At 49.7% G+C, this 57671-nt stretch carries 63 protein-coding genes and 3 pseudogenes (2 of these 66 cut by a window edge); 19 read left to right on the top strand and 47 right to left on the bottom strand.

The window, feature by feature from the left end; genetic code table 11:
- The 6 genes from K9W43_09475 to K9W43_09450 all read right to left on the bottom strand — a co-directional run.
- Positions 1–669: the 5' portion of a winged helix-turn-helix transcriptional regulator gene (locus K9W43_09475; protein ID MCF2137449.1), read on the bottom strand. Its footprint begins 708 nt before the window's first position; the window shows 669 of its 1377 coding nt (coding positions 1–669); its start codon is at positions 667–669; its stop codon lies off the left edge, out of view.
- Positions 670–743: 74 nt separating this feature from the next.
- Complete coding sequence (locus K9W43_09470; GenBank protein ID MCF2137448.1) at positions 744–1502, bottom strand: hypothetical protein; 759 nt, start codon at positions 1500–1502, stop codon at positions 744–746.
- Positions 1503–1535: 33 nt separating this feature from the next.
- The gene (rdgB, locus tag K9W43_09465) at positions 1536–2105 is read right to left on the bottom strand and encodes an RdgB/HAM1 family non-canonical purine NTP pyrophosphatase (protein MCF2137447.1); all 570 of its coding nucleotides are present in this window, start codon (positions 2103–2105) and stop codon (positions 1536–1538) included.
- Complete coding sequence (locus tag K9W43_09460) at positions 2092–3216, bottom strand: LLM class flavin-dependent oxidoreductase (protein MCF2137446.1); 1125 nt, start codon at positions 3214–3216, stop codon at positions 2092–2094. Before K9W43_09460 ends, rdgB begins: the two co-directional genes overlap by 14 nt.
- Complete coding sequence (locus K9W43_09455; GenBank protein MCF2137445.1) at positions 3217–4398, bottom strand: ArgE/DapE family deacylase; 1182 nt, start codon at positions 4396–4398, stop codon at positions 3217–3219.
- A gap of 54 nt (positions 4399–4452) precedes the next feature.
- Positions 4453–5262 carry a hypothetical protein gene (locus K9W43_09450; GenBank protein ID MCF2137444.1) on the bottom strand — a complete coding sequence of 270 codons (810 nt, stop codon included), beginning with the start codon at positions 5260–5262 and terminating at the stop codon, positions 4453–4455.
- Between the two features lie 81 nt (positions 5263–5343).
- Here K9W43_09450 and K9W43_09445 point away from each other — a divergent pair, with 81 nt between their 5' ends.
- Positions 5344–5940 carry a hypothetical protein gene (locus tag K9W43_09445; protein ID MCF2137443.1) on the top strand — a complete coding sequence of 199 codons (597 nt, stop codon included), beginning with the start codon at positions 5344–5346 and terminating at the stop codon, positions 5938–5940.
- 5 nt (positions 5941–5945) lie between these two features.
- On the opposite strand, the gene K9W43_09440 is transcribed toward K9W43_09445, so the two are convergent.
- The 3 genes from K9W43_09440 to K9W43_09430 form a co-directional block, all read right to left on the bottom strand.
- Positions 5946–7382 (bottom strand): hypothetical protein, encoded by a 1437-nt coding sequence (locus K9W43_09440; GenBank protein MCF2137442.1) that lies wholly within the window; start codon positions 7380–7382, stop codon positions 5946–5948.
- Positions 7383–8402, bottom strand: a complete 1020-nt coding sequence (locus K9W43_09435; protein MCF2137441.1) for a site-specific DNA-methyltransferase — start codon at positions 8400–8402, stop codon at positions 7383–7385.
- A 167-nt stretch (positions 8403–8569) separates the two neighbouring features.
- On the bottom strand, positions 8570–9676 hold the full coding sequence (locus tag K9W43_09430; GenBank protein ID MCF2137440.1) for an actin family protein: 1107 nt from the start codon (positions 9674–9676) through the stop codon (positions 8570–8572).
- A 311-nt stretch (positions 9677–9987) separates the two neighbouring features.
- On the opposite strand from K9W43_09430, the gene K9W43_09425 reads away from it, so the two are divergent.
- Positions 9988–10797 (top strand): winged helix-turn-helix domain-containing protein, encoded by an 810-nt coding sequence (locus K9W43_09425; protein MCF2137439.1) that lies wholly within the window; start codon positions 9988–9990, stop codon positions 10795–10797.
- Positions 10794–11507, top strand: coding sequence for a ribonuclease III domain-containing protein (locus tag K9W43_09420; protein ID MCF2137438.1), 714 nt, complete (start codon positions 10794–10796; stop codon positions 11505–11507). Before K9W43_09425 ends, K9W43_09420 begins: the two co-directional genes overlap by 4 nt.
- Here K9W43_09420 and K9W43_09415 read toward each other — a convergent pair.
- Both K9W43_09415 and K9W43_09410 read right to left on the bottom strand, forming a co-directional pair.
- Positions 11481–12989: an HD domain-containing protein gene (locus K9W43_09415; GenBank protein MCF2137437.1), complete on the bottom strand. Its 1509-nt coding sequence runs from the start codon at positions 12987–12989 to the stop codon at positions 11481–11483. The two genes, K9W43_09420 and K9W43_09415, sit on opposite strands and share 27 nt — an antisense overlap.
- 58 nt (positions 12990–13047) lie before the next feature.
- Entirely contained in the window at positions 13048–13659 is a 612-nt protein-coding gene (locus tag K9W43_09410; GenBank protein MCF2137436.1) for a hypothetical protein, read from the bottom strand.
- Positions 13660–13750: 91 nt separating this feature from the next.
- Between K9W43_09410 and K9W43_09405 the strand changes: the two genes are divergently transcribed.
- The gene (locus K9W43_09405; protein ID MCF2137435.1) at positions 13751–14752 is read left to right on the top strand and encodes a VCBS repeat-containing protein; all 1002 of its coding nucleotides are present in this window, start codon (positions 13751–13753) and stop codon (positions 14750–14752) included.
- 2 nt (positions 14753–14754) lie between these two features.
- On the opposite strand, the gene K9W43_09400 is transcribed toward K9W43_09405, so the two are convergent.
- The 3 genes from K9W43_09400 to K9W43_09390 form a co-directional block, all read right to left on the bottom strand.
- A complete protein-coding gene (locus tag K9W43_09400; protein MCF2137434.1) occupies positions 14755–15174 on the bottom strand; it encodes a hypothetical protein in 420 nt (139 codons plus the stop codon).
- Between the two features lie 81 nt (positions 15175–15255).
- Positions 15256–15867, bottom strand: a complete 612-nt coding sequence (locus K9W43_09395) for a CDP-alcohol phosphatidyltransferase family protein (protein ID MCF2137433.1) — start codon at positions 15865–15867, stop codon at positions 15256–15258.
- Between the two features lies 1 nt (position 15868).
- The gene (locus tag K9W43_09390) at positions 15869–16924 is read right to left on the bottom strand and encodes an NDP-sugar synthase (GenBank protein ID MCF2137432.1); all 1056 of its coding nucleotides are present in this window, start codon (positions 16922–16924) and stop codon (positions 15869–15871) included.
- Positions 16925–16963: 39 nt separating this feature from the next.
- On the opposite strand from K9W43_09390, the gene K9W43_09385 reads away from it, so the two are divergent.
- Both K9W43_09385 and K9W43_09380 read left to right on the top strand, forming a co-directional pair.
- The gene (locus tag K9W43_09385; GenBank protein ID MCF2137431.1) at positions 16964–17662 is read left to right on the top strand and encodes a threonylcarbamoyl-AMP synthase; all 699 of its coding nucleotides are present in this window, start codon (positions 16964–16966) and stop codon (positions 17660–17662) included.
- Between the two features lie 10 nt (positions 17663–17672).
- Positions 17673–18206 carry a THUMP domain-containing protein gene (locus K9W43_09380; protein ID MCF2137430.1) on the top strand — a complete coding sequence of 178 codons (534 nt, stop codon included), beginning with the start codon at positions 17673–17675 and terminating at the stop codon, positions 18204–18206.
- 1 nt (position 18207) lies between these two features.
- On the opposite strand, the gene K9W43_09375 is transcribed toward K9W43_09380, so the two are convergent.
- Both K9W43_09375 and K9W43_09370 read right to left on the bottom strand, forming a co-directional pair.
- Positions 18208–18789: a hypothetical protein gene (locus K9W43_09375; protein ID MCF2137429.1), complete on the bottom strand. Its 582-nt coding sequence runs from the start codon at positions 18787–18789 to the stop codon at positions 18208–18210.
- Between the two features lie 21 nt (positions 18790–18810).
- The gene (locus K9W43_09370) at positions 18811–19392 is read right to left on the bottom strand and encodes a phosphoribosyltransferase (protein MCF2137428.1); all 582 of its coding nucleotides are present in this window, start codon (positions 19390–19392) and stop codon (positions 18811–18813) included.
- A gap of 118 nt (positions 19393–19510) precedes the next feature.
- Here K9W43_09370 and hutI point away from each other — a divergent pair, with 118 nt between their 5' ends.
- The gene (gene hutI / locus K9W43_09365; GenBank protein MCF2137427.1) at positions 19511–20776 is read left to right on the top strand and encodes an imidazolonepropionase; all 1266 of its coding nucleotides are present in this window, start codon (positions 19511–19513) and stop codon (positions 20774–20776) included.
- Between the two features lie 5 nt (positions 20777–20781).
- Here hutI and hutH read toward each other — a convergent pair whose 3' ends face one another.
- Entirely contained in the window at positions 20782–22311 is a 1530-nt protein-coding gene (gene hutH, locus K9W43_09360) for a histidine ammonia-lyase (GenBank protein ID MCF2137426.1), read from the bottom strand.
- A gap of 131 nt (positions 22312–22442) precedes the next feature.
- Here hutH and K9W43_09355 point away from each other — a divergent pair, with 131 nt between their 5' ends.
- Entirely contained in the window at positions 22443–23105 is a 663-nt protein-coding gene (locus K9W43_09355; protein ID MCF2137425.1) for an endonuclease V, read from the top strand.
- Between the two features lie 23 nt (positions 23106–23128).
- Here the strand turns inward: K9W43_09355 and K9W43_09350 are convergent, their stop codons facing one another.
- Positions 23129–25159 (bottom strand): urocanate hydratase, encoded by a 2031-nt coding sequence (locus tag K9W43_09350; GenBank protein MCF2137424.1) that lies wholly within the window; start codon positions 25157–25159, stop codon positions 23129–23131.
- Between the two features lie 120 nt (positions 25160–25279).
- Here K9W43_09350 and K9W43_09345 point away from each other — a divergent pair, with 120 nt between their 5' ends.
- The gene (locus K9W43_09345) at positions 25280–25495 is read left to right on the top strand and encodes a hypothetical protein (protein ID MCF2137423.1); all 216 of its coding nucleotides are present in this window, start codon (positions 25280–25282) and stop codon (positions 25493–25495) included.
- A gap of 65 nt (positions 25496–25560) precedes the next feature.
- On the opposite strand, the gene K9W43_09340 is transcribed toward K9W43_09345, so the two are convergent.
- The 20 genes and pseudogenes from K9W43_09340 to K9W43_09245 form a co-directional block, all read right to left on the bottom strand.
- On the bottom strand, positions 25561–26145 hold the full coding sequence (locus K9W43_09340) for a hypothetical protein (GenBank protein MCF2137422.1): 585 nt from the start codon (positions 26143–26145) through the stop codon (positions 25561–25563).
- Positions 26146–26277: 132 nt separating this feature from the next.
- Complete coding sequence (locus tag K9W43_09335) at positions 26278–26991, bottom strand: hypothetical protein (protein MCF2137421.1); 714 nt, start codon at positions 26989–26991, stop codon at positions 26278–26280.
- Positions 26992–27093: 102 nt separating this feature from the next.
- Complete coding sequence (locus tag K9W43_09330; protein MCF2137420.1) at positions 27094–27864, bottom strand: energy-coupling factor transporter transmembrane protein EcfT; 771 nt, start codon at positions 27862–27864, stop codon at positions 27094–27096.
- A 3-nt stretch (positions 27865–27867) separates the two neighbouring features.
- Positions 27868–28695: an energy-coupling factor ABC transporter ATP-binding protein gene (locus K9W43_09325; protein MCF2137419.1), complete on the bottom strand. Its 828-nt coding sequence runs from the start codon at positions 28693–28695 to the stop codon at positions 27868–27870.
- On the bottom strand, positions 28692–29531 hold the full coding sequence (locus tag K9W43_09320; protein MCF2137418.1) for an ATP-binding cassette domain-containing protein: 840 nt from the start codon (positions 29529–29531) through the stop codon (positions 28692–28694). The genes K9W43_09325 and K9W43_09320 overlap by 4 nt, the downstream gene beginning before the upstream one ends.
- A gap of 12 nt (positions 29532–29543) precedes the next feature.
- Positions 29544–30548: a DHH family phosphoesterase gene (locus K9W43_09315; GenBank protein ID MCF2137417.1), complete on the bottom strand. Its 1005-nt coding sequence runs from the start codon at positions 30546–30548 to the stop codon at positions 29544–29546.
- Positions 30545–30844 (bottom strand): DUF3194 domain-containing protein, encoded by a 300-nt coding sequence (locus tag K9W43_09310; protein MCF2137416.1) that lies wholly within the window; start codon positions 30842–30844, stop codon positions 30545–30547. The genes K9W43_09315 and K9W43_09310 overlap by 4 nt, the downstream gene beginning before the upstream one ends.
- Before the next feature lie 5 nt (positions 30845–30849).
- On the bottom strand, positions 30850–31206 hold the full coding sequence (locus K9W43_09305) for a prefoldin subunit beta (protein ID MCF2137415.1): 357 nt from the start codon (positions 31204–31206) through the stop codon (positions 30850–30852).
- Positions 31207–31262: 56 nt separating this feature from the next.
- Positions 31263–31535 (bottom strand): CTAG/PCC1 family protein, encoded by a 273-nt coding sequence (locus K9W43_09300; protein ID MCF2137414.1) that lies wholly within the window; start codon positions 31533–31535, stop codon positions 31263–31265.
- Positions 31528–32109 carry a hypothetical protein gene (locus K9W43_09295; GenBank protein ID MCF2137413.1) on the bottom strand — a complete coding sequence of 194 codons (582 nt, stop codon included), beginning with the start codon at positions 32107–32109 and terminating at the stop codon, positions 31528–31530. Before K9W43_09295 ends, K9W43_09300 begins: the two co-directional genes overlap by 8 nt.
- Before the next feature lie 140 nt (positions 32110–32249).
- Positions 32250–32507: pseudogene (locus tag K9W43_09290) on the bottom strand (50S ribosomal protein L37ae).
- Positions 32508–32668: 161 nt separating this feature from the next.
- Entirely contained in the window at positions 32669–33496 is an 828-nt protein-coding gene (locus K9W43_09285) for an exosome complex protein Rrp42 (protein MCF2137412.1), read from the bottom strand.
- The gene (locus tag K9W43_09280; GenBank protein ID MCF2137411.1) at positions 33496–34314 is read right to left on the bottom strand and encodes an exosome complex exonuclease Rrp41; all 819 of its coding nucleotides are present in this window, start codon (positions 34312–34314) and stop codon (positions 33496–33498) included. The genes K9W43_09285 and K9W43_09280 overlap by 1 nt, the downstream gene beginning before the upstream one ends.
- A complete protein-coding gene (locus K9W43_09275) occupies positions 34304–35089 on the bottom strand; it encodes an exosome complex protein Rrp4 (GenBank protein ID MCF2137410.1) in 786 nt (261 codons plus the stop codon). Before K9W43_09275 ends, K9W43_09280 begins: the two co-directional genes overlap by 11 nt.
- Before the next feature lie 51 nt (positions 35090–35140).
- Entirely contained in the window at positions 35141–35866 is a 726-nt protein-coding gene (locus K9W43_09270) for a ribosome assembly factor SBDS (GenBank protein ID MCF2137409.1), read from the bottom strand.
- An 18-nt stretch (positions 35867–35884) separates the two neighbouring features.
- A complete protein-coding gene (locus K9W43_09265) occupies positions 35885–36622 on the bottom strand; it encodes an archaeal proteasome endopeptidase complex subunit alpha (GenBank protein MCF2137408.1) in 738 nt (245 codons plus the stop codon).
- A gap of 212 nt (positions 36623–36834) precedes the next feature.
- On the bottom strand, positions 36835–37233 hold the full coding sequence (locus K9W43_09260) for a hypothetical protein (protein ID MCF2137407.1): 399 nt from the start codon (positions 37231–37233) through the stop codon (positions 36835–36837).
- A gap of 82 nt (positions 37234–37315) precedes the next feature.
- The gene (locus K9W43_09255) at positions 37316–38245 is read right to left on the bottom strand and encodes a metal ABC transporter permease (protein MCF2137406.1); all 930 of its coding nucleotides are present in this window, start codon (positions 38243–38245) and stop codon (positions 37316–37318) included.
- On the bottom strand, positions 38238–39038 hold the full coding sequence (locus K9W43_09250; GenBank protein ID MCF2137405.1) for a metal ABC transporter ATP-binding protein: 801 nt from the start codon (positions 39036–39038) through the stop codon (positions 38238–38240). The genes K9W43_09255 and K9W43_09250 overlap by 8 nt, the downstream gene beginning before the upstream one ends.
- A 3-nt stretch (positions 39039–39041) precedes the next feature.
- Complete coding sequence (locus tag K9W43_09245; protein ID MCF2137404.1) at positions 39042–39431, bottom strand: CopG family ribbon-helix-helix protein; 390 nt, start codon at positions 39429–39431, stop codon at positions 39042–39044.
- Positions 39432–39561: 130 nt separating this feature from the next.
- On the opposite strand from K9W43_09245, the gene K9W43_09240 reads away from it, so the two are divergent.
- A complete protein-coding gene (locus K9W43_09240; protein MCF2137403.1) occupies positions 39562–40587 on the top strand; it encodes a metal ABC transporter substrate-binding protein in 1026 nt (341 codons plus the stop codon).
- A 7-nt stretch (positions 40588–40594) separates the two neighbouring features.
- Here the strand turns inward: K9W43_09240 and K9W43_09235 are convergent, their stop codons facing one another.
- On the bottom strand, positions 40595–40921 hold the full coding sequence (locus K9W43_09235; protein MCF2137402.1) for a hypothetical protein: 327 nt from the start codon (positions 40919–40921) through the stop codon (positions 40595–40597).
- Positions 40922–40992: 71 nt separating this feature from the next.
- A complete protein-coding gene (locus K9W43_09230) occupies positions 40993–41919 on the bottom strand; it encodes an AEC family transporter (GenBank protein MCF2137401.1) in 927 nt (308 codons plus the stop codon).
- Positions 41920–42052: 133 nt separating this feature from the next.
- Between K9W43_09230 and K9W43_09225 the strand changes: the two are divergent.
- The 4 genes and pseudogenes from K9W43_09225 to K9W43_09210 all read left to right on the top strand — a co-directional run bounded on the left by K9W43_09225 (position 42053) and on the right by K9W43_09210 (position 45732).
- Positions 42053–43342, top strand: a pseudogene (locus tag K9W43_09225) (CoB--CoM heterodisulfide reductase iron-sulfur subunit A family protein).
- 525 nt (positions 43343–43867) lie between these two features.
- Positions 43868–44857, top strand: a pseudogene (locus K9W43_09220) (FAD-dependent oxidoreductase).
- Positions 44858–44896: 39 nt separating this feature from the next.
- Positions 44897–45157: a 4Fe-4S binding protein gene (locus K9W43_09215; GenBank protein ID MCF2137400.1), complete on the top strand. Its 261-nt coding sequence runs from the start codon at positions 44897–44899 to the stop codon at positions 45155–45157.
- Positions 45154–45732 (top strand): DUF2096 domain-containing protein, encoded by a 579-nt coding sequence (locus tag K9W43_09210; GenBank protein MCF2137399.1) that lies wholly within the window; start codon positions 45154–45156, stop codon positions 45730–45732. Before K9W43_09215 ends, K9W43_09210 begins: the two co-directional genes overlap by 4 nt.
- 18 nt (positions 45733–45750) lie before the next feature.
- Here K9W43_09210 and K9W43_09205 read toward each other — a convergent pair whose 3' ends face one another.
- The 5 genes from K9W43_09205 to hdrC (K9W43_09185) all read right to left on the bottom strand — a co-directional run bounded on the left by K9W43_09205 (position 45751) and on the right by hdrC (K9W43_09185) (position 52567).
- The gene (locus K9W43_09205) at positions 45751–46626 is read right to left on the bottom strand and encodes a CoB--CoM heterodisulfide reductase iron-sulfur subunit B family protein (GenBank protein MCF2137398.1); all 876 of its coding nucleotides are present in this window, start codon (positions 46624–46626) and stop codon (positions 45751–45753) included.
- A 1-nt stretch (position 46627) separates the two neighbouring features.
- Entirely contained in the window at positions 46628–47152 is a 525-nt protein-coding gene (locus K9W43_09200; GenBank protein MCF2137397.1) for a 4Fe-4S dicluster domain-containing protein, read from the bottom strand.
- Positions 47153–47157: 5 nt separating this feature from the next.
- Positions 47158–50610: a hydrogenase iron-sulfur subunit gene (locus K9W43_09195; GenBank protein ID MCF2137396.1), complete on the bottom strand. Its 3453-nt coding sequence runs from the start codon at positions 50608–50610 to the stop codon at positions 47158–47160.
- A 463-nt stretch (positions 50611–51073) separates the two neighbouring features.
- A complete protein-coding gene (gene hdrB, locus K9W43_09190) occupies positions 51074–51988 on the bottom strand; it encodes a CoB--CoM heterodisulfide reductase subunit B (protein MCF2137395.1) in 915 nt (304 codons plus the stop codon).
- Between the two features lie 9 nt (positions 51989–51997).
- Entirely contained in the window at positions 51998–52567 is a 570-nt protein-coding gene (gene hdrC, locus K9W43_09185; protein ID MCF2137394.1) for a CoB--CoM heterodisulfide reductase subunit C, read from the bottom strand.
- A gap of 296 nt (positions 52568–52863) precedes the next feature.
- Here hdrC (K9W43_09185) and hdrC (K9W43_09180) point away from each other — a divergent pair, with 296 nt between their 5' ends.
- Both hdrC (K9W43_09180) and hdrB (K9W43_09175) read left to right on the top strand, forming a co-directional pair.
- On the top strand, positions 52864–53403 hold the full coding sequence (gene hdrC, locus K9W43_09180; protein ID MCF2137393.1) for a CoB--CoM heterodisulfide reductase subunit C: 540 nt from the start codon (positions 52864–52866) through the stop codon (positions 53401–53403).
- Between the two features lies 1 nt (position 53404).
- Positions 53405–54301, top strand: a complete 897-nt coding sequence (gene hdrB / locus K9W43_09175) for a CoB--CoM heterodisulfide reductase subunit B (GenBank protein MCF2137392.1) — start codon at positions 53405–53407, stop codon at positions 54299–54301.
- A 21-nt stretch (positions 54302–54322) separates the two neighbouring features.
- Here the strand turns inward: hdrB (K9W43_09175) and K9W43_09170 are convergent, their stop codons facing one another.
- Positions 54323–55336, bottom strand: a complete 1014-nt coding sequence (locus tag K9W43_09170) for a hypothetical protein (GenBank protein MCF2137391.1) — start codon at positions 55334–55336, stop codon at positions 54323–54325.
- Positions 55333–55803 (bottom strand): helix-turn-helix domain-containing protein, encoded by a 471-nt coding sequence (locus K9W43_09165; protein MCF2137390.1) that lies wholly within the window; start codon positions 55801–55803, stop codon positions 55333–55335. Before K9W43_09165 ends, K9W43_09170 begins: the two co-directional genes overlap by 4 nt.
- A gap of 212 nt (positions 55804–56015) precedes the next feature.
- Between K9W43_09165 and K9W43_09160 the strand changes: the two genes are divergently transcribed.
- The 3 genes in view from K9W43_09160 to K9W43_09150 are tightly spaced (each overlapping or abutting the next) and all read left to right on the top strand, a layout consistent with a single transcriptional unit that may run on beyond the window.
- Positions 56016–56360 carry a 4Fe-4S binding protein gene (locus K9W43_09160; GenBank protein ID MCF2137389.1) on the top strand — a complete coding sequence of 115 codons (345 nt, stop codon included), beginning with the start codon at positions 56016–56018 and terminating at the stop codon, positions 56358–56360.
- Positions 56360–57490 (top strand): 2-oxoacid:acceptor oxidoreductase subunit alpha, encoded by a 1131-nt coding sequence (locus K9W43_09155; GenBank protein ID MCF2137388.1) that lies wholly within the window; start codon positions 56360–56362, stop codon positions 57488–57490. The genes K9W43_09160 and K9W43_09155 overlap by 1 nt, the downstream gene beginning before the upstream one ends.
- A protein-coding gene (locus K9W43_09150; GenBank protein MCF2137387.1) for a thiamine pyrophosphate-dependent enzyme crosses the window boundary here: on the top strand, positions 57490–57671 show its start. Its footprint extends 673 nt past the window's final position; only the first 182 of its 855 coding nucleotides appear in the window; its start codon is at positions 57490–57492; its stop codon lies beyond the right edge, outside the window. Before K9W43_09155 ends, K9W43_09150 begins: the two co-directional genes overlap by 1 nt.

Below are 57671 nucleotides of genomic sequence, written 5' to 3'. Positions count from 1 at the left end.
TGATGATAGCCGCCAGATTGTTGCATTATCAGAGGTGCTCCGAAGGGAACGTACCAGCGCAGAGAGTTCGTCAATATGGTCACGAGGACATGAAACAATAAGAAAGACAAGAGATGTAGGACCATCAGCAAAAAGCACTTTCTCAACATACGGAGAAGATAAGATGAGGGTGGGGTTCTCAAGGATAATGAGAAAACGAGCCAGTCCGATGGCCTGATGGTTAAGAATGCCTCCGATTCGTATAATCCCCGCCTCGGAGAGATGACTGATGGCTCGGCGCACCTGAGCATAGGACAGCCCTATGGCCTTAGAGAGATCGCTGATCTGTACAGAGGGTGTTTCAACTATTGCCTTCATGACCTCGACTTCAGAGGATGAGAGTCGGGATATGTTCTTCAGCCACACTTCTGCGATCAACGTAAAGAGTTCACGTTGAGTGACAATTACATCGTTACTGCGTTCAAACAATATACGTAATCGCGCAAGTAAGCCGGTATGCAGACTGCCGCGATAGGTCGAGACCATTTTTTGTATCTGCTGTAGTTCCATTACCCCTTGAAAGGGAACTACCTCTTGCCCATCCTCAAGGCGTTGGACTGTCTGGAGAAGGGCATATGCTGAAGGAGATAATCGCTGCTGAAGAGGCGGGTCTTCAGGTATAATGGTCATCAGGTCATCCTCCAAAATGCTATCCGCCGTTCTGTCACTAGTGCCATCATAGGTTATACTAAGAATCACCTGATTTAAGCGCGTAGGGGAACGGCATCGGTCCAGAGGGAGTCAAAATATGCACCTGCCATTGAGGCGAACACGACGTGGTTCGAATAGACACCCAAGAACTGATTCTCATTGCCTCCTGTAAGCATGATCAAGGTCTCTCGTGTGTCACAGACAAGTCCAGCCCCAAAGACTCGATCACGAGTACGTACTTCATAACGTGGGGGGATAGAGGATCTGATCGACTCGTCTACATGCGATGTGAGAATATACACATGTGGCGCCTTTACATCAAGCATTTTTTCAACAACCGCATCAAGTTCCTCAATGGACATATCTAGACTTGGTAGAGAGAGCTTGATTTCCTCCCGGGCCGATTCGATCATTGCTAACGCACGTGAGAGTATGGCGGCCCGACCATGAATGACAAAGACATCACGGGTTGTCACCTTGGTCTCACGTTCATATAGTGGTTGTAGCTCATCAATGACCGCCTTTGATGATCGATCAAGTCGCTCCTCCCAAGAGAGCCTAACTACTTTTACTACCTCAACAGGGGCTTTGGCCACATACATTGTAGGACGACCGCGCTGGACCTGAATGAACCCCTTCTCCTCCAGACGACCAAGAACATCATAGATTCGCGAGTATGGAACCTTTGACTTTTGACTGACATCTGAGGCGGACATCTGTCCACCTCGAACAAGAACTAGATAAGCTGCGGTCTCATATTCGGTCAGACCTAGTTCTCGAAGTGCCTTGATAGTATCCTCACTGACAATCAAGATGACCACCAAATCACAGATACAAATGATTCCTTAAGAATTGGTTGAACTGAGCCATTGGAGAAACTTAGTAAATGCACGAGTTCTATGAGAGATCGCCACTTTCTCTTCAAAGGAGAGTTGGGCATAAGTGAGGTCGTACCGTTCTGGGATGAAAATCGGATCATACCCGAAACCGCCACTACCTGCTTCTTCAAGAGCAATCACTCCAGGCATCTCGCCCACAAAGGTCGTTGCCGTCACCCCATCTTGGGTATATCCCACTGCTGTAATAAATCGCGCAGAACGATCCTCTACACCCTTCATTAACTTGAGAATTCCGGCGCGTCCAATGGTCTCAAGCACAAAGGCGGGGTATGAACGGGGAAATCCATTAAGTGCATCAATAAAGAATCCGGTATCATCGAGGACAACAGGTCGCCCCAGCTCTTTGAAGGCTGAGAGTGCAGCAACTCGTGCAATCTCTTCCACCGAGTCGGAGCGGATCTCGAATTTCTCCAGTGATGTGGTCTCAAAATCTACATCAAACCTCCTAAAGAGAGGAGTGAGTTCTTCGATCTTGTGAGGATTATGAGTCAGGAGAACAATCTTAGCCTTTGACATAGCGGAGTACTTCCTTCAGAATCTTGTTAGAACTACGAGCCTTGTTGAGATCGAACATTCCAGTGACATTCCAAATGATGATGTGCCTGAGACCGACATGCACGAAGTCTTCAAGCTGTTGGATAATAGATTCCGCGTCACCAACATAATAGAACTCGTGCAATACGTCATCAGGAACCTCATCTATTGCTGCAAGTGCGGTCTCACGGGACATCCCCATTGGAATATAATCACGGAGTGAATAGAAGTCCTCACCGAAAGGATGCGCATGACCCAATCGGCGCCATTCGGAAGCAGGATAGAGAAGGGCCATTGCTCGGGCAAGCGGGGTATGGATGAGACGCTCAAGTTCCGCAGAATCATTATCCAAGACAAACCAGTTCCAGAGCGCAGGAGTAAATGGATTCTCTCGCCCAAGACGCTTCCGGTGTGACTCAATGGTGGCAAGTCTTTGTCTATAATCAGTCGGACGAAGAAGCGTGGGAATCCAGCCATCACCAAATTGCGCTGCAATCTCCAACATCTTTGGTCCATGAGCCGCAATCCAGATCGGGGGAGGCTGGTTAGGGACAAGTGGCCGAAGGGAGAGGACTGCATCCTTCAGATGCCAAAAGCGACCGTTGTAATCAAGAGGAGTATCAGTGGACCAGAGGAGCTGAATAATCTCTAGTGCCTCGCGTAACTTTCCCACCTGCGCGGAATAGTCTATCCCATAGGGCGTGACATTCACAGCCTCTCCCGCCCCAATGCCCATGATTGCTCGACCTTGACTAATATGGTCAAGTGTCAGAAATGTCTGGGCTAAGAGGACAGGATGACGCCGAAGAGGCTCGGTTACTGCGGAAATAATCTTGACATTCTTGGTCAGGACGGCACATGCCGCCATGATTGAGGACAGCTCATAATAGGTATGTGGCGATGACTGAAGGAGAGCAAGTGGAGTGATATCAGTAGTCCAGAGGCTCTCAGGAATAAAACCTGCAAAGTGGTCGGGGAAAGCCATGCTGTCATAACCAAGGGAGTCGATGACCTGGGCGTTCTTCATCACATTTTCCCAAGGAGGAAGGAAAGGCCCGGGCACACCGATCTCAAGGTCAGACAGATCAGACAATCACTCACACAGCTCCGCAAATCGAATGAGCGCATTCTTGACCTTTTCGTAGTCCGAGAATCGCATAAACTCATCAACACCGTGGAAATGTGTGTCTTCAGCTATCGTGCCATAACAGACTGTGGGAATCCCTACTTTCGTAAAATAGTGACCGTCATTACCACCAAGATCTGCGGCAATTGGTAGGTCTGGACTCGCAACTTCATGAACTGCTGATACAAAGCTCTTTGCCAGAGGATTCTCACGGTCGGACGACCAGCCCTTTGACTTGGTAATAAAGTTCACTTCGGTCTCAATACCAATGTCACTTGTGACTTCCGCTACGAACTTCTCTAATTTGTGGGCCACTTCTTCGGGATCCTCTTCAGGAATAAGTCGACAGTCAAAGGAGATATCGGCGGTTCCGGGAATAATATTGGTCTTACTGCCAGCATGGAACATAGTGATCGAGAAACGACCCCACAGTGTCTGGTAAGGACTTCCAGGAGGCGCTGGTAGTGAGGAGGTCACCTTTCGACGAATGTCTACAAAGTCCAGCAGTGAATTTAGCAGGGGAATAGAGAGATGTATTGCATTGTTGAAGGCAAAGGGATAACCTGCATGACCTTGCGTACCATGGACTGTGATCGTCCCAGCGAGAATACCACTGGCTCCAATACTGATGTAATTTGGACCCGAGTCGACGACTATTGCAAAATCGCCCCTGATCTTGGGAGGCCCATTAATCAGATAGTCAATTCCCCATATCCCACCAATCTCTTCATTTGGGGATATCAGAATCTTCAGGTTGACCTTAGATGATCCCTTTGCAATGAGTTCCTTAGCAGCGCTGACTGCTGCAACAACATTACCTTTGTCATCGGTCACTCCACGACCGTATACACGATCTTCCTTTACAGTAATATCGAAAGGCGGGAAGGTCCAGTCCTCCACATCCCCTGCTGGAACTACATCATAGTGTGTACAGAGAAGAACTGTCTTGTCTGCACCAACATCCATTGTTGCAACCACATTAGGCTGATGCTTGCCATCATGTTCAGGGTCAAAAATCTCTACACGTAGTCCAGCATCTTCACAAAAGGACTTGACCACTTCTGCACATTCTGCATAGTTCTTCTGCTCAGTACTGTTGGTATCTAACTGAACGATACTTTTCAGAAAATCCAGTTCCCATGAGTCCAATCGCAGACCTCCATTCCATCAGTATGTTTGCTTCTCTCTGATTATTGTTGCGATTCAGGTCTGACATGTCTGACAATAATTAGTCTTGATGCGATTCGCTGAGATCTCCGAGATGCGCCCACCACAGAGGGGACAGATTCCACCGCCACGCCCGTGAATCATCAGGTAGTCACGCTTGTGACTTGCAAGCTCATCAAGAGTCTTCCTGCTCAATAATTCACGATACCGGAGAAGCACCATTCGCATCGCCGAATACAGAGCTTGAACCTCCTCATCAGAGAATGTGGCGCATTCCCTGAACGGGAGAATTCCAGCATAGAGCAGGATCTCATCAGCATAGGCGTTCCCAATTCCCTTCACAAACCGTTGATTTCGTAGGACATTCTTGATCTGCCCACGGTACTTGCGAAGTCGCTCGTGGAATCTGTCGAAAGTCAGCTCCGGATCAAGAGGCGACGGGCCACGGTCTTCAAATCCTGAAACACTACTATAATTATCACCTTTAACGAGGTATGTGCGGCTCATGCGTTTTGAGTCGGAGAAGATTAGAGCAATATGATTCTCAAAGATCAGAGCATAGCCATACTTCTTTATTCCTGCATGCTGGTTCTCTGAAATTGTGAATCGCCCGGTCAACATTGGATTGGTGACAACCGCACGTAATCCATTTAGCAAGAACACAAGAAACTTCCCGTCAGCATGAACCTTGTGCAGAACAGCTCCTTCAATTCTTGCAATGAAATCATCCGGTACTATCCCGTAGATGAGAAGTGGCTCCCGGACAAGGACGCGACTGATTCTCGCTCCTGCCAGTTGTGCCGTTATTTTTTGGGCGATGACCTCAAGTTCAGGAAGCTCAGGCATAGTTGAACACTCCTGTGGAAACTTAATAGTATTCCATTCATTCACACATGATTTAATGGGAGAAAAGTACTGTGGAGAAACATGCCCGAACCAACAGTGTACCATATCCAGAAAGGCCGACTTGTCAAGATGCCAAATCCCGGGACCTTTGGAAGAGGAGACTGCTACCTTGTAGATGCAGGATTGAAGATCTATCTCTGGATAGGTCCGAATTCAACTGTCGATGAAAAGTTTCTCACTGCGGCGTCTGCCGTGATGCGTGACACCGCCCGCAAGGGAGAAGCAGATATTGACCGCATCGAGGGAGGCAATGAACCAGAATCGTTCAAGGCACTCTTTGATGACTTTAAACTCACGGATGAAGATACTGAAGGAATCTTGAGAAAAGTTCAGCTTGAGAAGAGAGAGTACAAGCTCTGGAGAGTACATCGACAAGAGGATGAAACCTTCTTTGCAGAGGTACCGTTGTCACGTGACTCCCTAAAGAGCGATGATGTCTTCATCTTGGACACATGGGATGATATCTTCGTCTGGCGCGGAAAAGATGCATCTGCTCGTGAAAAGTTCGACGGCACAATTCTGGCACGCCAGTACGATGCTGAGCGAGTCGGTGTTCAGGAGATCGAGCTTATTGAGGAAGGAAATGAACCAGAGGACTTCCTCAAGGCGCTAGAGTGATCCATCTATACAAGCCTATAATGACCCGGGCGTGGTTCATACACTACACCCGAGTCTTTCATTTTTTCTAATGCCTCAGCAGCGGTATGACGCTCCACAGAGGCCTCCGCAGCAATCTCATCAAGAGTAGGACCAAGACCACCACGTTTCCCGGGATCAAGACGCTTTAACGCACGTAGCACCTTAGTATTCAGTCTCTCAAATTTCTGAGCACCACCCCACTCGGTCTCGGCCTCCTTGTGCAGGGCTGTGATCTCAAGATACTCCTTGAGAGCAGGCTCCAGTACCCTATTCCATGCATGCTTTAGCTCCCTCAGAGTGATCTTCTCTTTCCAGTCCGCACGTGCTGAAGACCGGGCCAGGCGTAGTGCGCTCAATGGCCGTCCCAGAGCATCTGCATCTAGGACACCACCACGAGAGAGGGCAGTAGCGTCCAGTCCAAAGGAGTCTTGGAGTCGTTCCAGACGATCCAGAATATGTTTGGTAGAGGAGTCAACAGAGCGTCGAGTGACCGATGGCGCCAACAACTGAAATGTGATTGCGGACTTGAGAATGGGAAGACGCAGTTCCTCGGCATTGCGGGTCTCGATCCAAAAGTCTTCGGAGGTCAGGGCCATCGGGACATCTGGAAGAGCAGAGGTACCAGTACCAGTAAGCGCACCTACTGAGACCTCTTGAAAGCCTAATGGATCTTTACGCTTCAACGCGAGCTGTCTTAATCGCGCCGCCGAGATGGAACCAGTATCCAGACGCCAGATCTTAGGAGTAGATACGCGAACACCACGGACGGTACGATAGGCACTCCAGCGTCCACGAAGAGTGGGGGGTAATACTCGTCGCATGAAGGTCATCAGGCGTTTCACCTGAGCCTTTGATGCCAGCGCCTGAATTCCGGCAGTGAGACCACCAACAGTACCCTCAAAGGGAGGGCTTGAAACAAACAAGAGAGCAAAGACTCTCTTACTTGCCTCAGCCATTCCCACCCGTTCGAATAAGAGAGAGGACAACTCTTTGAGTGTGAAAGGAGGACGCACCTCTCTCACAAAATCGAGCTGCTGTATCTTAATAGAATCGGCTGTAAAAGCCTCGAGTGTTGTGTTTGTCTTCTGAAGTGGCCCCGGGGCAACAATGCGCTGACCAGTGATCTCTACATACCCGCCCTCAGGGGGGAGCTCTTGTTCCCTGCGAATGTAGATGAAGACACCATCTGCCAACCATGGACTTGGCGTGAGCATGATTAACGAGGTGTCGCGAGTATAATGGGCAAAACCTCGAAATCTATAGATCCGCCCGTGAACATGCTCTCTGAACTCGCGTTGCAACTGAAGTTCCCATGCTGCCAATTCTGAACCGAACTGCCGGTCAAAGATGTCGCTGGACGAGACCACATCACCGAGCCTATCTCGTTCTTCCATGATTAGACGGAACAGATCATCAGCCAATTATTCGACCTCCTCTATCTTACCAGATAGACTCTCTCTACGAAGATACTCCTTGTACGCACGTGGATACTGGCGTGCAAGCTCCTCAATAGAGGGTAGTCGCTCAGAGTATGGAACATAGAACTGGCCGGGCCGCACTTTCAGGACGGCACTGTCAATTATCTCCCGAAGTTGTGGATTGAGTTCAAACCCAAGAAAGTGACGATAACTGCCCTTTGCAGCCACAGCAGTTGTACCATTGCCCATGAACGGGTCAAATACAAGATCACCCGGCCGGGAAGAATAGTCTATACAGCGTTGCACAAGTTCCACTGGCAGCTTGGTCCCATTTTTTGCACGTCCATGATGGTACGGCCTATTTAGGATCCAGACATCTTGAGGATAGTTCTCAATCTTGTTGAACATGTAATCATCATCGCTCTTGACAAGCAGAAGAATATGATAGTGACTCGTGACGAACTTCTTCCGGGTGTAGACTCCGAATGAATAGTGCCAGACAAGATGATTGAGTATGTGGAGGCCAGCAATACGCGCGGCGGTGAGCACTGCCTCTAGATTGGTCCATCCACTGAAGATGTAAGCCGATCCTGTCGGACTCAAGACACGTGCTACCTCTTGCAGCCATCTCTGGGTGAAGTCCTCATACTCCTCTGACACCTCACCGTACCCTTCGATCACAAAAGAACTATCCCGATTATAGACCCCACTCCGCCCATCAAAGTCGATACCAAAGGGGGGGTCTGCAATCACAAGATCTACGGATTCCTGTGGCATCCGGGCCATACCTGATACACAGTCCTCAAAGTTGACCGTGTCAATCTCAAAGGGTCCTACATGGGAGGGTGCCTGTTCATAGAGCCTACGCGCTTCGTCCATTGTCCAATCAAATGTGGGTCTGAAGTAGAACTCGGCCAGATGGGGGATATACTTCCGGCGCTTACGCTGACCACCAGTTCGCTCCGCGTTGTGGGGATCAGTGTCCACATTCATGGCTGGATTCCTCAGTATTGTACGTGTCACGAGCCCTCATAATCTTATCAGGTAAAATGCAATCATTCTGCAAAACAAAAAAGAGATTGGTGAAGGAACGCCTTGCTGGCATTCCTTCGTATACTAGGGTACGCTTAGATACAGCGATGGATGACTTCTGGGCCCGCCTCTTCGAACTCCTTCCTGGAAACCCACATTTACCAGGCTGCCGGGAAACCCCAAACAGCATTCTGGAAGGTCTTCAGGGAGGCGACGATGCTTCCACCGATCCAGACTGAGTACTGACGCTCGGGAGGTGCGATGATACGGACTTCGACATTCTCGGGTACAAGTTCTGAGATCTCGTTAAGGAGTCGTTCCTTGAGACCATCGAACATGGTTGAACCACCTGAGAGTACGATGTTTGCGTAGAGGTCACGGCGCAGGTCAACATCACAAGCCTTGATCGACTCAACGATGTGCTCGTCAAGTGGGATTGTGTCAAGACCAATAGCGCTCGGATTGAAGAACAGCTCGGGAGCTTGGAATCGCTCGGCACCTACAGTGATTGTTTCACCGTCAGGGAGCATGTACTGCTTGTCAACACCAGCAGAGTCGGCAACAATGCGTTCCTGCTCGGGGTCTTTAGCGACGTAACACAGTTTCTCCTTGATGTCACGGACGATCTCTTTCTCAGCACCACTAACAAATGAGTAGCCTCTCTGCCGGAGCAGTCTTCGGAGGTACTCGGTGATATCGCGGCCTGCGAGGTCAATACGACGGACAGCATGAGTAATTACAAAGCCCTCGTAGATTGGTACGATGTGAGTAACACCGTCACCTGAGTCCACGACCAGACCAGTGGTTCTACCTGATGCATAGAGTGACATGACTGCCTGAGTGGCAACATACACTGCTGGTACACCAAAGGTCTCGAACATAACTGAGGCCATGCGTTCTCGGTTCTCTCGGGGGTTGTAAGGTGCCTCCGTGAGGAGAACAGGGCTCTCGCTCGGATCGACCTTAAGGTCATTGTAGAATGTGTAGCTCCAGATTTTCTCAATGGCGTCCCAGTCGTCGATGACACCATGTGAGATGGGGTAGACCAGACGTAGCACACCACGTAGATTGATAGCCTCTTCACCGATGTAGTAGTCACGTGTGTAGTGATCAACATCAGTCATGATGCTCTCGTAACGTGGATAGCCAATGAGCGTCGGCCAGACGCTTCGTGGCTGGTCCTCACCCGCGTACCCGTTCTTGCTTAAGCCAGTACCATTGTCAATGACAATCGGCTTGGCTCCAAGAAACTCGTCTTCTGCCATTTTGATTCGGTCCTCTTCGTTTTTTTGTACGTGGATAAGAAATCAAGTTCTTTGCCCACAGCTTCACAGAACTCTATCTAATGATACAGCTTCACGTATTTAAGCCTTGTCAGGATATCGCCACTTTATACTAAACAAATACTTGATATATGTATGTTGGATATGCCAAAAATTTCCCAACGGAATGGAAGTAGGCAGCCAGTTTAGCAGAGGCCAGCGATCCTTATTTGCTTTGTATCGACAGGTATTTTATAGAAGGCGAAAAATAGGCCCTGGACGGCATAAGACATATATGAACAATATAGGTTATATTGCTTCGAGGCGAAATAGAGGTGTTTTGGGAAACTGCCGATAAAGTGATCCTTCGAGAGGTCGAGAGTGTCCGTGCCAGACGCATAATTCTAGAGGAGATCGAGAAGGGACCGAAGACAGGGAGCGAGCTGAGAGAGAAGATTCGAGAAGACATGATAGAACAGGCAAGACTGAGAGGCGCTAAACGAGTTGGAAAGATGACAGTCACCGATCCGAAATTATACTTTAACACGAAACACCTTGAGGAGGCAGGAATAATTGTCAGCAGGAAAGAGTCGCAGCAAAGGGTCTTTTCCTTAGCACCTCATGCTACACAGGCTGTCCGAAGAGTATTGAACGTGACTCGAAGTACAACCGTCATATCATCAGTATCAAGACCCGAGGAGGTTCGATCACTGGTCTACTGGTTTACACGAGAGGCGGAACAGCATTTCAACAGACTCAGACTGGTAGTTGAGAAGGAGAGGTTTGGAAAAGGGGTCACTAAAGATCTCACGAGGCACGTTCCAGATGGGACTACCAAACGATGGGAGGGCATCTGGGACGAGGTGCCAAAGGACATTGCAGGATACTATGATGGAGGGATTCCGGGCAACCTCATGGCAACGTATGCGTTTGTGGAAAAGATACTGCTTGAGGAGATTCCGGACAGAAATGTTGTGTTCGACCTATCAAATGCTCCGCCAGTCATCGGGCTGGCATTTAGCCTACTGTCAAACGACTATGCGGTCACTGCAATCTATATACACAGACACAAGGCCCGTCAGACGACCATTACGCACTATATTCCCGGGAGAGGCCTCTTGTGATAGAACCTACAACACGAATCCCATGGGAACGGATAGACATCGTACAAAGACTCGAAGAGCTCGTGCGAGTCATTCAAGAGTCATTAACGGGAACACCACAAGAAAACACGAGGACTTTGGAAAAACTCTCGCGATGGACGAAACGCCTTGTTACAATCCAAGATGCTGTGAAACGGATCGAGTCCGAACTCAGGCACCATCTCGAAGACACAGTTGGTGTTTCGCTTGGGGATGGTGAACTATTGGCCATCGCACTGTTCCAGCCCAGCACGAAGAACCTGTTCCTTGAACTGGAGGCACATTATTGTAGAGATGGAGATCCAAGAATTGATTGCAAGATCCTCTCCTCACTTGTGATGATGAGCGAGTTTGCCAAGTCGCTTGCACTTGTTGGAGATGCTGCCATATCCCTTGCAATATTGGATTATCTATGGTCACCCGATGTCATTGAAGTGGGAAAGCTCACCCAGAAGCGAGCAGAGTTGGTGAGTAATGAAAACCTTGCAGCACTGTGCGACATGTGGAGGCTCTACGAGAACCGTATCCACTTCGATCCGCCAGTCGCTAAAAAGTCAGAGATCGACCATGACAAGGGAACTCTTGTAGAAGCAATCTATGGAATCATATACATCCTTCATGGATTGAAGGCGGTGAGAACCGCAGCCAAACATCTCTTCGACACCTCAAATAGACTGGAAAGAGCGCTCTGAGGGAAACTCTCTATCGAACTTGCTGGAGATCACATCGGCAAGCTTGGATGTCGAGTATACACGTACACTGGGAATGGTCTGTTTTTGCTGCTGAAGTATATGAATAAGAGGCTGGGCCTCCTCGACATCAGTCATACGTACAATCTCTTGATGGCCTGTATCTATACCACGAAGAAGAGGGATCTGCTGCATCTCGGTCTCGCCAAGTTTGGGATCAAGCACATCAAGCACGATCTCACCTGGCACAGCATGTAATTCCTGTTCGATTTCAAGGAGTACCTGCATATTGTGCGATGCCTTCCGAAACAGATCCTGAACATCCTGAGGGAACGAAGACAGCCTTCGAGAGAGCACGACCTTGAAGAGGCGCCTGTGAAGAATTCGTGCAACGAATTCGCGGATAAGTGACGACGCGGACTCCGAGAGCCAGTGATAGAGCCCCTCGTCGGTCATCCGCGTAAAGAGACCAATGACCTCCGTCGGTGAGAGATCCTCCTCACGAAGACGCAGATAGGTCGCCTTGTTGATAATAGACTCTGCAATACGTACTGTATGATGCAGATAGAGATCACTGAACATCCAGTTCCGGCTCAGAATCAATGCCTCCAGTGAGTGAATGGCCTTTAGCATGAAGGCACGCTTGTACTCCGAGTCTTCACGAATTACACGACTGGTGAGAAGCACTCGTTCAGCCGGAAAAAGGCCAAGCTCAGTACCACTGAAGTGGGCATCACGAATCAGATAGTCGGTCTTATCAATATCAAGAGGTGAGTCTACAAAGTCTGTGATCAATCTCAAGAGAGCATCTTTCCCGCGACCATGAATCACATCGGCCACATCAAGAGGGGTGATGTCATTATCTTTCAAGACATCGGTCAGATGCGTGTGCAATATCAGGAACTCGCCAAGTTGCGTGTGACCAAATCCGGACCAAGACTCTATAGCAGGCTCAATCGTATGAGAAGTTGGTGGATGACCAACATCGTGGAGAAGAGCCACTGCACGAAAGATCTTCTGGTGATACTCATCGAGAAGATCGGCCAATGGCCGGAAATCACCAGCCCCCGAGTCATCACTATAACTCACCACTCGAATGCATTTTTGTGCAAGAAAATTGGTACCAAGACTGTGTTCAAACCGCGTATGAGTGGCTCCCGGATAGACAAGATGTGCTGGACCAAGCTGTTTGACATATCTAAGTCGCTGCATCTCCCAAGTTGAAATGATATCGAGTTCCCAAGGAGCAAAGATGATCGCTCCATGGACGGGATCTTTGATGGTCTTCTGTTGAGTGTACGACCTGCCTAAAGAGACCATGTGATCATGCTCAGCGAGTGCTCGTACAATGATAGACCATTGTTCGTTCTGGACCTGCTGAGCCTCGCGTATGGCGGACTCTCGAAAGCCGGTCTTTCGAATCATCTGGATCATTTCTGTATCAGAATCACTGAGTCCTTGTGCAGAATCGCCTGAGCTTCGCATGAGTCTCACTCTCAACAGGTAGTGGAGTATGCATTTGGCGCCATATAAGATGAGTTGGTCAATCGCCTTCATGTGGTTCTAGATGCCGTGAGAGTTTGACATGTTCACGTGCGGAGAGATATTCGGCTGTGTTTCCGGTAGTCATTGCGCGACAGTATTCATCGGGTTCACAGAGATTCCACCGTTTCATCATACGACAAGAGGGGGCGCGCCTTTTGCGATAAAAGGGAGGACTGAGCAGGTTCACAGCAACAAGGTAGTCAACAACGGTCTTGATGTTGTGTTTGAGAAAGGCAAATCGGATACAGGGCGGAGCTCGCTCAACCATTTTCCAAGTCACGGTCTTGAATAGTCGATACCAGAGTGGACATTTCTTGGCCTCATACAACAGATCGCACTTTGGGCAGAGCTTGGATTTGATTGCAACATCACAAAACTCCAATCGCCCATCCTTGGTCAGACCTGGGCCACGGAGCAGATGAAATTTGACCTCCGCAAACCATTCAGGAGTAAATGACCGAAACTCAAAGATGAAGGCATTGATCTCTTCGGCCAGTTGCACTGCTGAAATATTCCATTGTACAGGTGAATTGGGCGATTCACCGGAGCCATGCTCTTCCATGATCTTGCCACTCGCAATGTATGATTCTTGTTTGCGTGCTAGAAACAAGACTACACCATTATGTAACGGAATAACTCTTAAATTCCGCCCACTTCTCTCCAGCGTATCACCACCACCATTGAGATTGAGGTGCTCTCCTGTGGCTCACCTAGACATTATATCCGCCATTAGTCTAAAAGAAGCGGTCACTTCACTTAATGTCATTGATGTCACAGGTGACGGAAGAGCCGAGCTTGTCATTACAACGATCAAATCAGACATAAGAGTCTTGAGTCTCGAGACGGATGGGGCCTATTCAACCCTTATCCAAGTGAATGAAATTCCTCCGGTCACAGTCATTGGTGTGGGAGATGTCACAGGTGATGCGCACACGGATCTGGTCATGGGCAATCTCGATAATAAAATGCGAGTGATCAGCCTTCAGAAAGACAAGATCATCAGTAGATGCGAGTGCCCTCTGGGAACCCTTCCGACTGCGATCTGTGTGACGAACGTCATAGGAGATGAAAAGACCGAGGTCATCGTTGCAACAGATGACAATGCACTGAGATGCTTTGGATGGTATGGTGGAGCACTTGACAAACTGGCGCACAAGGTCGTGGAACATCCGGTCTTCTCAATCGAACCATACCGCAATAAAGGAGTGCCCTATACTCAGTTCGTCTATGGCGATGCGAGCAGCTACATCTTCTTCTACCAATATGCTGACGACAGACTTCATGAGAGGGGTAAGATCAAGGCTCGCGCACCTATCGACATTGTTGCCACAGGAAGCATCACAGGATCCCGTTATGATGAGATTGTAGCGATCATGAAAAAGAATATTTCCGTATTTGGTCCCGGGCCAAATGGAATAGAGTTCTATGACAATGTTCGTGCCCCAGGGACTGTGAGCTCGGTCAAGATCGGTAATATCCTTGAGGAATCAGCATCACCGGGACAGGCCATCGTCAGCCAGACCAATTCACTCTTGACCATTTTCTCTCTCGATGGACGCAGACTTATTGAAGAGTACACAATCAAGACAAGAAGTAAATCCGCCGAGTCCCTGATCGGGTACGGCGACGTAGATGGCGACGGCAGGACAGAGATTGTCCAAGCCGCCGGAAATAATATCTATATTCTGTCCGTTTCTGAATAAGTCTAAGCCAACTTGGGCATATAGATCTCTTCAGGACGCAACACTTTGACTGTCTTCAGAGGAATCCGTTTCTGGATTCGTGGAACCCATTCATCCTCGACCCATTTCTTGATCTTTGCTCGGGCGGCATCGATATCGTCAGCCTCTGCATTGACATCGATTCGGATAAAGAGATTATACGGTTCCCGTTCGGTAATCTCTTTCTTAATCATCGCCCAAAATGCCTTTGACCCCTCAGGTATGTCAATTCGGCCTTGGATCTCCTGCCAATGAGTCATTTCAAGCCTCTTAGAGACCATTGCCAAGTCCTTTAACTGAGGCAATTCCTTTAGAGCCTCAAGGACCTTACTGGCATCCCCTACAAGATCTGTGATTGTTTCGAATTCTGCAATAATGTAATGATCTGCTCTGAACTTGGCCATTGTCTACTTGCCACCTGTAGTCGATGCTGCGCCCTGCAATGGCCTACTCTTAAGTATAATGGTATCTTCCGTGCAGAGGTTCTATGCGTCAGTCACTGAAGCCTGAGCGATCTCCCGTGTATAATGATGGTATCTATAGGCTGCAGTCGATATACCTAGGAGTGTGACAACAACAAGACCGAGATCGACCAAGTCGAAGACGGAGAACAGGAAGAGGGTGAACAAGCGCTCTGAACGGGCCCCCAGACCCACATTAAGATCGGTGACCCCAAGACTCTCGGCACGGGAGCGGGTATAACTTGTCAGGAGCCAGCCACTTACACAGAGAACTGAGAGGGTTGGAACACTCACTCCATAGAACATCTGTGAGGGATATGTCAGAGCCACTGCAAGGATGATCAGGGTCTCGGACACCTTATCGATGACCGAGTCAATAAAGGGGCCAGCAGGTGAGCTTCGCCCTCCGAGCCGGGCAACTGCACCATCAACTCCATCGAGGAGCCCCGTGATAAAGACAAGAATGCCATAGAGGAACCCATTATGGGTCAGAAGTAGAGCAAGAGCGGCCAGAAGCGCTGTAAATAATGAGAAGTAGGTCACCGTATCAGGTCTCACACCGACACGAACAAGAGGACGCGCTATTGCTAAGACGACCCCACGGAAGACTCTACGTAATCTGAACTTGCTCGTCATATCAATCGCCTACATGAATGACATCTCTTCCGATGACGATGGAATGTTGTACCTTTCTATTTGATGCAATGGTAGTACCTTGATACAGGTACGTGTTACTGACCGTCACATCAGCCCCGAGTGTGACTCGCGACTCGAGAAACGCATTAGGACCAATGACACAGTTCCTGCCAATAGTACTTGCAGAACCAACATAGGCAGGTCCGACTATTTGCACACCTTGCTCAAAGACCGTTCTAGGGCCGATCTCTAGAGTCGTGCCAATCTCATACGTATCATCTGCGGGGACGACAAGCCCGTCTATAGAACCAGGCATATGCGTTACCAGTGATTCGGCTGCACGGAGGAGGTCACTATGTTGATCGATGTCAACCCATGTCGGGGGGACCTGTATGTAACGTGTACATTCTCTCGTCTCCACAGCCTTGTTGATCACCTTCCAGACCGAGGTCTGACCTGCTGTCAGGGACCGCTGACACATCTCCAAGAATCGAGAGGTGAGAATGAGAGCCATGGCACTCCGCCCTACAATAGGGCCATCAGACACGGGATGACCTACTCCTGTGAGGGAGCCATCAGCGGTACCATGGACTACTGCACCATGATCACCCTTGTACACCGCAAGCTGGAGTATGCAAGCAGATTGAGCCTCGGACCAGCCTGCAAGAACGAGGTCTAGAACATTAGGAGGAACAACATAGTCGACTGGGCAGAGAAGAGTGGGTTCAGGTGGAAGGGCCATACCGGTGGTCACCAGTGTCTGAAGCGGCCCCACCTCATAATCAGGGACCTCAACGATGTGTATCTCTAGCGAGAGGTCGAGACTGTCAACCAGACTCCTGATCTGATCGCCCGTCCAACCTATACCGATGGCTACACGGGCAATCCCACTCTCTTCAAATGTCTCGAGAAGACGCTGTAGCAGTGTCTTACCACCAAGTGGGAGAAGAGCCTTTGGTATCTGTTGAGTGATCGGCCTCAGACGTATGCCTTTGCCAGCCGCAAGAATGACCGCCTGTATAGTAATACCTCCGCTAGTTGACTCGGGAAACTTCAATCGCAACGGCCATATGTGTGTTTGTAGGGGAATACATGAATGCCAATGCCTAGTGAAACCGTGGTTCTCACAGAGAGTAACGTGGATGATATCGTAAAACATGCTGCCGAGATAGTCAGAGATGGCGGTGTGATCGTCTATCCAACTGATACAAGCTATGGAATAGGATGTGACCCACGCATCCCTGATGCCCTTGACAGATTGATAGAGATCAAGCGCAGAAACCCAGATCTTGGAGTTCCACTCCTCTTTGGAGACCTGAACCAGTGCAAGCAATACCATGAGTTTACTGCTCTCGAACTTGCTCTTACACGACTCTTCTGGCCAGGGGCACTGACAATTGTGGTCTCGGCCCAGTCAGACCTGCCACCAAGAATATCCGGAAAGAGGAACAGCATTGCCATACGCATACCCGATCATGTGATTCCGCGGGGGATCTCAAAGGCAATAGATGGCCCAATTGTCGGTACAAGTGCCAATCGAAGCGGGGGGCCAAGTCCGTTTGAAGTGTCCAGTGCAAGAGAGCAGCTCGGTGACGAGGTGGACTTGTACATAGATGGAGGACGCTCCAAAAATGAAAAGAATTCCACAATCATAGGTGTTGAGGCGGGAACTCCTGCAAATATTAGAGTGTACCGTGAGGGTGCCTTGAGCGTGAAACAGCTGACCGAGGCATTGCGAGTCGATATAGAGGCCCAGCAGTACTGGACCATGCGATTAATTCTCCCAGAGATGTGAGGACTCTCGAATGAATAGATACAATCTTCTTGTTGGGTGCCCAAGAGAACGAGAGCGAGCAGCACGGTCCGAAGTACGATATTTTATCGGAGACCTATTAGATGACGAGGGCCTCAAGATTCATCAGACCCATATCTCAGGACTTCTGGCCTGCAGGACTTCTCAAGATCCCTTTGAGGTCGTTCACAAGTTACGAGAGTTTGCATTAGAGAATCCGTTTCAGTTCAGATTTGCCATCAAGTTCATTCCCCTCGAACTGAGCGTACCTACTGACATCGAACAGATCAAAGAGGCTGTAGAAAAGGTACGCGACAAGATACGAGAGGAGGACACGTTCAGGGTCACTGTCAGACATCGCCATTCGGACCTGAAGAGCATGGACGTGATAACAGAAGTGGCCAGACTCATTGACCGAAGAGTCGATCTGGATAATCCGGACAAGACCCTCTGGATCGAGATCGTGGGCGAGTGGACAGGGGTATCTGTGCTTGTCCCAGGAGAAGACATCCTATCAATAATGACAATGCGTGATGACATGTATTGAGTTAGAGATTAACTGCAACAGTCGAAACCCTACTGGCCACACATCTACCAAGCGCATCAAGCCGTTCCTGTAGCGAGACCCCAGTCAGAAGCATGGAGATCTCTTCGTCGGTAATATCGAACAGAGCCATCACACGCTGAATGCGCGCATCCTCAGCCTTGAATGGGGTGTGTACCTCAGGGCCGATACGTTGCACGAGTTTTGCAAGAACCTGTTCAACTGCTTCAACAGTATCACCAACAAGGACTGTTGCCACGGTCTCAGGAGTGCCATGAAGCCCCATTCTCTCAAAGGCGCGCCCAATCTGATTTTGAGCCGAAGAATAGAGGATGATCTCTACATCAAGTGATTTGCTAATAGCATAGCCTCCGGTCCATGCGTTTAGTGCATTTTGAACAGCAGAGAGAAGATGAATGGGCCCCGCAATGTTCTCCGCCGAGAGAAACTGTACAGCAAGAAGATCAGTAGACGCATCATGCGCGACGGTCACAAGTTTTGGGGCCTCAAGGGATGATTGATTCTGAATCTCAGTGATACCGACATGGAACAGGTCACCAGCACGGGTAAACTCTTCGAGTAACACTGTGTTCACCACATATACAGGCTATAGGCGCTTAATGAAGTAGTCGGCAACAGTGGGATCAAAACCAACCTTGAAGACGAGCCTGTTACGTATCTGTTTTAGAGAGAGATCGGGGTCTTCTCGCCGAAATTCCCGGACGATCGCAATTATGGACTCGCGGATCTCCCAGGGATAGACAATCCAAGAGGTGACTTCCTGCATGTAATAGTCAGGCTTGATCATTGAAGAGGGCTTTAGGTGGAGAACGGCAGTGCGTACATTAGATACACCAAGTTCTTCGACGTGCTTGATGGCATGAAAGAGACTCTCTCCAGTATCAGCCACCTCATCAACAAGCAGTATGTTCTTCCCCTCAAGAGATACTGAGAGAGGCTGTGTCACCCGTGGCTGCCTGCCACGCACACCAACATCGGTATAATATTCAATCCGGACATTCCACATTGTCTGTGTGTATAGGACATCAGAGAGGATACGCGCAGGAATCCAACCGCCACGCGCGATCCCAACGATCACATTCGGTTCGTATTCACTCTCGACAATGCGTTCCGACAATTGAAGTGTCAGATTATAGATGTCTTGCCAACCAAGGATGAGATATTCCATGTGGGCCAACTCGCTCTGACTGGAGCGGCTAAGATGCTCTATATTAAGTATAGTGTCAGGTCCGCAAACAGCGCAACCTAAATCAACAGGAGAGCACTGACAATATCTCGTGGGAATCATGAAGCCGGATCTTTTGCTCACACATATCGGACAACTAGCTACACTTGCAGGAAATACTGATCGGCCTAAGACTGGGGAGAGCCTGAAAGAACTCTCTATAGTGAAGGACGCAGCCATTGCGATAAGCGCTGGGAGAATAATCGCTGTTGGGACCACAGAGGAAGTCCTTGCACAGGTTCCCGAAGAACCGCATCTTCCCTCACTCGAGTTCAGAGACATGTTTGCAATGCCGGGTTTTGTCGATAGCCATACGCACCTCGTCTTTGGGGGCTCACGGGAGAACGACTTTGCAATGAAACTTGCAGGCAAGTCCTACCTAGAGATCCTCGAGGCAGGAGGCGGAATTCTCAATACGCTCCGGGCCACACGGGCTGCCACTGAGGAGAACTTGGCAAGACAGGCATTCTCCTTTGCGTCAAGCATGCTGAATCAGGGGACCACAACGGTAGAAGTCAAGAGCGGATACGGCCTCAATACTGAGAACGAACTCAAGATGCTCCGTGCCGCTTCACGCCTCCGTGAGATGCTACCGATGGAGATCCCGACAACATTTCTGGGAGCTCATGCAGTCCCTCCAGAATACAAGGGGCGAACGGACGACTATGTGGACCTTGTAGTGAACGAGATGATACCCGCAGTGGCCAAGGAGAACCTCGCGGAATTTTGTGATGTCTTCTGTGAGAAGGGAGTCTTTGACATTGAACAGTCACGACGCATCCTTACTGCGGCAAAGAAGGCAGGAATGAAATTAAAGATTCATGCAGATGAGATCGTTCAGCTTGGAGGAGCGGGACTGGCAGCAGAGCTCGGAGCGGTCTCAGCGGACCATCTCCTCATGGCCTCAGATGACGACTTGGAAGCGATGGCCAAGGCTAGAACCATTGCCACTCTTCTTCCGGCAACAGCGTTCAGTCTAGATACCAAGTATGCAAGAGCGCGGGACATGATCAACATGGGGCTGCCAGTAGCATTGGCAACTGACTTCAATCCGAACTGCGCAAATGAGTCGATGTTCTTCACCATCGCACTTGCCTGTTACAAGATGAAGATGTTCCCACGAGAGGCGATCTCAGCAGCCACCATAAATGCGGCTCATGCGCTCGGTCGGGCAAAAGACCTTGGCAGTATTGAGGTGGGGAAGAGAGCGGACATCCTCATTCTTGATGCGCCAAATCCTGAATACCTTGCCTACAGGTTTGCCACGAATCTGGTACACACGGTCATTGTCAACGGTGAGCTGGTACACACCAAATTCGGACCGTAGTGAAATCAGGGCTCATAGAGTGGCCCGGTCAGCGACTCTACTGCTGAGACCATAGCGCCTTCGGTCATGAGACCTCGTATCTTAGCAACATCGAGATAGAGTGGCCGATCATCGGTCAGGGGCGCCACCTTACTTCGAATGACCTTGTGCGCCTCAGCAAGAGGAGCGGAGGGACTCAATGGTGCCAATAGATCAAGTCCTTGGGCCGCGCATAGATATTCGAGAGCTATAACATTGGAGACGTTCTCAAGGATCTGGCGCGCCTTTCGCGCAGCGATCGTACCCATGCTCACATGATCTTCTTGCTCGGCACTGGTCGGAATCGAGTCTACACTGGCAGGGTGCGCAAGCACCTTATTCTCAGACACTAAAGCGGCAGCCGTATATTGAGCAATCATCATTCCGGACTGAAGTCCACTATTGGTGGTCAGAAACGCAGGAAGCTCACTTAGCTTGGGATCAACAAGTCGGTTGATTCGACGCTCTGCGATATTTCCGATCTCGGACAGGGCGATCCCCAAGAAGTCCATGGCAAGTGCAACAGGTTGCCCATGAAAGTTGCCACCAGATACAACATCACCCTCAGGAAAGACGAGAGGATTGTCCGTTGCGGAGTTGATCTCGGTCTCCATCACACTCTGGACGTATCGAATCGCGTCTATAGATGCGCCTATGACCTGTGGGAAACAACGAAGGGAATAGGCATCCTGAACCTTACCACAATTGGCGTGTGACTTGTTGATCTCACTATCTTGAAGGACCTTGAGCAGTGCCTGTGCTGCATCTACCTGCCCCTCGTGGGGGCGAATCTTGTGAATTCGAGGGTCATATGCGGCGCGAGTACCTCGAAGAGCCTCGAGGCTCATGGCACCGGCGATAGTAGCATCCTTGAAGAGCTGAAGAGCATCATGAACAGCAAGAACTCCCACTGCACTCATTGGTTGGGTCCCATTGATCAGTGCAACACCCTCTTTAGCCTGAAGATCAATGGTGGGTATCCCCGCACGCTTCATTGCCTCAGCACCTGCAAGCCGCTCGCCCTCAAAGGTAGCCTCGCCCTCTCCAATCATCACAAGAACCATGTGGGCAAGAGGGGCAAGGTCACCACTAGAACCAACAGAACCCTGCTGTGGTACAATAGGAACAACCCCACGATTCAACATCTGAACCAATGTCTCCACGGTCTCAAGTCGCGCACCGGAATAGCCCTTCGATAGAGCATTAGCACGTAGCAACATCATGCCGCGCACCACCTCTTGCGGGAAGGGTTCACCAACACCAACACTATGACTGCGAATGAGGTTCACCTGTAAGGCGGCAACATCGTTCTCGGCAATAGATACATTTGCCAAGTCACCAAACCCGGTGTTCACACCGTATACAGTACGACCTTCACGAAGCACATCCTCGATCACCTTGCGACTCGTACGAATCTTCGCCCGAGCGTCCTCTGTCAAGGTCACATCTTCACCATGTCGGGCCACACGCACGACTTCATCAATACTTAGGGTCTCACCATCGATCTCCACGGTCATAGTACGCACCTTCACTGGCCCCTTGGGAGCCAGACAATTATCATAGCCAATTCACCGCGCTGCAAGCTGTGACTTAAGACTTGTCTTCTCTCTGCAATACATCTAAGTCACTAGAATACCATGTAGAATCGATGAGAGCTAACATTGACGAGGACTTTATTGAAGCGCTCAAGAGCGAACAAGTACAACGCGCTGGCCAAGTGATCTATACGGATATGCCAGAATTCACAGGGGATATCGTCACAGGAATTGACGTGGCCTATAGCGAAGACCGCGCTTCAGCATGTGCGGTCACGTACGACCTATCAAGCTCGGAGATCATCTCTGTGAGGACGGGAGAGTACGTCGTTGAGACCCCGTACATCCCGGGACTCTTCCAGCTGAGAGAGGGACCTATTCTTGGGGATATGCTCAGGCATATGGAGGGGACTGGTCCAGTCCTGATCGACGCAAACGGGATTCTCCATCCCAGATGGTTCGGCCTTGCCTCATATGTGGGAGTTGAGCTCGACATACAGACGATCGGCGTGGCCAAGAAGCTCCTCTTAGGTAAGATCAGAGAACGACTAGACGACAGAGCGGTCATAGAGGTAGACGGCCGACCAGCAGGAATGGCGATCTGGTTGGTAGGCCGGAAAAGACCTGTGTACGTCTCAATAGGACATAGAATATCTCTTGAGACCGCAGTTCGCATAGTGGAAAAGTGCAGTAGACAGGGACAGGTCATTCCACTTCAACAGGCACACATCTGTGCAAACAGAGAACTGAAAAAAAAGGTGAGACATAGCGAGTAGAGTACTCGCCATGCGAAAAAAATCTACTTGATCTTCCTCTCGCGGAAGACCTCTTCAACGAGATTCTCCACAAGACCCTCTTCAGGAATGAAGGGTAATGTGATATGGCCAAGTCCAGCCATTGCCTCATTCCATCCAATCGAGGTCTCAATGGCATGCTCATTCCTTGCCCATGCCCGACGAGCAACGCCGCCCATCACATCCCAGTCGATAGAGGAGCGGATGATGCGATCAACGCGCTCGCTACCATCAAGAACAAGTCCGAATCCACCATTGATGGCCTTTCCAGTTCCGACACCGCCACCATTTGAGAGGACTGCCATGGTCATTCCGCGGGCCGCGTTTCCAGCCCAGACCTGATGAGCCATGTCACTAGTGATGTTGCTGCCGTCTCGAATGTTTGCGGTCTCCCTGAATGGGCTATCTGTACCACCTGTATCGTGATGGTCTCGGCCCAGCATTATCGGACCCACCTTGCCTTCACGGACCAGCTCGTTGAACTTGAGAGCGATCTTCACGCGACCTGCTGCATCGGCGTAGAGAATCCGGGCCTGTGACCCGACAACAAGTCGGTTCTTCTCAGCATCCCGAATCCAGATGTAGTTATCACGATCTTGGGCACGACGGTCAGGGTCGATACAAGACATAGCGGCATGGTCTGTTGCCACCAGATCGTCATGGTTTCCGCTCAGACAGACCCACCGGAAGGGTCCATAACCATAATCAAAACAGATGGGCCCCATGATGTCTTCAACATACGAGGGGAAGATGAATCCGTCCATAGTATCATGACCGTTCTTTGCGATCTCCTTTACTCCCGCATCAAAGACCGCCTTCATGAACGAGTTGCCGTAGTCCCAGAAGAACGTGCCACGCTGGGTCATGGTGCGAATCAGTTCAAATTGTTTGCGAAGTGACTTGTCCACCAGACGCTTGAACTCATCAATATCGGTCTTGAGTAGCTTGCGCCCCTCATCAAAGGTCACACCCTGAGGAGTATATCCACCCTCATAGACCGCATGACAAGAGGTCTGATCAGAGGCAAGCTCAATAGAGATATTGTGATCGACAACGTATTGCCATAGGTCCACAACGTTACCATAGTACCCAATAGATACGGGCTCGCCACTCTTGCGATGCTCGTCAACCCACTCAAAGATCTGGTCTATATCGCCGGACCATTTGGAGAGCCAGCCCTGTTCCTCACGAGTGTCAATACGGCTCTTGTCAACCTCCGCAATCACACCAATACCGCCAGCGATCTCTACGGCCTTTGCCTGTGCACCACTCATCCCTCCAAGACCGGAGGTCAAATACACACGGCCGGCCAGATCTTTGTCGGCGGGAATTCCAAGGTAGAGCCGTCCAGCGTTCAGTAGTGTGATATAGGTGCCATGGACAATCCCCTGCGGACCTATATACATCCAGCCTCCGGCCGTCATCTGTGCATACGACGCACAGCCGAGGGCTTGTGCACGATGAAAGTCTTCGGGGGTGTCGAACATACCCACCATGAGACCATTGGTCAATATGGCACGAGGGGCATCACGACGACTGGGAAAGAGGCCAAGGGGATGGCCGGACATGACTGCAAGAGTCTGTTCCTCTGTCATGATCTCCAAGTATTTTTTGATGAGCTGATATTGTAGCCAGTTCTGGCAGACCTGTCCTGACTCACCATAGGTGACCAGCTCGTAAGGATAAAGAGCGATATCAAAGTCAAGGTTATTGTCAATCATGACTTGAATTGCGCGGGCCTCGAGTATTCCCTTGTATTCATCAACGGGCTTTGCACGGATGGCACCGGGAGGACGGTATCGATATGCATAGATCCGACCACGAGTCATCAGTTCCTCCAAGAACTCGGGAGCAAGACGCTCGTGCAGCTTCTCAGGCACATATCGGAGGGCATTCTTGACCGCGAGAACGGTATCGCTCTCCGAGAGGTCAAACCCTCTGCTTGGAGCGCGCCTATACTGAGGATCAAAGACGGGATCGGGGGGGAGTTTGTCTGACAATTTTATTGTCATGGCCTTGGAAACATCAAACTTCATTTGATCACTACCATTTGAGAATCATATTGGCCGCTATGGGAATGTCTGGCAAAATGCGCTTAAATGCTTTGAATATCACATTAAATTAAGAGCCAGAGTCATCATATATGAACACGGGACATGTCACATGAAGGACGTTACATACTAATCGTACAGACTGAGATCACTCCTGAAAAACATACGCTCCTAATGATGCGGGCCAAACAAGAAAACAAAAGTCTGAAAGAATTACTAAGACAGATAATTCATGCATATCTCATGGAACAAGAGGTCGATTCCGGCGATTCGTTCGTCAAGTCGGGACTTGAGGGGAGAAAGGCGAGGACTGATCCGTGACTCATGATAGGATTCTATACTGTTAAGTTAGGACAACATATCCTAGTACAGGATGTTTTGATCGGTCATATCGCTACCAGTAGCGAGTTCTCAGGGGTCCACCCAAGAGACTTTGCCTTCTTGAAGGCATCACTGGCCTCACGATAACGACCAAGCATCCAGAGAGTGAGGCGCAACTGGTTATAGAGGTCAGGGTCATCCGGTGACTGTTCTATCTCTTCTTGCAAGCGTTCCTCGATTTTGGAGTAACGCTCGATCTCTTTGACACGTTCGGCTCTTGTGGACTCAAGAACATCATGAACATAATGATGATCACGACACAACGTGTACTCGAGAACCTCTGGGGGAAGCGTCTTGAGAATCGCCTTGATTGCCGCACGAGGAGTGTCAGCGGTACGCCAGAGACGGCCCTCGACGAGTTCCTGCTCATATTCTTCCTGCATGAATTTGATCAAGCGATCCAGCCCTTGCGTTATAGAATGGTCCGATTCCAGTGTGTTCAGACAACAGGTCCACTCATAGTACAGGATCTCAGTGGCAATTCGGGAGGCCACACTAGGAGTTGCCTCAATGGCCATCACATCACGCATGAGCGTGGCAATGGTATATTCAGTCCTGTCAGGCAGCTTGACACGCTTTGCAATTGACATGATATGAATAAATACGCAACACTTTCAGATAAATTATCGCTAGCTGAATTGGAGACCACGCCAATAAAATAAAAGACGGAGAAAAAAAGCAGATGAGGCCGAACAAGGCCTCACAGATGACAAGACTATGACCTAATGCGAGAGGCCATCAGCTGGTCTGTACGGCAAAGATGCATCATGCACATAGACAGAGCGTACTAGAATTTGGATGTGAACATACTTGACTCGCGGATCAAGAAGTTGAAACCTATGACCTCCAATTGGTGAGAGAACCGTCGTCGTCAATGGAGTCGGTCCTTCACTTGTCAGATAGAGCGATAAGATACCGCCTTTGCCTCTAGCAATTGCATGGAGATCATAATAGTCCCACAAGAATCCAGCTGAGGCCACAAGAGCAAATCCGCCAAATAGAGAGAGAAAGAGATCACAGAGCAGTAATGATGTAGTGGTGGATTGTAGAAAATCAACGGTCCTAAGAACTATAAATGGCAAGGCACCAATAATGAGATACAAGACATACTGGGTGAAACATTCTCGTGGAATATACACCTCTTCCTTCGTATCAAACTCGGTGCTCCACCGGCCATAGCGAGAATAGTACTTGTATGATAATAGCATCCCTACGACAAGCCCCGTGAGAGGCACGATTGGCGTGATGATACCAATGGTTGAGATCATCACAGAGTCGATGGTGGATGTTGCCCCATTAGCAAAGACCAGTGTCAGGGTCTCATACAGAGCGAAGACGACCGCGGAGATGGCCACTATAAGTATAGAGAAGAGGAAATAGACCAGCGTCCACGGATCATTTCGCTGGGTATACGTGGTATCGGCGTGCGCGTGCATAACCGTTAACTCCCGAATATTAGATAGATACTTTAGTCAATAAAAGTATTCGGCTTGGAAAATTAAAGGGGCGCAATAGCTCCGCAACGCGATAGACAGGGATCAAAAGGGGAGTTGCCAGAGCATCCAACTTGGGAGACCCCACCAGAACTTGAGGAAGAGTATTAAGAAGAGGGCAAGAATTGAGAGGGTCAGAACGGCCCAATCACGACGCTTGAACCGGATCATATCCATGTAGGTACGACCTCCACTGGCACCGAATCCGCGAGACTCCATACTCTCAGAGATTGAGAGAGCACGCCGTATTGCAACCACGATCAGAGGGACAATGATAGGAATGATGTTTCGAATCCTCTTCAAAAGATTCCCCTTGTCGAGTTCTACTCCGCGTGACTTCTGTGCGTCCATTATCGAGTAAGCGTCCTGTCCAAGAGTGGGAACATAGCGCATGGCCATACTGACAGCCAGAGCAAACTCGTATTTCACATGAAGTTTGATGAGTGCCTGAGAGAGTTCATCCGGATGGACTGTAAGGAAGAAGAAGGAGAATGAGGTCATCATTGCCAATAGACGAAGAGCTAGAGCTAATGACCGTGAGAAAGGATGTGGATCAGTAGAAAAGAGCGTATTGAAGACCATAATAAAGAGGACAAGAGATGCCAACCCTTTGATGTTCTTAGCCCAACGACCTAACGATTTCGCAGCCGCCAATAGAGGGAGAAGAAAGAGTATAATAATGATAAGGGGGATGATGTCGAGAAATAAGAGCGAGATGATGCCTAATACTGACGAGAGAGCCAGTTTTGTACGGGGGTCTAGACGATGAATGATCGAGTCTTGGCGTGTGTACTTGAATATCTCTAAGAAGGACAAAGATCATTCACCTCCCACAACTCGGACGATTTCTCGTTCCAATTCTTCCACTTGGGTCAACCGTTCAGGGATTCTTGGAAAGTCTTGATGAAGTTCACGTGCCGCAATTGTCATCTGTGGGGGGGCCAACGAACAGCGTGCCACTACTTCCTCGTTACTCAGAACTGTAGGAGTGGAACCATCTGCAACTATCCGCCCGCCTGCCATCGCAATGGCACGAGAGAAGTTTTCGACTGCAAATTCAATATCATGGGTCACAACAATGACCGTACGCCCCTCGCGGTTCATCTCATGAAGCATCTGAGCCAGACGCTTCTTCTGACGCGCATCTTGACCAATTGTAGGCTCGTCAAGAGCCAAGACCTGTGGCTCTGTTGCAAGAATGGATGCAAGAGCAACCCGTTTGCGTTCCCCACCAGAGAGAGAAAAGGGACGACGCTTCGCAAGATGTGACAGCCCAAGTTTTGAGAGCGTGGAGGCACATCGCTCTTCAGCCTCCTCCGTGGAGAATCCTAGATTTTTCAGACCGAAGAGAATCTCCTTTTCTACCGATTCGAGAAAGAGCTGATGATCGGGGTTTTGCCAGACAAGCCCAACAATTCGTGAGAGCTCGGCAACAGACTTGTCACGAATATCAGCACCGTCAAGAAGGACTCGACCATGAGAGGGCCGGAGAAGACCATTTAGATGCTTGATGAGAGTCGTCTTGCCAGCACCATTTGTCCCCATGATCGCAATAGACTCACCATAATCGATTTGGAGAGAAACCCCACGAAGAGCAGTATAGATGCCGTCATAGGCAAAGTGCACATCATCAAAGATGATTGTCATGTGTACACCTCCCTGATGATTGATGCAAGCTCCTCTCCAGTGAGCGGCACTTGGGGCAACTCGATACCACGGGCCCTCAATCGCTTATACAACTCAACAGCCTTTGGCACTCCAATGCCAATCTCCTCACACAGGTCCATGGCAAGTATTTCTCGTGGTGGACCATCGGCCACGATCTGACCCTTGTCCATCAAGACTATTCGTGAGGCATCTTTAGCAACAATATCGAGCCTATGTTCAACGACAATGACCGTCATGCCTTGCTGATTTTGTTTAGCAATGAGGTCTAGAATCTTTTCGGCACTCCGAGGATCAAGATTTGAGGTTGGCTCATCAGCAACCAATATCTTTGGGTGCAATGCTAATGTTGCAGCAAGGGCAACGCGCTGCTGCTCCCCACCCGACATCTCGTGTGGATGCTTATCACGCAGATGCTCCAGATCAAGAAGACGTATCAGGTCGTTGACACGACGCCTGATTACTTCTGGGGGGACACCAAGGTTCTCGGGACCGAATGCGATTTCTTTCTCAACGCTTAATGTAACAAGTTGATTGGCGGGATTTTGAAAGACGAGACCCACTGTGGAGGCCATGTCTGCCACTTTGTGTTCACGTGTATTCATCAAGTCAACAACAACATTACCACCAATGTAACCTGAATGAAACTGTGGTACTAGAGCATTAATGGTCCGGCAGAGGGTCGTCTTACCACATCCCGATGGCCCGGTTATGACAACGTACTCACCCTCATCGATGGAGAGATTGATCTTCCGTAATGCAAGTACGTCGCTACCCATGTACTTGAAACTGAAGTTTTTCCATTCGATCAGGGCCAAGGTAGTTCCCTCCTATGAAGAAGCAGACTCCTCAAGTGGGCCACGTTTAATAGCAGAGCGGACCAATTCAACAGCCTCCTTTAGAGCAGCCTCAAGATTCTTTGTACCATTAGCGCCTCCAGCATTTGGATGACCACCACCTTCACCGTCAATCAACGGACCCAGAGGTGCCATGACATCACGTCCAAGACTGACACCAGTTGCAGAATAGAACTCTTTTGTCGAACGCGCACTTAGTCGCACTGCATTCTTAGAGGGGCGACCTCCAACAATGGCAACGTCGGCCCCCAAATCAATAATGGCACGACTTGCACTTGCCTCATAGGCACCAATCCGTGATGTGACAATGATCCAGTCATTGATGAGATGTATCTTCAGTCGGCTTGCCGCACGAAGACGAGCGATCCGCTCGGAACGGTCTGGACGGACAATAAGGGACTGAAGACAGAGGTTGTAATCTGCACCAGCATCAATAAGAGCAATAGACGCATGAAATGTGTGATCATCAGCATAGAAGAAACGCCGGGTATCAAATAGAATGCCCGAGAGCAGCAGGTTTGCAATCTCCGCAGTGATAGGCACCTCAAGATCCTGAAATACTGAAACCAAGATCTCACAGGTCGAAGATCGCTCACTCTGAACTACCAGATGCGAGGCCATCGTGGATATGTCGGGGTTTGGCGTGTGATGGTCAATGATCAGCACCTTATCAGGTTCTGGAATCAGGTTCTCAAGGGCTTCGCCAAGCTGATAGGTATTGTTAGTGTCAAGTATGACATAGAGGTCAAAGTCTTGGGATGGGACTTCAACGATATCAGGGAGAGGGATGAATGTACGAACCACTTGTGTTGAGAGCTTGCTGACATCCTCACATGCGAGGACTGCGTTACCTTCGGGATTAAGTGCGTGATAGAGACGCTCGAAGGCGATCATGGAACAGAGCGCATCAGGATCTGCATTGTGATGCCCCATGATCAGGACATGCTGTGCGTCTTGGATAAGTTGCCTGAGGGTCACTGGGACTTCATCTCCTTGAGCCGGGACTCCAGCCATTCCTGTGCATGGGCAGCTGCCTGTTCTAGTATCTCATCAAGGGAACTGCCAGTATCATACTTTTGAGAGACATCAAGTTCGAGATCAAAGGTCAATGTAGTGCCAAAATCAAGTGTACAGACGACACTGAGTTCCGAGATGCTCTTTTCTGGAACGAATTGAAAGATGTATCGTGTGACTTCGAGTTCACACTCTTCTGCGAGAGCCTCTATATCCTCCGCGCTCAGAGAGGGAAGTCCAATATCTATGACCCCTGACATTGTGCTCACTGAATACCATACTTCGCAAACTCGGTTTGTAGCTTGGCGGACATTTCACGTATTGATTCGGCCATACTCTCAGCCCGCTTGGTATAAGACTCTAGAGAGAGCTCTGTTGTTCGCCTCTTATCTTCAAGATCATCAACCAGCTTTGGCTTTTCAACCTTGAACATGACCTGGCCAACAATCCGATACGTCACCGTATCATCGGGGAGCTTGCTCAGTTCCTCGAGGGTACCTTTTAACTCAGTCAGTTCGGACTTCATCTGTTGAAGTACGCCTTGAAGGGCGTCATGTTGACGGCGAATATTATCAAATTTCATTAATTCCTGTTGCAATTCGGGGGGTAATTGTTGAGCCATGATTGATCATACTCCAAGAAGTGCGGACAGCCTGACTGCGCCTCTTGGGGCTTGACTTAAGACTTTTGGCCTCTGACCGATTCCATTGCGCGAAGACAGCTTGAAACCCATGAGAGAAAAGAATTAGATGCTGCACGGAGAGCTGTAAGATCACCGGCGGTTATCTCCAAGGCAAGAACGGATCCACGTACGACTAACTGGGTCTTTGCTCGGTCGGAGGGAGCAGACTTGGTCTCGGGAAGCAGTGCTGTATAGAGCATCTGCGCCATCTCGGCGGATTCAACATCGATCTCAAAGGAGGCCCCACCATTGAGTATTCCGCTATTCATTCTTAGACCACCACCTGACCGATTTAATTCTCATTCGTGGACCAATCTCGATCCCATCAGCTGCATGAAAATGCGTCCATAGTGTCTTATCCGGGCTGAAATCGGAAAAGCGGATATCAACTCTATGTGCACCATCTGCGCCAAGTGGTACAACTGACTCGACCTCTATTAATTCCTTGTCCAATAAAGAGGCAATCTCCCGTCCAAGCAAACTTGTACGCTCCGAAGAGCCCGGAGCAATGGTCACACTTCGAACATCATGCACTCTGATTTTGACGCCTGGTAAAACCTCTCGACGTAAGACTGCACTCTCGAGTCGAATTCGTAATCTCTCAGCACCTTGAGGGTCGTAAACGAGAATATCACCAGGATTACCCTTATAGTGCGTGATGACAAATGCAGCCTTGCACCCAGAGGATGCAATACGGGCTCGCAATTCCTCTAGACTCATGCCACCGCGATTAAAACGCTCACTCCCGGGTAAGACTGTGCTGAGATCACGAATGAATGTGCGTACCCGGTTATTGGTGCGCCGTGAAGTGGTGATGAGTAGCAAGTCAATTCTGCTCGTCACTATTCTTCCTCAGAGGTGAAGGTCTCACTCTCTGGGAGGGGTTCTGAAGAGGCCACGGAATCCACTGCCGCCTCACTGGAGGGAGTGACCGTCACAGCCTCCTCCGTTTCATCACGAAGGGAGAGAAGACTATCTGATACACGCTGTGCAATAGCGCGTTTGGCCGCCTTTCCAGCATCAGTATAAGGCACATATGCACCTCCGGCAAAGACTGTACCACACTTCTTGCAGACCCAGAGACCAGCAGCCTTTCGCTTCAACGAGCCCTTTGTTGCACAGGATGGACATCTATGTGGTTCGGCCCGCTTTTTCTCGATATCTAAAACTCGACGGCGCAGTTTAGCACCATATCTAGGTCCGAATCGTCCAGTGCTGCCAACTTTTTTGGTTCCTGCCAAATTAACGGTCTCCTTTACTATATTTGACCCCGTGCGAGTTATCAAGGGTCTGCCGGAGTCTAACAGTCGCCCCTCTGTTTCACTTATTAGCGTATCTGTTGGTCACAAAAAAAGTTCGGGGATGCCTTGGCAATACCAAGGCACCAGTAGTATAGAATTGCTTAGATCGTACGACCCGTGGCCTCGAACAGAATCTTTCGGAGGTCCTTAGATCTATCAAGGGCCATGTCCATTGCATGCTCGATCTGGGCCAATGAGATAGGACCAGAGCCACCACCCTTCTGCATAGCAGTAAAGTGGTCATTGATGTCAATCGCCATGGTCAAGCGGCAGTCTTGAACCATTTCCTCCTTGAGGAGTGGGTCAATGACCAGATGCTCACCGATCTTGGCAACTGTACTCTCTAATGCAATGTTCTTGATGGGAAGGGTCAGTTCGTTACCAGTTGCTACTAGGGTATCGTCTTCCAGCTTCATCTCAGGGAAGCGCGTGTTCAACAGGGCCGCATTTGCAGCAAGTGAACAGGCATCGATGAGATTACCATCGTATTCCAGTGTGTATAGATCGCAAAAGACCATGTAGACCTTCTTACCGGGCTCGATACAAAGACCCTTGACATCAACGGTCTCAGACTCACGAACACCACGATCCACAACACGTGCGAGCTCGATAGCGTCCTCCTTTGGAGGGCCAAGCTCAAAGAGCGGAGAAGCAATTGGTGCCATCTCGGCGGTGACCATGGTCACACCCTCATCAGGAGTGTCAGGGTATGGTTCACCAGTGAGCACTTTCACTCCCGCAATCACTCGTGTATCACCGATACGAGCAATCGCAGAACCTTCAGCCTTAGCCGCTACCACTCCAACATCAATCTCGATGTCACGATACTCATCAAAGGCACGCCCATCTGCACGATCCCCTTTGTCAAGAAGATCTTGAATGTACTTACGATCAATATGACTGATTGTTTCTGCACTAAAGTCTCCCATTATGCCTCATCCTCCGGTAAGTCAGACTCGCCAAGGTCGGTCTCGAGGTCGTCCTCGTAATCGTCTTCTTCGTCATCAAGAGCAACTTCAGGGGTCCTCTTCTGATAGGCGCGTTTGAGTGCCTCCTTCTGAAGCTCGTGTAGATATTTGCAGGCATTGATCCCCATCTGCATGGCTTCCACGAGTTCCTCCTTGGTAAAGGAACCATCCTGTTGAAGCAGGGTGATCTCGTCAGTTGATGGAAGGACTGCCATGGGCACGTCACCCTGACCGTACTTGTCTTCCATGTCACCAAGATCCACAATCAGATGGCCATCAGCCTTACCGACAGCCACAGCAGGCACCAACGTCCTCATGGGGATTCCAGCATCAGCAAGAGCTAGAGATGCTGCATTGATGGCTGCACAGCGAGTACCTCCATCAGCCTGTATCACTTGAATGAACACATCAACGACTGCTCGTGGAAAGTCCTCAAGGAACAGTGCAGGTTCTAATGCATTAGCGATCACCATAGAGATCTCACGTTCTCGGCGTGATGGTGCAGGGCGTTTTCTATCAGGTACAGAGAAGGTTGCCATTCTGTAGACACATCGCAGATAGGCCTTGTCATTCAGTGATAGATGCCGCGGATGTAATTCCCGTGGTCCATATACTGCTGCAATGATGTGGGTCTTTCCCTGTTTAATGGACGCCGACCCATCAGCGGTCTTTAGTACACCCACTTCAAGCTCAATGGGGCGTAATTCATCTAGTCTTCGCCCGTCTATCCGAAGCCCCTCAGGGTTGATCAGAAAATCAGGCTTTGTTTCAGGACTCATCTTTTCTCACGTCCTCCTTTTCTTCAGTGTTATCTTCAACACTCTCAATTTGTTCTGTTTCCGGTTGTTCCACAGGCGCTTCCTCGCCCCCGATCTTTGCAAGTTCTTCATCCAACATTGCACTGACTCGATCAGTCAATTTTGAAGTATGGGCTTGGTCTTCGATCATTTTGAACGCCTTAATTGCAAGGCGCAATGTCGGAGTGTCAGGTGCGCGTATCCAGATACGCCCGTTCTGTCCAACTACTGTCTGAATGCGTAGACGGTTCTTGATCATAGAAATCATAGAACCTCTTCGGCCAATGATGCGTGGGACCTTTGCAGGGCTCACCTCAAGAATCATTCCATCAATGAGCTTCTTGAGACCTCTTCCCTTCATTGTCAGGAAGGGCCCAGTATTTCTATCAAACGCAATGACCTCTGCGGCTATAACGTCTCCAATAGTCATATAGCGCGAGATGTCGTCATCGTACGGCCGTCTCAAAGCATTGTTCGCATGAAGTGATGCCTGATATGGTCCACCAATATCGACCTTCCAATTGTTACCGGACACCATTTGAATGGTCCCGATGACAAGGTCGCCCTCGCGGGGTATGTATACACCCTCAAGAGGCACCACTTTGACTGTGTTTCCGCGCAGCTCTGCAAGTCCCACTAGGGACGAATAGATCCGCTCGCCTCGGCTATAGGTGCCGATCGAGGGCCTGTAGCGACCCTCTGCAAGCAGCTGCCCTGGAACCACTAGTTCCCGTTTCTGAAAATAGATTCCAGCCAATTTATTCCCTCGTATTTATTTAATTGAATTATGATCGTGATACTACACTCGTTATCTCTCAACCTCGATCCGAACCTGTCCCTTTGTCAGTCGATTGAGCTCGTCATAGAGTTCTTGTCGTTTCGATGCAGGAACTTCAACTACTCCAGTCCATGAACCATCAGGGTTCCAAGTCTCGGTCTTAATGACTCCAGTCTGTGCCACCATATTATATCCCTTACCCGAGAAGCTGGCAGGAATCATGACTCGTAGTTTTACACTCTCAAAGGAGATCGGAAGAATCACTCGTAACGACTTGACCACAGTGGGAACCTGTTCGTCCACACTGAGAAATGGATCAACATGCACCTTTGCCTCTTCCATCGCCTGACGGATTCGGTCAGGAGGATGTGGGTGACCGGTCTGTGGATTCATTGCACGCTTTGAGATGTTATGGATGATCGCCTCGGTCTTCTCTTTGACCATTTGATTACGTTGTTCAAGAGTTAATTTGAACTCACCATGTTTGATTATCTCTTTTGCAATCTCAAAGACATCATCGGTACCAAACAGGTCTTCGGCAATCTCTTCTGAGGCGCGTTCACCACGCCGTGCATCTTCATAGAGATCGTAGCTCTTCAATATTGATTCGAGAGGAACATCCTCTCCGCGTCGATAACGAAATGCCAAGTCAGGGTCCACAAACACTTCAAAGCGAAGATGACCCTTTTTCATTCCTACAACGACTGCATCAAGATCCAGCCATTTATCGCCCGATTTTCTACCTGATCCCATCATGTTTGGCGCATCTCCTATCTATGTATTATTAGCAGGTGGTTTTCCGGTTGCCAAGAAACTCTCTATTTCTTCACGTGAGAGTCGCTCAAATGTGGCGGTCTTTACCGGGATACGTGCTATCTCTACTGATTCGGGTGCAATCTCGTCGCCACTTGCACTACGCAACGCCTCTACTGCCAATGCAATAGCCTTATCCAGTAAGAGGTTCTTCTTGTAGTGCTTCTCAAGGTATTCACCTGCCCGAGGAGTTCCTCGCCCAATTACAGCAGCAAGAAAACCAAAGGAGGTCCCAACCGGATCCGTGACATAGAGTCGTGGGATCCCCTCGTAATCGATTGAGCCAAAGATCATGGCCACACCATAAGGTCGTGCGCCGCCCCTCTGCGTGAACTGTGCTTTGATATCACAGATATATTCTGCGAGGGCCTCACCAGGAATAGGTTCCTCATAGGTCAGCCAAAAGGACTGAGCCTTCACACGAGCATCCTGAATTAGTTTCCTTGCATCAGCCATCAGACCAGAGGTTGCAACTCCAATGTGAGTGTCTATCTGTGAGATCTTCTCGATACTGTCGGGTTCCTGTAGAGGAAGCAGCTTCTTTTCCGCAAGAAGTACAACACCATTTTTAGCGAGCACACCAATTGAGGTGGCACCCTGTTCTACAGCCTTCTTTGCATACTCAGCGGCGAATATTCGACCATCGGGGCTGAAGATGCTAGTGCTCATATCATAACCCGCACCACTTATCCCAAACACAGTGAATCCTCCAAATAGTCTTCATAACACCCACCGGAAGTCAGAACCTCAAATTGGGGAACAATCTGACAGTTCAGGTCGGCTGATGAGGACGAATGTAGTAATCATATTCCAGAGTTCTTTGCCCTGGTACTCAATAGGTGCAACTCTGGACGAACCAAATAAGGTTATCGATGCGCCAACTACCACAGTAGTTGGCATGGCTGCCCAATCTATTCCTGAAGGAGATATAAATAGGCAATGAATCCAAGGGATAGAATGGCTGTTGCGCCTGCTGCATTCACACCAAATGTCGCCCATGAAATCGCAACGATCACAATGAACATTATGATCACTTCCAACCACCCAGCACGGACACTGGTGAGTTGAAGCCTGAGATTGATGACCGTGACCGTGGCAAAGATGAACACGCCAGTCATGATTAGAATCTCAACGACAAACGTAACAAATGGGTTGAAGTTATTAAGCGCCCCAATTGGGCTGGTATCAATGACATCCGGTGCTGACCACATCCAAAGAAGAATTGCCACAACTAATAGGATTACAGTCAGGAATAGTGTAATGATATTTGACCGTGTCAGGTCGCTCTTGTCAGGCATATTGTGACTCATCCGGTTCTCACCGACCTATGCGCGATTCTCCTTATGTGCCTTACTTAAAGATACCGACGGTTCAACATTCGACTCATCATCATCATTCGTGACCGTCAATGCTCAACGAGTCGTCCATGGTCCCTGCAAGCTCGGCCTTGAGAAGTTCCTCAAGATCCCCATCGTCTACACGCTCACGCATCTTTTTGATCTGGATTGCAACAACATAGGACAGCGCAGCTATAATCCCTGCAATTGCACTGGGAGATGCATGGAACGAGAAGGAGGCGCCAAGCCCAGCCAATTCTGACAGGAGCGCAATACCAAAGACCGAGAGCATGACCCCTTTTACAGAGTGCGCCACTTCATTTGATGCTGCTGCGGGGGCTACGAGAATAGCATAGACAAGAATCGCGCCAACAGCCTTCGTCGCAAATGCGATAGCGAGAGCTGAAGAAATGAGCATGAGGTAGTGATATGCACGCGCGTTGAGACCGTGAGCAAGTGATCCCTCCATGTCCACACTGACATAGACAAACTCCTTGTGAAATAGAAGCGTGATGAGAATAAGGAACACTGCGGTCCCGGCCAAGAGGATTATATCAAGATTATCAAGAAGGAGGATATCACCAATGAGATACCCCCAGATCTGGGGGACTTGAGTGGGAGGAATATAGTACATCAAGAAGACCGCGATACTCATGGAGAGAGCAAAGGATACACCAATTGCCACTTCCATCTTCTGAGATAGCCCGGTCTCACCAGCATACCCTGTCACTACTGCCACAAAGACGCTAAACAATAGCGCTCCAAGAATGGGGTCAAACCAGGGCGCAATTCCCGAGTATTGAAGAAACAGGCCGAGTGCAGCACCTCCAAGGGCCGCATGGGCAACACCGGAAGTCATAAAGGACAGCCCTCTGAAGACGAGAAAGGTTCCACTTGTAGAGGCAACAAGTGCAATCAGAACAACACCAATCAGGGCACGTAGCACTATCCCGGATGTTAGAAACTGAAGAATCTCCTCAATCATGCCGATCGACTCCTGTATCTTTGGTCATGCAGTATTTGTGGCCGCCATATTCGACGATCTTTGCACCAGGACCGTAGAGCTTCTCTAACAGGTCAGGCTCCATCATCTGGCAAGGTTCTCCAAGACCTACAACGGTCTTCTTCAATAGGAGAACATCATGAACAAGCGTGTGGATAGGATTCAGGTCATGTGTGACCATAATGATGCTCACCTCATTGTGAGCGTGGTAGTCATGTAGAGCATCCACTATCAGCTGCTGGCTCTCGATATCCGTACCTGAGAATGGCTCATCCAACATGAGAACCGGACCCTCACTGGCTAAGGCTCTCGCCACAAGGACTCGTTGGCGTTGCCCTCCGGACAACTCGTTAAATGGATGGTCCCAGAACTCATCCATTGCAACACGCTCAAGTGCCTCACGTGCAAGCTTCTTGTCTTTACGTGATGCCATCCGTGGAGGACGCTTCTTGAGGAGTCGGCCCATCAGAGCAATGTCTTTGACCTTGATTGGAACTGTGAGCTCGATCCGGTCACGTTGAGGTACATACCGTACCAGCTTACGGATCGCCGCCACATCACGTACTGAGTCATATCCCAGAAGACTGATACTACCAAGTGTTGGCCGCAAGAGCCCGAGAGCCGTCTTTAGGAGCGTGCTCTTACCAGACCCATTGGGGCCAATGATGGCCATAAATGTAGGCGCTTTGATAGAGAACGTCACATTGTAGAGCGCAACCTCTCCTTGAGGATAGCGCACAGATAGGTTTCGTGCCTCAAGTAATGTCTGTTCCAAGGTCTATGCCTCCACAACATTAACGAGCACCCTTGTCACACATCGCTCATTACGCAATTCACGTAAGAACGTGCGAATCTCATCAGAACTTCCCTTCACAACCATGATGTCCATGCAGTCACCCGTCGTTGAATGGGCATGCATGAGAGCCGATAAGAGATGACCATGCTTGTGCTGTGCTCTGCTGCAACCCTCAGACTTACGTTCGGAATACAGAATAGTGGCTATTAGTGTGACATCACCCTCAAGGGTCTCAATGACATGATACTCAGAGAGCAGTGATTGAATTGCCGCACGGACAACTTCGGACCTGCTCGGAAAACCACCAATTTTCTGCAACCGTTCTAACTGTTCGAGATCCGAGTCATGCATTGATACTGCAACTATTGTCACACCATCACCTCATCAGGCGCACATTCTAAAGTGCCACTTCGAAATTCTTAATAATTTCCGTGGCGATGTTAATAACGTTATTAACTACTGCTAATTTGTTAATAATGATTACGTTGAAGGAGGCACAACCGTGCATAGTCGGAAGTCAGTCATTCCAATATTCATACTTCTATCATTGAATATCCTAGCACTTGTTCCGCTCGTTTCAGCACAGACCGGACCGGTCATCAAGATCGCAACATCGATCACTCCCTTTGGAAGCCTAGTAGATGAAGTGGGAGGCGATCTTGTTGAAACCACCGTGCTCCTTCCAGAGGGAGTAGAACCTCATGCGTTTTCACCCACACCACAAATCATTCAGGCGGCCAAAGATGCAGATCTGCTTGTGTTCACGGGACACTTCTCATGGGAACAGGACATCGCCGCCCAAGTAGACACCCCGTATATCACCCTGGAGGACTATGAAGACTATGGAGCCGCCCTCTCTCAATTTCCGGGAAAGAGCGATACTGACTTTAAGAATCCGCATGGATACTGGCTTCTTCCAAAGAATGCGATTGCAATAGCAAACGCCACAAGAGCAACTCTGACCGACATGAAACCCACTCATTCTGACCAATGGCTGTCAAACTTCAATTCGTTCGTCAAGAGTGTGAAAAATCTTCAGGACTTTATTGCCGAGGCGGACACTGAACATAATCTTGCAAGCCTTCATGCGGTTGTCGTCTTCCCCGCAGAGGCATATATTGCAGAGGCGTTTGGCATCACAGTAGAGGCAGTCCTACAAGAGGGAGGGAATATCTTTCTCTCAGGCTCTCGACTGGTCGAGGTGCAACAAGCACTTCAGAATGGATCAATCAACATCATTCTTGGATCCGATGTCGGAGACTTGCAGGCCGGAGGACAGTTTGCAGAACAGCTTGCTCAAGACACAGGCGCCACTATCGTCTGGTGGAGGGCGGTGTTCACAGGGACTGCAGATTATTCGACTCTCATGTCGTACGATCTTGGTATCTTAGTAGAAGGACTGACATCTAGCAAGGATGGATCAAATAGCGGCACAACCGTCATTGTGTTGCTGGTCATTGCAGGAATGCTCGCAGTCGTTTCGATTGTGGAAGGCGTCATTCTCGTACAACGTGCAAGAGAAGAGTAAACCACTCTCATAATGAGACATCGGTGCCCAGTCGTAGATTGTACACCTGGAACTCTAGGGCAGTAAGCTCGTCCTGAATCGAACGGTACCGTTTCTCAAACTCTTCCGACGAGATAGTACCCGCCTTTTTTTCCTTGACTAACGCTTTCAGGTCCGTCTGTCGCTCATGGATCTGCGCCTTGAGACGCTCCCACTCTTCACGGTGCTCTGCCATGACCGCCCCCCAGCCACCACTCGACTCGGGTGTGGGTTCGAGCTTGGCAACAATAGCATCGAGAGAACGTCTGATCTCCTCGGGATTATGAGTGGTTTCGGGATTATCCTCATCGGTCAAGATAGGCACCAACACCAAATTAACGGTCAACCGTAGTTATATGATTTCACATCAAGACACAGCACACTTGCTCATGCGAGAAAGAACCAGAAGAGAGGTATGACAGGGAGAAGAAGAATAGTCCCGATTGTGACAACGGTGGCTGCCGCTTCTGAGTCCAGTTTTAATGCTGTTGCAAAGACGACCGTAATGACCGCCGGAGGCATCATCGCTTCAAGAAGAAGCACTTGTCCGGTCACTAGTGGTGGTGCGATCAGTAGGAGAAGAAGCGCTATAATAAGAGGGACTATGGCCTGCCTGATTGTTATTGGAGGAATTGCACTCTTAATATCGGTCAAGGTGAGATTCGAACCGAGCCCGAGTCCTACTACGAACAACGCACTATATGTTGTGACCATGCTATTGACCGCCAGAATTGGTTCCAGTGAGCTTGGCATCTGAACGCCCAGCAGCATGAGGATCATTCCCATGATGGCTGCCAATAGTGGGGGGAAGGTCAATGTTCGCTTAATTGTCGCAGGCCAGTCTGGTGCAGTATCGCTATAACGAACACCGATTAGTGTGGCCAGTGTAGCAAAGAGGAGCATCTGGGTGATGGAGAAGATAGCAATAATCGGGATGCTCGTCTCGCCGATGAAGATCAGAGCAAGAGGAATTGGTAGAAAAATACCATTATTGAAGGTGACACAGAGGAGGTGAGCACCTTTCTTGCGTGTATCTTGCACACGACCTCTGTAAAAGAGCAGAAGCAACGAGAGTCCAAGAACATGCATGACCAAGGTCATCACAATAATGGTCGGCATCTCGGTGAGAACGTCCAGAGTGGCTCCGAGAAAGGTCTTGATGAAGAGCGGGGGGAGCAGCAGATAGATGAGAACGTTGGTGATAAATCGATTCAGATCATCAGACCGATGATAGAAACGAGCAATCAATACACCAAACACAATGAAGACATAGAATAGGCCAAGTCGAACGGTAAGGTCTACAAAAGTCTGCACGGTGATTCACAGGCGCGCAGGACCAGAACCAATAAAGAATATACTGGATGAGGCCGGTTGTGCGCCCATTCACAACTGTTATATCGTCTATTCTTTTCTCTTCCTTGTCGTACTCATTCGGAGCTTGAATCCAATGGTCACCCAGTCAGCCGAGCAAACCGTGACGAAGGCCAAACCGACTGACGTTCTTGTCATCGGTGGTGGTATGGCAGGTATAAGTGCCGCCCTCGATCTGGCCAATGGCGGATACCATGTCCATATGATCGAGAAGACTGTCAATATCGGAGGGAACTACGTTGCCATCTACAAAATATTCCCGGCTCTGGAATGTTCCGCCTGTGTCATGACTCCACTCACCTCATTCGTCGGCAAGCATCCAAACATCACGATTCACGCACTATCAACTGTCGAGAAGGTCAGGGGGTCAAAGGGAAACTTTACCGTGACGATCCGAAAGAAGGCGCGCTATGTCAATGAGGACAAATGTACTGGCTGCCAGATGTGTATTCGCTCATGCCCTGTAGAGGTGCCGGATGAATACAATTTCGGTCTCTCGCTCCGAAAAGCGATCTACATGAACTTCCCCCAACAGATCCCATTGATCGCCACTATTGACAGAGATGCATGCATTGGCTGTGGAACATGTGCAGGGGTCTGCCCACAGGATTGCATCATGTATGACGACACGGACAAACTGATCGACTTGAATGTTGGTTCAATCATTCTTGCGAGTGGCTTTCAAGAGTACAAACCCGTTGATTATGGAGAATATGGGTATGGGATCTTTCCAAACGTGGTCACAAGTCTTGAATATGACCGCATGACCCACCCAACAGGCCCGACCGATGCTCACATGATCCGACCCTCAGACGGAAGAGAACCAAGCCGAATCCTGTTCATCAATTGCGTCGGTAGTCGGGACGTGAGAGAGCATATTGAGGGATATAGTACCCATTGCAATAGGGTCTGTTGTGCTTTTGGACTCAAGCTTGCTCAGGTCACAAGGATGCATTATCCCGAGGAACATTGCGAGATACTCTACACCTACATGGATCTACGCACAGCAGGAAAAGCCTTGGAAGAGTTCCTCTGGGACTCCGAACATAATCAGGGAATCAAGTTCATTCGTGGGCGCGTCGCAGAGATATCAGAGAACCCTGACACTCACGATCTCTCTGTAAAGATGGAGAACACAGAATCCGGAGAGATCATGGAGATTAAAGATATCTCCATGGTTGTACTCAATTCGAGTTTCAGACCGAATGAGGGCCAGAAAGAACTTGCCAAGATTCTCAAGGTCGAGATCGATGAGAACGGCTGGGTCAAAGAACGTGACCCCAACTCGGCAGCCTTGGAAACCACTCGCGCGGGAGTGTACATGGCAGGGTGTATCCACGGTCCACGAGATGGAACCGACACTGTGAACGAGGGGAAGGGCGCAGCAATGGCCGCAAGTTCGCACTTGCCGCTGCCAAGACCCGCCCCGCCACCAGACATCGAACCAATCGATGGGACTGGCGAACCTCGGGTGGGAGTCTTCATCTGCCACTGCGGAGGGATCATTGGCAATGTCATTGACTCGCCCGGTCTTGCAAAGTGGGCGCAAAATCTCCCCCATGTCGTCTATAGTACAGATTATCTGTTTATGTGCAGTGATCCCGGACAAGCCATGATCACAGAGGCAATTAAAGAACACAAGCTCAATCGAATCGTTGTCGGATCATGCTCACCACTTCAGCATCAAGCAACATTTCGGGGAGCACTTGAGGCTGCGGGACTTTCAGGATACTACTTGGTCGGTCCGGTAGGTCTCAGAGAACAACTTGCACTTGTAAATGCGAATGCCCCACCAGAGGTGAGACAGGAAAAGGCTCAGGACATGATTCGAAGCGGTGTGGCAAAAGCAATCAATAACGAAGAGGTCCCGATCAAAAAAGTGGAGGTCACTCGTCGCGTCATGGTCATTGGTGGCGGCGTATCGGGAATGACTGCTGCTCTTGATATTGCAGCAAAGGGCTTTGAAGTGGTCTTAGTTGAAAAGGCCGACAGACTCGGTGGAAGACTCAACGAGCTTCATCGAGTATTTCCAAAACTTACACCAGCCAGTGAACTTGTAGAGTCACTTGTGACCCGCATCAATAAGGCAAAGAAGATCAAAGTCGTTCTCGATTCCAAACCTGTTCTACGGGACGGGTCTTATGGAAATTATGACATCACTGTCGAGAACGTGAACACTGGAGAACGGGAGACGTTTCGGGTCGGAACAGTAGTCATTACCGTTGGCACTGACACGTATGAACCGAAGAGAGGAGAATATGGTTATGGAGAGGTGCCTGCGGTCATCTCGACGCTTCAGCTAGAGCGAATGCTTCGTAATGGTGAGCTGAAGGTACCACCAAAGAATCCCGTCTTCATCCACTGTGTGGGATCAAGGCAGAATCCGGGAGAGGGGAATCGGTACTGCTCACGGGTGTGTTGTTCAGCAGTCATCACACTCCAGAAAGAACTCAAAGAGATGTTTCCAGATATTCGTGTCTTCTCAGCATACAAGGAGCATATTCGACCCTTTGGTAATGAGATGGAGGAGATGTGGCGCGAGAACCGTCAGAACGGCGTCACATATCTACGCTGGGTTCGTGATCGGCCGGTCACTGTGGAGAAGGCATCGGACGGGGACGAGGCAATAGTGACTGTCTATGATACGCTCTCACAAGAGACCTTCCAAATCCGTTCAGACATGGTCGTTCTTGCACTGGGTCTTGAGGCACCACATGATGTGTCCGACCTCATCAAGGCGCTGGGGATCACCAGAGGACAGGACGGATTCCTTCTGGAGATGCACATGAAGTTCCGACCTGTAGAGACCACTGTGCCGGGAGTCTTTCTGGGAGTGACATATGCCAAGAACATCTCAGACTCAATAAATCAGGCACGTGGTGCTGCAAGTCAGGCGGTCGTCCCATTAAACCTTGGAACTGTGGATATCGAGCTTCTCACTGCCGAGGTCAATGAGGATCTCTGTGTCGGCTGTGACCTGTGCCACTACTCGGACATTTGTCCGTATGATGCGGTGGGTATGAAAGAGGTAGCACCGGGCGTGAAGAAGAGCTACACGGATGAGATGCGGTGCCAAGGTTGTGGCGCTTGTGCAGCCATTTGCCCAACAGGAGCCCGTGATTTGCGTTGGTGGCGTGAGAAGAGCTTCTTGGAACAGATCGCTGAGATGCTCAGGGAGTGAGTCGTGCATTGGTCGCTCTAGAGTCACTTGCTGCATGTTGGACGGTACTCAATGACCTACTTGGTGAACTGACCAAGATGGGTGTCTTTATCCCTGACCTGACGTATCGAGACTTTAGAAATAGCAAGATGATCATCGAGTACCTTCGCGCGTATAGAGAAGAGGTTCAGCTCACGGATGACCCTGACGCGCGATTACGTGGGGAGATGGAAGAGAAAATCTTTAGCCTCCGTCAGACCATCATGGTCTGGGCTGAAGAGAGGCAGGGCGTAGCATACAGAAGAGAGTGGGAAGAAAAGTTTGAGGCCGCACTCCGTGGTGAGATTCGGCTTCATGAATCTGAGAGAGAAACCCCCATAACAGAACTGCCACGTGAACAGGGCATCGGCTTCTTTCGAATACGATTGCCGGAGGACATCCCAATAGAAATCGTGTCAGAGATCGCAGAGGAGTGTAGGGTGATCATCTCACTTGATGGTGACAACCATTTGCTTGTGTCAGGGAAGAGGAAATATGTTGACGAGGCAAGAGAGGTCATAGGAGAGATCTTCTACGGGAAGAGCAAGATCGAGTGAACGAGCTCGCTGGCCTCATCAAATTCCAAGAATAGCACTTATGGGCTCAAGTGACACACGGTTCATCTCAAGACCGAGCCTCTCCGGGTCAAGACCCATTGCAAGACCAAGAACTTGAGTGACAAAGAGCGCGGGAAGCTCAAGAGACTCACCCTCCGAGTCTTTCATACCTAAGACCTGTACATCAAATTGAGTATGACAGGCTGGACAATTCGTCACTACACAATTAGCATTCGCCTCGCGTGCTGACTCCATCTTTTCCTGCAAGATCCGTGTTGCAACCTCCTCACTCGCAATGAGAAGCGGGGAGCCGCAGCATCGTAGCTTCAGAGACCAAGGTACACTCACTGCGCCCGTCAGCTCAAGAAGCTCGTCCACCTTACGAGGAAGCTCGGGATCATCAAATCCGGTGACCGTGGAGGGCCGTAGCAGATGACACCCGGGATGAAAGGCAATTCGTAGACCTGTCAACGGGCGAACAATCTTTTCACATATCTTGTCACGAAGGTCATATAGAACCTCTACAAAGTGACGGATCCGCGCCTCGCCTTTATATTCGAGGTTCAGTTCTTGCAAGATCTCATTTACAGCCTTACGTTGCTCCTCGTGCTCATGAAGAACGTGGTCTGTATCCCTGAGCGAACCATAACAACCATTGCAGGGTGTCACAATGTCATGACCACGGCTCTCTGCAAGAGCAATATTGCGGCCAGAGAGCGAGAGCCAGCTGGTCTCATCGATCGACTTTAGGACGACAGTCCCACAACAAGATGCACCATCAAAGTCTAACAGTTTAATGTCAAGAGCCTCTGCAACAGTACGCATCGAACTCTCATAATTGTTGAATCGATTGGGAATAGAACAACCCAGAAAGATCTCGTACTCTTCCGTCATATTAGGCATCCTCCTTCTCTTCCAAACGCATGAGTCCGGTCTTCTCAAACATCTTCTGAATGTCAGCGATATTGAATTCGGGAATGTCTTCCAACTCAAGATCCTCACGTTCCCAGTCTGTAGGCTCGTAGAGGCGCCCTGTATCAAACAATCCCTGCCTTGCAACAATGTAGCCCTTTGGAGCAATCCCCCGTTTAAAGGCCATATTCTTCAGTCCAAAGATAATATCGGTGATATGAATTCCCTGAGGACAGCGTTCCTGACAGGTGTAGCATGTCGTACAGAGCCAGACCATATCGGTCTGAAGAACCTCCTTGAGGCCAAATAGGAGCATACGCATGAGTTCATGGACCTGAATATTGACCTTGTCACTGACGGGACACCCCGCGCTGCATTTGGCGCACTGGAAACATGCAGTGAGGTCCTGTCCACCAATCAGCGTTGAGACCTCTTGTGTGAATTCCGCATCCAGAGCCTCGAATCTAGTACCTTCGAAAGTCTTGAATTGACCCCATGTCTCTTCCACAATGATCACCTCACTCGCAATGGGCTTGGCCCAAGGCGTTCCACAAGTTCACTCATCTGTTTGACGGTCTCCGCCCAGATTGCGCCCTCACTCGCACTGATATGGGTGAACTGAAGACGCTCCGGTTCGAGTCCTGCCTTTTCAATGATCTTTCGGGCGATGTTGAACCTTCGCTCAAAACTGATATTCCCATCTACGTAGTGACAGTCACCTACATGACAACCGGATATCCAGACCATATCAGCACCTAACCGAAAGGCCTCTAACATATGAGTCACGCCAAGCCGGCCTGTACACATGACACGGATATCACGGACAGTCGTGGGCTGCTGCAAACGAGCCACACCAGCATTGTCGGCCCCAGCATAGCTACACCAGTTACAGACAAGGGTAACAATCCGTGGCTCTGTAGGAGGTAGATCTTCCAGTGCCGCATGGATCTGCGCCAGAATCTGGTCATCTGTAAAATGCTTCATGGTGATAGCACCTGAGGGACAGCCCGCAGCACATTTGCCACATCCCTGACAGAGGACAGGATTCGACACAGCATAGTCGTGACCGCCATCACCGGGTACTACCTCAATGGCATTATATGCACAGTTGACCTCACAGGTCCCGCAACCGACACATAGCTCCGGATCCACAACAGAAACTATTGCCTCTGCCTTCCGAATCCCATTAATGAGAGGCACCAGAGCCCGTGCAGCCGCACCGCGCCCTTGAACGATACTCTCAGCGATCTTCTTTGGAGCTGTAGCCGTTCCTGCAACATAAATCCCATCGGTCTGACAATCGACTGGGCGAAGCTTGGGATGGGCCTCCATGAAGAAACCAGACGTGTTTAGTGGGACTTTGAAAGCCTCTGAGATCACCTTGTTCTGTGTTGGAGGAATCAATGCAGTGGCAAGTACAACATGATCAACATCAAGTCCTAGCTGAGACCCAAGGACTTGGTCCATCACTTCAATACGCAACGACTTAGACTTGCCCTTCTTTACCTCCGGTGGCGAGTCCTTGTCAAACCGGACAAAGACCACTCCCTTCTTGCGTGCCTCACGGTATTTGTCCTCTGCATCATACGAGACCCTCAAGTCTCGATAGAAGTGAAAGACCCGAGAGTTAGGGTACTTCTCAAGTAGCTCAAGGGTATGCTCAATGGCCACCATACAACAAATACTGGAACACCATGTCCTGGCGCCCTCAAGACTCTCGTCCTCGCGGGATCCCGCACAGTGTATCACAGCAAAGGTCTCGCCGTCCTTGAACCCGCTATCAGAGGCCACACGTTGGCTGAATTCCAGCTCGGTCATCACTTCGGGGAATTCCTGCAGACCATAGAGCCCTGTCTGTTCCAAGGGAACGGCACCAGTGGCAACGATCACAACACCGACCTTCACGTCGCGAGTCTTGCCACCCGTTGCAAGAGTGACCTCAAAGTCGCCAATCGAACCCTTTGCGTCAATCACCGTGGTACCAAGAAGCAGTTCTATGTTCGGGTCTCCTGTAATGCGTGATTCGAAGTCTGCGATGATCTCACTCGTCGGTGTGAAGTCAAAGTTCACAGTGGCAAGACGATTCAACAGACCTCCGACCCGATTCTCCTTCTCCACAAGGTAGACCTTGAACCCCTTCTGAGCAATGAGTTCTGCTGCCGACATACCCGTCACACCTGCACCAATGACCAGAGCGGCCGGCTCGACCGGGGTGACGGCCTCCTCTTGTGGCTCAAGAAGCTGGGCCCGAGCAACCGCCATCCTGACGAGATCCTTTGCCTTCTCGGTGGCTTCATCTTTGGCTGTCTGATGGACCCAAGAACAATGCTCGCGGATGTTGGCCATCTCGAAGAGATATTTGTTAAGACCCGCCTCCTCAATGGTGGCACGGAAGAGCGGCTCATGGGTCCGTGGAGTACAGGAAGCGACAATGAGTCGGGTCAGTTGATGCTCCTTGATGGCCTCTTTAATGACCTCTTGGGCGTCGGAGGAACATGAATACAACAGATTCTCTGCATAGACAACATTTGGCAGAGTTGAAGCATATTTGGTGACCTCAGCAACATCCACTACGCCCGCAATGTTGATACCACATGAACAGATGATGACACCGATCCGAGGTTCTGCGGCCATAGAGGTGAGGTCGTCCTCTGTGATCTGTTCGGTCACGGTTTTTTCCGGAAGCGTGATGTCGAGGACTGCAAGTGCAGCTGCCGCGCTGGCATGAGCGACCGAGTCAGGGATGTCCTTGGGCGCATTCATAGCACCTGCCATATAGATCCCGGGGACCTCTGTGCGGACAGACTCGATAGTGCCACCAGCACCACCCACAAAACCATACTGATCAGTCCTGATGCCAATCTTCTCAAAGAGGTCCGAATTCTCGTTAGGGACCATCGCAGGACACAGAACTACTAGGTCGTAGCGATCTTGCAATACCTTGTGACCTTTGGCATCGCTATGTCGGACGATCAGATCATGCGTGGCGGGGTCTTCCTGAATCTCACTGGGGAGGCCCTTGATATATTGGATACCATACTCTTGCTCACCACGCACAAGGAACTCCTCGAACCCCTTACCAAAGGCGCGGAGATCGTTGTAGAGAATATCAATATGGACCTCTGGTGTATGCTCCTTTGTGATGATGGCCTCTTTCGTAGCATAGGTGCAGCAGATCCGGGAGCAATATGCACAGTGATTTACATCCCTTGAACCAACACATTGAATGAAGACGATCCTGTGTGGCTCACGGCCATCAGAGGGGCGCATGACAATACCGCCAGTTGGACCACTGGCCGAGACCATTCGCTCGTACTCAAGCGCGGTCACCACATTTGGAAAGCGGCCATAGCCATATTCGGGAACGGAGGCAGGGTCTAGAAGTCTATATCCGGTGGCAAGAATGACAGAGCCTGCATTGATCTCAACGGTCTCATCTTTGATGTCAAAATCAATAGCCTTTGCCTTGCAGGTCTTCACACACATCATGCACTCGATGCAATTCTCTTTGTCAATGGTCGCAACATTAGGCACAGCCTGTGGGAAGGGTATGTACACAGCCTTCCGCATCTTCAGACCAAGATCGTATTCATTTGGCACTTCGATCGGGCAGATACGCTGGCAGTCACCACAGCCAGTGCATTTTTCCGGATCCACCCGACGAGTGTGCTTGAGAACTTCGACCCTGAAGTCACCTTGCTGCCCTGTCACATCTGTGACCTCAGCATAGGTCAGAATCTCAATATTCGGATGGCGAGAACAATCTACCATCCAAGGACCCATGATACACATTGAACAATCAAGGGTGGGAAAGGTCTTGTCAAGTTGCGACATATGCCCTCCAATAGAGGAGTCTTTTTCAACCAAGTAGACCTTCACGCCCATCTCGGCAAGGTCAAGCGCGGCCTTGATACCGGTGATTCCTGCGCCCACGATGACAACTGGTTTTGTAGCAGTTTCAGCCATAACCGCGTTCTCTCCGACAGTGGTAGGCGCTGTTGTCCAAACATGCCGGATAAAAAGTTGGTTGTAGTGCGCGTTTTAAGCACACCCGCCATTATGAAATGAGTGAATGCTCAAAAAAAGATAAGGAACAGGAGTCCAGTCTCAGTGACTGAAACTCCTATGTTCCTGTTGTCAGGGCAACACTTCCCAAGGACAGATCAATCCTTCTTGTCAACCGGAACCTCTACCTCTGAGAGGTCTTGAGAATCCGAGGACTCCTTAGGAGGCGATCTGATCCGAGAGAGATATACACGGGTATAACTTCTCGTTGCCTTCATCTGCGTCCCAGCACCTCATGTTACCATGTCCATAGTATTAAACAGATTCGGTGGTCAGAGGTGCAAGTTGTGGAAGAATGATAATGCTTTACGATACGATACATCGACTTCCCCATTGTTAAGAGATGATTTGTGCGGCTGAGAACTTAGACATTTAGGCCCAGTTGTTCAAGAGCAGGCACGCTCTTCCGTTGGAGATATTGAAGATGCGTCTTGAGGCCGAACTCTTCAGGGTCGTGGCCAAAGGCCAGAGCAAGAAGTTCCACAACGTGAAGAACATCAAACTGATACTCGATATCAAAATGCTTCTTGATCTCTACCTGCCCAAGATCAAGCTGTAGTTCACAGAACGGACAGGGTGTGACAATGATATCGGCCCCACCTGCCGCCAGAATACTATCGAACTTCTGTCGTGTGAAATCAAGAGAAACCTTGATGTCAGCAGTTCGTACTGCACCACCAGCACCGCAGCACATGAGTTCATCCTTATAGGGGACGTATTCGGCCCCTGATGCCTCACACAATTCCCTAAAGATACGAGGTCGTTCGGAGTTATCTTTTTGCTTGAAGGCCTGTGGACGCATCCAGTGGCACCCAGGATGCAGTGCCATTCGCACACCAGTGAGGGGGCGAACCACCTTCTTACGAATCTTGTCCATCCCTGCTACAGAGACAAGTGCATCAACATAATGAGTGACTTCCACCGTGCCTTTGAACTCACGTCCGATCTCTGCAAGATTCTCATTGACCTTCTGACGGAGCTCTTCATCTTCTCGTAGTTCGTGAGCCGAATCCCATAGACTGGCAAAACAACCATTACACCCAGTAGTGATAGGAGCACCACCCTGCTCAGCAATGGTCAGATTACGCGCCGCAATAGTTGCCCATGTGACACGATCAAAGGACCCAAAGACACCAGGAGCAGGACAACAAGTTGCACCCACCATATCTAACAGCTCCATGCCAAGATCCTCAAACACAATGTTTACAGCCTTCTCAATACTAGGATAACGATGGGGGATGATGCATCCAAGAAAATGGAAAAACTTTGGTCGCGCCATGGATTACCACTACTCCTTCTTTGCCTTTTCAGCCTGGGCCTTCATGATCTCCTCATAACCGATGAGGGTGTCGAAACCACTCCTCTTAGTGATCTTTTGAATCTCCTCTATTGCCCATGGATTACCGCTTGCATTAGGTGGAACAGGTTTCAGACCAACAGATTCTCGAAGCTTCTGCCACGACTCTTTGTCAAGAGGAACAGCATGACCGGTCTCGACCACCTTGGCCGCTGTCTTTCTGTGATTCATTAACATATGACCATGGGCAACTGCAATATTTCGGATCGCCTTGATGACATCGGTCGGTCGGACATCCTGAGGACACCTGTCTTGGCAGGTATAGCAGGTAGTACAATACCATAACTCAGGTGCAGAGATCACTGCCTCCTTTAGTCCAAGGAGCGCTTTTCGAATGATCGATCGGACGAGATAATTAGTCCGTGCTCCTGCGGGACAACTTCCACTACAGGTGCCACACTGGTAGCAGTTCTGAATGTTCGGGCCACCTGTTTCTTTTATCATCTCTACAAATGCAGTGTCAGGTTCGTCAATGACGATTGGTTCCATGTCCGTGCTCATCAAGATGATCCACCAATGCATGCTTAAGCGCGACAACCAGCCTTAAATTAATTGCCAAAGGGGGCAAAGAAAACGGCGGATTCGCCTTAGCTCATGTATCAGGCTTATCATGACCATATAGTGACTAAAGAGAGGCATTATTATACAGGATTCGAACGCCAACCTTGGAAACATGTCACTTTTGCAATATTGCCAATAATTGGTCGGAAGAGCAATCGAGAGGCACATTCGGGCTTAAGGCTTATATCATGCGGTGCGATTCGATTGTGCAATAGAAGCAATACCGAGGTCTCTTGATGGCAATCTCCCGTGAAATCATCGATGACGAAGATATCGATCCCACCTTCGTGGATGCCATTGTCAAAGCAGGGGCTGATAGAATCAGAACTTGTATTCAATGCGGAACATGTTCAAGTGTCTGTCCAAGTGGTAGACGCACGGCCTTTAGAACAAGAGAACTCATTCGGAAGGCGCTCTTGGGCCTGAAAGAAGAAGTCTTGAGTTCTCCCGATCTCTGGCTCTGCGCAACATGTCTGACCTGCCTTGAACGTTGCCCCCGACAGATTAGGGTCACGGAGGCGATCATCATCATGCGTAACATGGCTGTTGCCGAGGGGTATATGCTTCCACAACATAGGAAGGCGTCGGAGAAACTCATCAGGACAGGGCATGCGGTCCCGCTAGATGATGCAAATCGAGAGATGCGAAGGGAACTCGGGCTCAGTGAGATCCCACCAACCACACATGCAAGCGAAGAGGCACTCAAACAGGTTCAGGAGATATTTCGGAGAACACACTTCATCGAGCTTGTCAGAAAGACAGAGGAGCACGAGTAAAATGACAGAGGCACAAAAGTATTCGTTCTTCTTGGGCTGCGTGATGCCAAACAGGTTCCCGAATGTGGAGAAGAGCATCCGCGAAGTGATGCCTCTGCTTGGTGTGGAACTTGAGGATCTACCGGGGGCAAGTTGCTGTCCGGCCCCAGGAGTGATCAGGTCGTTCAACGAGTCAACATGGTTGGCCATTGCTTCTAGAAATCTTGCACTGGCCGAAAAGGCAGGAAATGACATCATCACGGGATGCAATGGCTGCTATGGCACGTTCAAAGAGACCCTTGCTGCCGTTCATGACGACCCTGAAAAGCTCAAAGAGGTCCAACAGATATTCAAGGGCATGGGTCTCAAGTTCTCAGGGGAGGCCGATGCAAAACACCTCATCGAGGTAATCTATTCTTTTGGGCCAGAGGCAATAAAGAAAATGGTGAAGCGTCCACTCACAGGTCTAAAGGTGGCCGTGCACTATGGCTGTCATCTCCTGAAACCAAGCAAGAACCGACCATGGCACCAGACAGAACGGCATACATTTCTTGATGATCTTGTAGAGGCCACTGGTGCAACGAGCGTCAAATACAAGGACAAATACATGTGCTGTGGTGCTGGTGGCGGGGTCAGAGGGAGTAATGCTCCTGTGAGTGTGGACATCGCAAAGGAAAAATTCGACAACATGATGGATGCAGGTGTGGACATCATTGTAGATGTCTGTTCATTTTGCCATCTCCAGTTTGAGATCTCCCAGCCACAGCTGAACAAGGAATTCGGCGAGAACAGATATCAGATTCCAGTCTTCTACTACACCCAGCTATTGGGGCTTGCACTTGGGTTAGACCCGGAACAGCTCGGGCTGAATAAGCATGTTGTGAGCACTCAGGGAATTCTAGACAGAATCTTGGGATGACAACGATCAGCAGTGCTGTGATCACACCCAACGCTTCGCGCTATAGTACACAAACAGAGCCATTGCCACACTTGAGATAAGAGACGCTAACAGAAAAGTCACAATCGGCCCCTCCAATCGCAAAGTCGGGAGAGCTGTTGTTGTAGTTGTCGCTGTAGTCGAACTTGTAGTGGTTGTGGATGTGGTTGTTGTGGTCGTCACAATATCGCCAGCCGTGAAGACATCATCGGACATATCCATAGAGGAATAGATCCCATCAGACACACGTACTGCAATGATATAGGTGCTACTTCTTGTGAACGGCGAGCAGTTCCAGAGATACCACGTCCGATTCAAGTCAGAGGTCAGAAGCATTAGTGTGAGACCTCCATCGGACGATACAAAAACATCATAGGTCAGGGTCTCGTCAGAGTTTTTGTCAGAGGCGACCCAAGTAATATTGTTCAGTCCGTGCCAGACCTCACCACCATTTGGGGTAATCACTTGGACTGTGGGCGTGAAAAAGTTCCCCAAAAATACATTCTCAAGCAAGGAGGTGATGACCGATCCGTTAGCAAGAATAGCGGTCATATTGATTTGGCAGGTGAAATTGTTCCCCAACAGCCGAGTATCAATGGAGACCTCGGCCGAGTTATTCTGTGCGGATATCGCCTTGGGGACAACTGTGGCATTGACCGAGATTATGCTCATGCTGATGGTTGTATTAGGAACCCAGCGTGAGTGCAAGACAATATGATCCCCGGATATTCTGTCACCAGCATGGACAACAGTCGGAGTGGAGTTCCATAACGATGTGAAGGTGAGCGACACATTCGGGTTGCCAGCTGAGGTCTCAAGTGGCACACTATGTGGAGAGGCGGGGGCAAGAGCGACCGAGGTGAGATGCGGAGTCACAACTAGTGGGTGCATTATGAGAAGAAGGGCAATTGCTGTCAAGAGCAAGACATGTTTCATCGATCTTGCCTCGAATATGTCATTATTCTTGCAAAGTCGGATAATACCATGTCTCTTGATAGTTCTATTTTTAGAACTCATTCCTCACCCTCCGGAAATGGTTGTTCGCGCCATATTCTCAGTGTCTCGGTCCAGAGAAGAACATCAAGTGAGAGAAGAATAATTATGAGCGTGACCGAGAGCCAATTGGTAATACTGTTCGTCAAAATTGCCACTGTGAGCAGAGAGGCGGTGATGGAAGTATAAAAGGTGGCATAGAAGAGATAACGGGGGACCATCAGACGACCCCGGCCTACAAAGAGATTCAATACTCCGACCCGGACATCTCGTCGAATAGTGTACTGCCCATGAACGTCCTTATCAACAAGACCAAGATTCTTGAGGCGTTCTAGATGGTGCATTGAGAGGGAAGGGCTTGAGAGGCGTGTCCCACGTTGAATCTCCCGAGCAGTCATCGGGACAGGATGGCGTAACATGTACCAGTAGACTTGGAGGGTCTTGCCTTTGAGTGCCTTTGCCAAGTCCTCTAGGGATGCCTCGTCAGACAAGATGATCACTCCACTGTGAACGCCATAATGTCCTAGAACGGAAGATATACTTAACTCTCGCTGTTACTAACTGAGTCAGGAGCAAGCCACCAAAGTAACGCTCTTATAGCGGTGGGATTCTGCGATGGGTGCCGGTGGCGCAGCCGCCGCATAACTGCTCCCACACTCCGACACGGCAGCCGACCGTCGTGGTGGGCAAGGAGTAATTAGCGATGTCATCTGTGCGCAAGCCAATAACGCCAAAACCGCCCAGACAAAGAGAGAAGGTCCTAGTGATCTTACAGGAACAATGCAAACAATGTGGACTCTGCGTTGAGTTCTGCCCGAAGAATGTACTCTGTCTCGACATGACAAAATACAACAGAAAGGGATACCATCCTGTTGATGCATGTGATATTGAGGCATGTGTAAATTGTGAATTCTGCGAGCGAATTTGCCCAGACATGGCAATATTCCTTGCCGACCGGGATGAGGCAAGGGAGGCCTATGAGAAGGGCGCGCTTGAAGAAGGGACAATAATACCAGAGTTCGAGGCTGAGAAAAAGGAGGCAAAATAATGCCAGAACGTATCATGTTCACCATGGGCGATGTAGCCTGCGCAGAGGGAGCCCTCAGTGCGGGATGCAGATATTTTGGGGGATACCCAATCACCCCTGCAACAGAGATAGCAGAATGGATGTCTCGAAGAATGCCCGAGCTGGGGGGTGCTTATGTTCAATATGAGGATGAGATTGCCTCCATAACCAGTGTGATTGGAGCATCATGGACCGGAACGAAGGCCATGACGGCCACATCAGGACCGGGGATCAGCCTCATGCAGGAGGCCGTCGGTCTTGCAGTAATGACCGAGACCCCACTTGTAATCGTGAATATCATGCGAGGCGGGCCAAGTACAGGTCAGCCAACACGTGGCCAACAGGGTGATGTCATGCAAGCCAAATGGGGTAGTCATGGGGACTACCAGATCATAGCCCTGACCCCAGCCTCTGTGCAGGAGATGTTCGATCAGACCGTACAGGCCTTTAATTTGGCCGAACAATATCGGGTCCCGGTCTTCGTCTTAGCAGATGAGACTGTAGGGCATATGCGAGAACGCCTCGTCATTCCTGATGAGAAAGACTTGAAGATAGTCTCACGAAAGAAGCCTACGGTCAGCCCGGAGGAGTACCTCCCATTCAAGGCAGATGAGGATCTCGTCCCCCCAATGGCAACATTCGGGTCGGGCTATCAATTCTATGCAACAGGCCTGACCCATGATGAGAGAGGATATCCCTCAGACAAGGAACACATTCAGATCGAATTAATCACAAGACTGAGTGATAAGATCCGTAAGAATTCTGACAAGATTATTGACTTAGAACGATTCCAACTTGATGATGCAGACATTGCAGTCATCGCATATGGTACACCATCAAGAAGTGCAAAGAGAGCTATCCGAATGGCACGTGAGGAAGGAATCAAAGTAGGGTTGCTCCGTCTTAAGACCGTCTGGCCGTTCCCAGAGAAGACCATCATGGACTTGGCTGGTGAGGTCAAACAGATCATTGTTGCTGAACAGAATCTCGGTCAGGTGTATCATATGGTGCGAGCGTATACTGGTACTACACCCGTACGCTTAATGGCAAAACCTGCGGGGATGCCACAACTGCCACACGAGATCTTTGATGTGATAAAGGAGGTTGCGTAATGACTGCTGCTGAGAAAGTTCTGACCCATCCAATGGCCAAGTACATGAGAACCGATAGGCTTCCATGGATCTATTGCCCGGGATGTTCTATTGGTATTGTGACCAACATGATCGCCAGAGCTATTGAGAAGCTCGATATTGACTTTGAAAAGATCGCCATCGTATCAGGTATCGGTTGCAC

The sequence above is a fragment of the Candidatus Thorarchaeota archaeon genome (assembly GCA_021498125.1).
Classification (GTDB): domain Archaea; phylum Asgardarchaeota; class Thorarchaeia; order Thorarchaeales; family Thorarchaeaceae; genus B65-G9.
Note: the sequence above shows the minus strand (reverse complement) of the source record. Positions and strands in the feature narration are given on the sequence as shown.

Bases quoted from the DNA above. Each gene is read 5' to 3' on its own strand.
- rdgB (MCF2137447.1), bottom strand. From the start codon at position 2,105: ATGTCAAAGGCTAAGATTGTTCTCCTGACTCATAATCCTCACAAGATC.
- K9W43_09450 (MCF2137444.1), bottom strand. From the start codon at position 5,262: ATGCCTGAGCTTCCTGAACTTGAGGTCATCGCCCAAAAAATAACGGCA.
- K9W43_09445 (MCF2137443.1), top strand. From the start codon at position 5,344: ATGCCCGAACCAACAGTGTACCATATCCAGAAAGGCCGACTTGTCAAG.
- K9W43_09430 (MCF2137440.1), bottom strand. From the start codon at position 9,676: ATGGCAGAAGACGAGTTTCTTGGAGCCAAGCCGATTGTCATTGACAAT.
- K9W43_09415 (MCF2137437.1), bottom strand. From the start codon at position 12,989: ATGCGAAGCTCAGGCGATTCTGCACAAGGACTCAGTGATTCTGATACA.
- K9W43_09400 (MCF2137434.1), bottom strand. From the start codon at position 15,174: ATGGCCAAGTTCAGAGCAGATCATTACATTATTGCAGAATTCGAAACA.
- K9W43_09395 (MCF2137433.1), bottom strand. From the start codon at position 15,867: ATGACGAGCAAGTTCAGATTACGTAGAGTCTTCCGTGGGGTCGTCTTA.
- K9W43_09385 (MCF2137431.1), top strand. From the start codon at position 16,964: ATGCCAATGCCTAGTGAAACCGTGGTTCTCACAGAGAGTAACGTGGAT.
- K9W43_09380 (MCF2137430.1), top strand. From the start codon at position 17,673: ATGAATAGATACAATCTTCTTGTTGGGTGCCCAAGAGAACGAGAGCGA.
- K9W43_09370 (MCF2137428.1), bottom strand. From the start codon at position 19,392: ATGGAATATCTCATCCTTGGTTGGCAAGACATCTATAATCTGACACTT.
- hutI (MCF2137427.1), top strand. From the start codon at position 19,511: ATGAAGCCGGATCTTTTGCTCACACATATCGGACAACTAGCTACACTT.
- hutH (MCF2137426.1), bottom strand. From the start codon at position 22,311: ATGACCGTGGAGATCGATGGTGAGACCCTAAGTATTGATGAAGTCGTG.
- K9W43_09355 (MCF2137425.1), top strand. From the start codon at position 22,443: ATGAGAGCTAACATTGACGAGGACTTTATTGAAGCGCTCAAGAGCGAA.
- K9W43_09350 (MCF2137424.1), bottom strand. From the start codon at position 25,159: ATGAAGTTTGATGTTTCCAAGGCCATGACAATAAAATTGTCAGACAAA.
- K9W43_09345 (MCF2137423.1), top strand. From the start codon at position 25,280: ATGTCACATGAAGGACGTTACATACTAATCGTACAGACTGAGATCACT.
- K9W43_09340 (MCF2137422.1), bottom strand. From the start codon at position 26,145: ATGTCAATTGCAAAGCGTGTCAAGCTGCCTGACAGGACTGAATATACC.
- K9W43_09335 (MCF2137421.1), bottom strand. From the start codon at position 26,991: ATGCACGCGCACGCCGATACCACGTATACCCAGCGAAATGATCCGTGG.
- K9W43_09325 (MCF2137419.1), bottom strand. From the start codon at position 28,695: ATGACAATCATCTTTGATGATGTGCACTTTGCCTATGACGGCATCTAT.
- K9W43_09310 (MCF2137416.1), bottom strand. From the start codon at position 30,844: ATGTCAGGGGTCATAGATATTGGACTTCCCTCTCTGAGCGCGGAGGAT.
- K9W43_09305 (MCF2137415.1), bottom strand. From the start codon at position 31,206: ATGGCTCAACAATTACCCCCCGAATTGCAACAGGAATTAATGAAATTT.
- K9W43_09300 (MCF2137414.1), bottom strand. From the start codon at position 31,535: ATGAATAGCGGAATACTCAATGGTGGGGCCTCCTTTGAGATCGATGTT.
- K9W43_09285 (MCF2137412.1), bottom strand. From the start codon at position 33,496: ATGGGAGACTTTAGTGCAGAAACAATCAGTCATATTGATCGTAAGTAC.
- K9W43_09280 (MCF2137411.1), bottom strand. From the start codon at position 34,314: ATGAGTCCTGAAACAAAGCCTGATTTTCTGATCAACCCTGAGGGGCTT.
- K9W43_09270 (MCF2137409.1), bottom strand. From the start codon at position 35,866: ATGATGGGATCAGGTAGAAAATCGGGCGATAAATGGCTGGATCTTGAT.
- K9W43_09260 (MCF2137407.1), bottom strand. From the start codon at position 37,233: ATGAGTCACAATATGCCTGACAAGAGCGACCTGACACGGTCAAATATC.
- K9W43_09255 (MCF2137406.1), bottom strand. From the start codon at position 38,245: ATGATTGAGGAGATTCTTCAGTTTCTAACATCCGGGATAGTGCTACGT.
- K9W43_09205 (MCF2137398.1), bottom strand. From the start codon at position 46,626: ATGACGGAAGAGTACGAGATCTTTCTGGGTTGTTCTATTCCCAATCGA.
- K9W43_09195 (MCF2137396.1), bottom strand. From the start codon at position 50,610: ATGGCTGAAACTGCTACAAAACCAGTTGTCATCGTGGGCGCAGGAATC.
- hdrB (MCF2137395.1), bottom strand. From the start codon at position 51,988: ATGGCGCGACCAAAGTTTTTCCATTTTCTTGGATGCATCATCCCCCAT.
- hdrC (MCF2137394.1), bottom strand. From the start codon at position 52,567: ATGAGCACGGACATGGAACCAATCGTCATTGACGAACCTGACACTGCA.
- hdrC (MCF2137393.1), top strand. From the start codon at position 52,864: ATGGCAATCTCCCGTGAAATCATCGATGACGAAGATATCGATCCCACC.
- hdrB (MCF2137392.1), top strand. From the start codon at position 53,405: ATGACAGAGGCACAAAAGTATTCGTTCTTCTTGGGCTGCGTGATGCCA.
- K9W43_09170 (MCF2137391.1), bottom strand. From the start codon at position 55,336: ATGAGTTCTAAAAATAGAACTATCAAGAGACATGGTATTATCCGACTT.
- K9W43_09160 (MCF2137389.1), top strand. From the start codon at position 56,016: ATGTCATCTGTGCGCAAGCCAATAACGCCAAAACCGCCCAGACAAAGA.
- K9W43_09155 (MCF2137388.1), top strand. From the start codon at position 56,360: ATGCCAGAACGTATCATGTTCACCATGGGCGATGTAGCCTGCGCAGAG.